The following is a 43,774-nucleotide window of genomic DNA, read 5'->3' on the forward strand; positions in this document are numbered from 1 at the left end:
CGGGGAATGCCGGGTGATTTCCGGTGTGACCGTGGTGACTTTGCTGGCATGGCTTGTTTTTTCTGCCCTGCCAGGCTGCGGGCGCATTGGGCGCCCGGCATTCCCTGCGCCCTCTGATCAGAGGGTAAGGAATTTTCCAGCAAACCTCGGGCCTATCAGGCCGCGAGACCGCGAAGCTGTGTCTGCAATCGGCTTGAACCGGCCCGCAGCGCAACAACCTGGCGGCAGAACTCCGGCCCGTCTGTTTGGCTGCAGTTGCCTCGGCATGTTGCGTGCCGCATAATCGAGGAAAGTTCAGGCGGCAACAGACCGCCATCGCTTCGGAGGAGATTTTGCCGGTTCGCCACTATGACTGGATCGCCCATTTTGGCCGCCGGACGCCGGGCAAACCGGCGGTGGTCGATCTCGGCAGCGGCCGCAAATTCTCCTACGCGGAATTTGATGCGCGGATTTCGCGCTTGGCCGCCCACCTGCGCGACCGGCTGGGGATTGCCCGCGGCGACCGGGTCGCGGTGCTGGCCATGAACACAACCGATACGCTGGAAGTGCAGTTCGCGTGCGGACGATTGGGCGCGGTGTTCCTGCCCCTGAACACCCGCTTCACCGTCCCCGAGCTGCAGTTCATCGTCGGCGACGCCACGCCCAAACTGATCGTCCACGACGCAGAACTGGCGGACAACGCGCTGGCGGTCGCAAAACTGTGCAAGACCCCTTCGACGCTTCAGCTCGGTCCGAACGGCTCCTATGAAGCCGCGATCTCGGCTTCGCCGCCGCTCGACAGGGCGGAAATCGTCACGCTCGATGATATCTCGACCATCATGTACACGTCGGGCACCACCGGGCAGCCCAAGGGCGCGATCATCACCCACGGCATGACGTTCTGGAATTGCGTCAACCTCGGGGGTCCGGCCTATATCTCGCCGTCGTCGGTGCTGCTGACCGTGCTGCCGCTGTTCCACACCGGCGGGCTCAACTGCTACACCAACCCGGTGCTGCATTCCGGCGGCACCGTGCTGATCATGCGCGCCTTCGATCCGGCGCGCGCGCTTGAATTGATCGGCGATCCCAAGCGGGGCATCAACGTTTTCTTCGGCGTGCCCTCGATCTATCAGTTCATGGCGCAGCATCCGGCCTTCGCCAGCGCCGACTTCAGCCGCCTTGTCATCGGCGGCGTCGGGGGCGCGCCGATGCCGCTGCCGCTGCTCAAGATATGGGAAGAACGCGGCGTGGCCCTGCAACAGGGTTACGGAATGACCGAAACCAGCCCGGCGGTGCTGACGCTCGACCGCGAGGACGCCGCGCGCAAGGCCGGATCGTCCGGCAAGCCGGTCCTGCATACGGAGGTGCGGATCGTGCGGCCCGACGGGATCGAGGCCGAAACCGGCGAACTCGGTGAACTCTGGGTCAAGGGGCCGAACGTCACGCCCGGCTACTGGAACAGGCCGGACGCCAACCGGTCTTCGTTTACCGACGGCTGGCTGCATACCGGCGACGCCGCGCGGATCGACGAGGAAGGCTTCTACTATATCGTCGATCGCTGGAAGGACATGTACATTTCCGGCGGCGAAAACGTCTATCCGGCCGAGGTCGAGAGCGTGCTGCACCAACTGGCCGCGATCGCAGAGGCCGCGGTGATCGGCGTTCCCAGCGAGCAGTGGGGCGAGGTCGGCATGGCGATCATCGCCGTCAAACCCGGGCACGCCGTCAGCGACGCGGAAATTTATGCCCATTGCGCCGCCAACCTGGCGCGCTTCAAGTGCCCTCGCTTGATCCGCTATGTGGATGCCTTGCCGCGCAACGCCACCGGCAAGATCCACAAGCCTACCTTACGAAAAAATCTTGGTTCGCCTGATGCAATCGACCTGATTAAGACTGCCGCCTCGTAATTCCTTCGCTACATGGATTGCTTCGCTCACGCTCGCAATGACGGTGGACCTAATCGATCGCGAGGTCGTATCTGTCGCGCTCATGCGTCGGAGACCGGTTCAATCGGCATTCTCGAAGGCGGCCGAAATCGCCGCCTGCGCTTCCTTTTGAATCCGATGCAGATGTTGTTCGCTCTGGAAACTCTCGGCATAGATCTTGTAGACGTCCTCGGTCCCGGAAGGCCGTGCGGCAAACCAGCCGTTTTGCGCCGTCACTTTGATGCCGCCGAACGGTTGCCCGTTGCCGGGAGCAGCCGTCAGCGTCGCGCTGACCGCCTCGCCGGCCAATTCCTTCATGGCGAGACGCTGCGGCGAAAGCGCCTTCAGCACGTTCTTCTGCTTGACCGTTGCTGGTGCATCGATCCGCTCGTAGAACGGCAGACCCAGTTCACCCGTCAGGCGATCGAACAACTGGCTGGGATCGTGTTTGGTCCGCGCCGTGATCTCAGCCGCCAGCAGGCCGAGAATGATGCCGTCCTTGTCCGTGGTCCAGACCGACCCATCGCGCCGCAGGAACGAGGCGCCGGCGCTCTCCTCGCCGGCGAAGCCGAACGAGCCGCCGCCGAGGCCATCGACGAACCATTTGAAGCCGACCGGCGTCTCGACCAGCTTGCGGCCGAGCTTTGCCGCCACCCGATCGATGATCGCGCTGCTGACGATGGTCTTGCCGACCGCGCTATCCCTGCTCCAGTGCGGACGGTTCTCGAACAGATAGGCGATGCAGGCGGCGAGATAATGGTTCGGATTCATCAGCCCGCTGGAGCGGGTCACGATGCCGTGCCGGTCAGCATCGGTGTCGTTGGCGAATGCGACATCGAACCTGTCGCGCATCCCGATCAATCGCGCCATCGCATAGGGCGACGAGCAATCCATCCGTATCTTGCCGTCCCAATCGACGGTCATGAACCGGAACGTCGGATCCACCGCGTCGCTGACGACGGTCGCCGCAATGCCGTAGCGCTCGATGATCGGCTGCCAGAAATGAACGCCGGCGCCGCCCAGGGGATCGATCCCGATCTTCACTCCCGAAGAACGGATCGCCTCCATGTCTATGACGTTGGCGAGATCGGCGACGTAGGGACCGATATAATCATGGCGATGAACCAGTGCGGATTTGCGCGCCTGCGCATAGGAAACGCGTTTCACGCCGTTGAGGCCGCTTTCCAGAAATCCGTTCGCCGCACGCTCGATCAAGGTCGTGACGTCGGTATCGGCCGGCCCGCCGTTGGGTGGATTGTATTTGAAGCCGCCGTCTTCCGGCGGATTGTGCGAGGGCGTGATGACGACGCCATCGGCAAGGCCACCGGTGCGGCCTTTATTGTGGGTCAGGATCGCGTGCGAGATCACCGGCGTCGGTGTGTAGCCGTCTTGCTCGTCGATCATCACGGTGACGTCGTTGGCCGCAAACACCTCGAGGGCGCTGGCCAGCGCCGGTTCCGCCAGCGCATGGGTATCGATGCCGATAAACAGGGGTCCGGTGACGCCGCTGATGCGCCTGTGATCGCAGAGCGCCTGGCTGATCGCCAGGATGTGCGCCTCGTTGAACGCATTGTTGAAGGCGGAGCCGCGATGCCCGGAGGTACCGAACGCGACGCGCTGCGCCGGCACCGCCGGATCCGGCCTGCCCGAAAAATAGGCCGTCACCAGCCGCGGCACATTGACCAGCATCGATGGCTGAACGGTCTTGCCCGCGAGCGGACTGACTTCCGCGACCATCCCTGTTCCTCCATCCATGCAATGTTTCGATGCCCGAAACTAGCGCTGATGCCCGAGGCCGATACCGAGTTTCAGCGCCTTTTGACGGAGCGAGCCGACCGTTCTCTTGGTCAGCTTTGCGATTTTATCGACCGGAGTCCTGGCCCTGGAATGAGCGCGAAGCTCTTTTACGTCGGCCTTTGAATAGGCGCGGCGAACGGTTTTCTTCTTTGCCTTCTTGTGAGTTTTCTTGGCCACTGGAGCCTCCTGGATTGTTAAAGCGGCCTTCTAACACACGTTGCCCGCTTGGCAACCAAGCCCGCGATTCAGCCGGGTTGTCCGGCGGCCCGCGCGCGGTGGCCCCGGATCTTCCGCGCGGCGGACTTCAGGCGCTATTTTATTGTTCCCCTGAAGGCGGGCTCTCCGATACATTGCGCCAAAGCCGCATCAAAAGCAAAATAGCAAGGGAGGATAATCGTCAGGCCCGGCGCGGCATCCCGCGCATGACGGCTGTTCGCGCAACAGCGCCGTCGATCCCGATTTCACTCCCGCAAAAACTCAACTGAAGAGTAAAGGTTACGTCTATGGAAGCCCAGCTAAGCACCGCGCCGGTTTCAACCGGCAAGTGGTCCCCATCGCCAGATGCAAGCGACCTCGTTAAAAATATTCACGCGATGCTTCACCCGCGCAACATCGTACTGGTCGGGGCGACGGACAAGCCGGGCAATTACGCCGAGCGGATCTGGAACAATCTGATCAAATATAAATTTGAAGGCGGTCTTTATCCCGTAAACGCCAAACGGGAAACGATCTGGGGCGTTCCCTGCTACAAGGATTTCACCAGCCTGCCGGACAAACCCGATCACGTGCTGGTGCTGGTGCCCGCGCGTTTCGCAGTCCAGGTGGTCCGCGAGGCGGCGGCGGCCGGCGCGCGCTCCGCAACCATCGTGACGTCAGGCTTCAGCGAATTGCAGGACGATGAAAGCCAGCGGCTGGCTGCCGAATTGCAAACCGCGATCCGGGAGACCGGCCTTGCGGTGACCGGTCCGAACTGCCTCGGAAATCTGAGCGCGGGCGAGAAGATGTTCACCAACATCGATGACCGCGTGGTCACGATGGAAGCCGGGCCGGTCGCAATCGCCGGTCAGTCCGGCGCGATCGTGATGGCGATCCGCCAGGCCCTGGAGGATCGCGGCGTCGGTGTCGGCTACATGGTGACGACCGGAAACGAAGCCGGGCTGGAGACGCCGGACCTGATGGCTTATTTCGCGGCCGATCCCTCCATCCGCGTGATCGTGGTGTATCTCGAAGGCGTGCGTAACACCAAAATGTTCCGCGAGGCCTGCAAGGCCGCGCGCGCCGCCGGCAAGCCGGTGATCGCGCTCAAGCTCGGTTCATCCGAGGGCGGCCGCGCCGCGGCGATGGCGCACACCGGCGCGCTGGCCGGCTCGATCGAGACCTTCGACGCCATCTCGACCCGGGAAGGCGTGATCCGGGTCCGCGGCCTGGACGAATTGATCGAGACCACCGAGTGCTTCGTCCATGCCGATCCACCCAAAGGCAATCGCCTTGCGGCGGTAACGTTGTCGGGCGGCAAGCGCGGCCTGTTGATCGACGCCTTCTTTTCGGCGGGACTCAGTTTCAACCCGCTGAGCAAGAACGCCAGCGACAAGCTCGCCAAGATGCTCGGCCCCGGCAGCATCGTCGGCAATCCGCTCGATGCCGGATTTGCGGCGGTGGTCGATCCTTCCGTCTATATGCAATCGATCAAGATTATGATCGACGATCCCGACACTGACATCGTCATCATCGACGCGGAGCTGCCCAAGGCGCCGCACGAGCTGCGCGAAAAGAATTTGCGCATCGTCAACAACATGGCGAGCGCCGCCAGCAAGCCCGTGGTCTACATCAGCACCATGTCGATCGGCTTCACCGAATTCACCAAGACCTTGCGCAAGTCGCTGCCGCATATCGCCGTGATGCAGGGTCTCGACCGTGCGGTGGGTGCAATCAAGGCGCTGATCGACTACGCCTCACTGCGCAAGAACGTTCCGGACATTGCCTCGAGTTCGAGTGCCTCGGCCCGCGCGACGCTGGAGCGGACGCTCAAAAACGCCAAAGGTGCAGCACTCGACGAAGTCGCCTCAAAAGCCCTGCTTCGGGCCTACGGCATTCCGGTGTCAAAGGAAGAAATCGCCCAGGATGCGGCCGGCGCCGTGAAGATCGCCAGGAAGATCGGTTTTCCCGTGGTCGCCAAGGTGGTCAGCGCCGATATCCTGCACAAGTCCGACATCGGCGGCGTGGTGCTCAACATCAACAGCCCGGCGGAAGTCAAAAAGGCGTTCAGCGATATCACCGCGCGCGTCAGGAAATTGAAGAACAAGCCGAAGCTCGAAGGCATCCTGATCGCACAACAGGTCAAGGCCGACCTCGAACTGGTCGTTGGCGCGGCACTCGATGCCGAGATGGGACCGGTGGTGCTGTTTGGAACCGGCGGCGTCGACATCGAGTTGATGAAGGATGTCGCTCTGGCAGGCGCGCCGCTCGATGTGGCCGAAGCAAAGGAATTGATCAGCCGGACCAAGGCCGGCGTGAAACTGAAGGGGTATCGCGGCAAGCCGGCATTGCACGAGGCTTCCGCCGTGAAAGCGCTGGTCGGCCTGTCCAACCTGATGGCGGATGCCGGCAGCCGCATCGCTTCGATCGACGTCAACCCGTTCCTGATCAACACCAAGACCGGCGTCGCCGTCGACGGCCTGATCGTTCTCAACAACGCCGCCGCGAAAAATGCCGTACGCATTGATACCGGAATGAGGCAGCCACCGGCATGTTGAAAATCCGCCGGGCGGTCCGCGACGATGCAACGCAGATGATGCTGGTGCGCCGCGAAGCCATTCTCGCGAAGGCCGCGGCCCACTACGATCCAGCCACCTTGAACGACTGGGCCGGCACCGACATCACGGATCGTGTCACGCGCATCAGGAAAAAGATTTCCGATCCAAACTGCATCGTGATGGTTGCCGAAGTTGGCGAGGAAATCATCGGCTTTGCGATGGCTGTTCCTTCCAGGAATGAACTGCAGGCGCTTTATACCAGGCCCAACCCGGTCGGCCATGTCGGACGGGCGCTGCTCGCAGCCGTGGAAGGCCTGGCCTTCGAGGCGGCCGAATTTCTCAATTGTGACGCTTCATTGAATGCGGAGAGTTTTTACAGGGCCAATGGCTACCGGGAGGAATGCCGGAAAGATCACGTATCAAGCAACGGGGGTATTGTTTCCACGGTGGTGCAGATGCGAAAGCAGCGCCCGGCCTAGGCCAAAGGTTGCAGGATTTTCTCCGGTTAATATTGGCAAAAACGCGCCGGACCGGCTACGCTGACTTAAGGCCAAGGCATCGCAAGAATGCCGGCTGCGAGACACAACACATATCGTCTGGGAGGACTGCATGCGCAAGTTGCAACTATCATGGCCGGTCGATCGGCGGACTATTCTAAAGACCAGTGCCGCTATTGCCGCGGTGCAATTCACATCGCCTTACATCCTCAAGGCCCGGGGCGAAACACCCGTGCGGATCGGAATGGTCAATCCGCTCACGGGCGTTCTCTCGGCACTGGCGCAGAGTGAGGTCGACGGTGCCAAATACGCCGAGGCCGAAATCAACAAGAAGGGAGGGATTCTAGGCCGTCAGGTAGAGCTCTTAGTTGAGGATTCGGCCAATGACGTCGGCACCGGGGTCCAGAAGACGCGAAAGCTGATCGACCGTGACAACGTGAACGCCATCATCGGCGACGTCAACTCCGGGATCGCCTATGCGATGTCGCAGGTGACCAACGAGAAGAAGATCTTCCACATCGTGGCCGGCGGCCATACCGACCCGATCACCGGCACCAACTGCAAGTGGAATGTGTTCCGGGTCTGCAACACCACGACCATGGATACCAGCGCGATTACGCCGGAACTGGTCAAGAAGTTCGGCAAGAAATGGTTTTTCATCACGCCGGATTATGCCTACGGCCACTCGCTGCAGGATGGCTTCGTCAAGGCGCTGACGAAACTTGGCGGCACCTTCGAGGGCGACATGCTGCCGATCAACAATACCGACTTCTCCGCCACCCTAATCAAGGCCAAGACCTTCAAGCCGAACGTATTGCTCAACAACATGGGCGGGTTGACCCAGATCAACTGCATGAAGCAATTCACCCAGTTCGGCATGCAGAAGGAAATGGCGCTCGGCGGCGCGCTGTTCGAGTTGGAGAGCATCAAGGGATGCCCGCCGGATGCGCAGGCCGGCTGGTGGGACATGGAGTGGTGGTGGAACCAGCCCAACGTGCCCGAAGTGGTGAAGTTCGTCGCCGACTACCGCGCCGCGACCAAGAAGACGCCCTCGGCGCGCGACTGGTTCGGCTATGTGTCGATGCACTCGGTGCGGCTCGCGGCCGACAAGGCGAAGTCCCTGGAAGGCCCGAAACTGGCCAAGGCGCTGGAGGATCTCGAGCTTCCGCCGGATGTCGCGTTGCAACCAGGCAAGGTACGCTATCGCGCCGGCGATCATGAGTTGATGCCGAACATCTTCATCGGCGAAGCGCATCCGCCAAAGTCCGGCCCCGACGACGTGTTCACCGTGTCCGCGCTGATTTCGGGTGAGGAGGCCGCAGGTTCGGTCGCCGACACCGGATGCAAGATGGTGGAGCCGAGCTAAGGGCCGGACTAAAAAAGGAAGCTGAGTGATTTCAGCCAGCTGTGATCCCTTCGGATTTGCAAAGATTCGAAAGAGCACGATGGCTTGGACTGAAATCACTCGTCCGCATCCTCACGAGACGGATCGCAAGAGCTTGAGCTCAAACATAATCATTATGAGTTGGACACCTGACCTGCTGACAACTGGGGTGGGCGGCGGGGGCCGGAGGAGGGCGGATGCAGCTCGTATTATTTAACGTCACCAATGGACTCATCATTGGAGCCTTCTACGTACTGATGGCACTCGGCCTGTCGCTGATCCTCAATCTCAGCAACGTCATCAATTTTGCTCACGGCAATTTCCTGGCGCTCGGCGGCTATCTTGCCTACACCTTGACGCCGACGCTGGGTTACTGGGGTGCGCTGCTGGTCGCGCCGCTGCTTACTGCGCTGATCGGGCTCGCCGTCGAACGCTTGATGATCCGCCGGGTCTATAACCGCGATCCGGTCTACAGCCTGCTGCTGACGTTCGGATTTGCTTTCGTGATGCAGGATATCGCGCGTTACGTGTGGGGACCCAACGGCCTGCCGCTGGGTTTGCCCGATTTTCTGTCGCAGCCGATCAGCGCCGAGCTGTTCTTCGTCACCTGGTATCGCGTCTTCATGGTGTTTGTCGTCATCGTCGTGGTGCTCGGACTGTTCGCATTCCTGCGCTACACACGGGTCGGCGTACGCATTCGGGCGGGTACGCTCGACCTCGAAACCGTGGCCTCGCTGGGCGTCAATATCAGCTTCCTGCGGACATTCAATTTCGCCCTCGGCTGCTTCCTGGCCGGCTTGAGCGGGGTGCTCGCCGCCGGGCAGATCGGCCTCAATCCCAACATGGGTGACGACCTGCTGATGCCGAGTTTCATCGCCATCATCGTAGGCGGCGTCGGGAGCCTGATCGGCACGCTGTTCGGCGGGCTCCTGATCGGGATGGCGGCGGCCCTGACCACCGTGTTTTATCCCTCCGCGAGCGAGGCGGTGATCTATGCCATCATGATGCTCGTGCTTCTGTTTCGTCCCCGCGGTTTTATGGGTGAGGAAGGAATGATGTCATGAGCACTGACGTCACCATCGCGGCCGTCGCGGCGGCGCGGCGGCCGGCCGTTCCACGCTGGGTCACGCTCGTCGTCATCTGGGCACTTCTGATCGCAGCTCCGTACTGGCTTCCGTTGCTCGGCGGCTATACGGCGCTTGCCGGGCGCGTGCTGGTCTTCGGGCTGGCGGCGATGGGGCTGAACCTGCTGCTCGGATTCACCGGCGTATTGAGCTTCGGCCATGCGGCCTATTTCGGGCTCGGCGCCTATGGTGCCGGCCTGACGCTGCGATATCTCGTGCACAGCACGCCGCTCGCCATGCTCGCCGGGACGCTGCTCGGCGGATTGGCCGGCACCCTGTTCGGGTTGCTGATCGTACGCCGCCGCGGCGTCTATTTTGCGATGTGCACGATCGCATTTGGCCAGCTATGGTACTATCTCGCCTATAGCTGGAACGACTTCACCGGCGGCTTCGACGGCTTGCGCGATTTTCACCGCGAGCCGATCGGGTTCGGGCCATTGACGCTCGATATTTCCGAGGGCGGGACTCGGTTTTATTTTTTCCTCTTGGCCATCTTCGCGGTCGCCGTAACGTTGCTCGGCCTTCTGGTCCGGTCTCCCTTCGGCCATACCTTGCGGGCAATCCGGGAGAACGAGCGCCGCGCACGCTTCCTGGCTATCCCGGTCGAACGCCAGATCTGGCTCTCGTTCTCGATTTCCTGTTTCTTCACGGCGCTTGCCGGCACTCTCTACGCGCTGCTTAACAACTTTGCCGATCCACTCGCGCTGCATTACTCGCTGTCCGGCTATTTCGTTGTCATGTGCGTGATGGGCGGCATGCGGACGTTCTGGGGGCCGCTGCTGGGCGCGACGGTGTTCGTCATGCTGCAGGACTATATCTCGTCGATGACCGTGAACTGGATGTCCTTTGTCGGCACGATCTTCGTGCTGGTTGTGCTGTTCTTTCCGCGTGGCCTGCTCGGCTTGCGCCGCCAGCGCGGTGAGACCTGACTATGCTCGAGGTTCGCAATGTTACAAAGCGATTTGGCAATCTGGTTGCGGTGAACGACGTGTCGATGTCCGTCAAGCCTGGCGAGTTGCGTGCCATCATCGGCCCAAACGGGGCAGGCAAGACGACTTTTTTCAATATGATCAGCGGTTATTTTCCCCCGACCAAGGGCTCAATCGTGTTCGATGGAAAAGACGTGACGCAGCTCCCGGCGCATCAGCGGGTAGGCCTTGGCATGGGACGCACCTTCCAGATCACGGAAATCTTTCCCGAATTGACCGTCCGCGAAAACCTGCTCACGGCAGCCGAGGTAGCGGCAGGGCAGACGTTGCAAATGGTGCCGAGCCGGGCCGCCGCGAAGCTCGCCAACGACGTCGCAGCCGAAATGATGGCGCTGGTGGGACTCACTGCCAAGGCCGAGCGGCTGGTCGGCGAGCTCGCGCATGGCGATCAGCGGACGACGGAGATCGGGATGGCGCTCGCGCAGCTACCGCGGCTACTGCTGCTTGACGAGCCGACCGCCGGCATGGGCGACCAGGAAACCTACGAGATCACTGCCTTGATCCGCCGCCTGCATCGCGAAAGCAAATATACGATCGTGCTGATCGAGCACGACATGCGAGTGGTCTTTCACCTCGCCGACCACATCACCGTGCTCGACCAGGGCAAACTGCTTATCGAAGGGACGCCGAAGGAGATCGCGGCGTCGGAGGCAGTGCAGGCAGCGTACCTTGGAGGAGCCGGATGACACCGCTGAAGCCCACGGGCCCGCAGGCGTTTTGCGGCAAGAGTCACATCCTGCAGGACATGGGCCTGACGGTAAACGAGCGTAAGTTCGTCACGCTTCTCGGTCGCAATGGCGCCGGCAAGACGACAACGCTCCATAGCATCCTGGGGCTCACCCTACCCCGCGAAGCCAGCGCCGCCAACGAGACCGTTCAGGCCGCCTATCTGGGCAACGCCGCATGACCGCAGCACTGACAGCCGAAGGCCTGCACACTTACTACGGCAAGAGCCACATCCTGCATGGCGTCAGCCTCGAGGTGGCCGAGGGCAAAATCACCGCGCTGTTGGGACGCAATGGCGCCGGAAAGACCACAACGCTGCGCAGCCTGATGGGCCTGACCCCGGCGCGCGAAGGCAAGATCACCATCTTCGGCGAGGATACCACGCGCTGGCCGACCTTCCGCGTCGCCGCAGCGGGAGTGGGCTATGTACCCGAGGGCCGGCGCATCTTCGCGAACCTCAGCGTCGAAGAGAATCTCATGGTTCCGCTAGAACGCGGCGGGCCCTGGACCGTCGAGCGAATCTACCAGCTCTTCCCACGCCTCGCAGAGCGCAAGCAAAACCGAGGACGTCAGCTTTCCGGCGGCGAGCAGGAAATGCTGTCGATCGGCCGCGCATTGCTGTTGAACCCGAAACTCCTGATCCTCGACGAACCATCGCAGGGGCTGGCGCCATTGATCGTGCGAGAGGTGTTTCGCATCGTTCAGCAGATGAAGGCAGAGGGCATCTCCGTGCTGCTGGTCGAGCAGAACGCGCGGATGAGCCTGGAAATCGCCGACAACGCCTACGTGCTGGATGACGGGATCGTCGTCTATTCAGGACCGGCGCGCGAACTCGCCGCCGACGAAGCGCGCGTCCGGGCGCTGGCCGGCGCGAGCGCGGAAGAATGGACCTGACGTAGGCGTATCCCGCCGTCCTTGCGAGCCAACGGGTCGCGCGAAGGCGCGCCCGATGACAGGCTCCGCGAAGCAATCCATCACGCCCGATAAGCCGATTTGCCCGTGCCGCGGTAGAGCACGCGCACCTGTTCTTCCGATACTTCCTTGTGAAAGACCAATGCCTCGGGCTCAAGGTCGCGCCTCGGCACGTAGGACGGCAGGAAGTGACCATAGTTGTCCTTGCCGCGAACCAGCGTCGCCCAGTCCCGCGCGCCGACGGCCTGCTGCAGGTGCGTCGGGATATAGCGGATGGCGAGGCCGATGCGCCGGTCGTCGGAACGATTGGGTTCCGATCCATGGAACAGCAGCACGTGATGCAGCGAAGCCTGTCCCGGTTTTAATTCCACATACACCGCCTTGGCCTCGTCGACCTCGACCGCGATCTCCTGGCCTCTGGTGAGCAGGTTGTTCTGGTCGAACGTGTCCTCGTGCTTGACCTGTTGCCGGTGGGTCCCGGCAATGAATTTCATGCAGCCGGAGACTTTATTGGCCGGCGACATCGCAATCCAGGCGGTTGCAACATCCGAAGAACTGAGACCCCAATAGGTGGCATCCTGATGCCAGGACACGAAGCCGGGATCATGGGCTTCCTTGATGAAGAAACTGGTGTTCCAGCACAGGATATCCGGTCCGAGCAAATCCTCGATGGCATCCAGGATTTTGGGATGGCGGATCATCTCGTCGATCCAGGTGAACAACACATGGCTGCGATGGCGCATCTCAGCCTTGATCGGACCTCCGCTCGCAGCTTCATAGTCCTCAAGCTTGCGGCGAAAACCGGCTACCTCCCCGGCGCTCAGCGCCTCGATCGGGAAATGATAGCCCCGCTCGCGATAGGCCGTAACCTGATCCTCGTTCAGCAATTTTGGCATGGGTTTCCTCGGGTATTTCTTGTTTTTGTCGTCAGGCGCGCAGCCGGAGCGTAAGGGTGACCTCGCCCTTTAGCCCTGTCAAGAAGCACCGGCGCTGCTGCGATCGCCCCCGGCGCGCGCCGATGCAATTCGTGATCCACCGGAAGTTTTGCCATTTCTCAGCGCAGCGCGGCGGCGATGTTGCCGCCATCGACGGTGGTGACGTCGGCGGTGGTCTTGAGCGCCAGTGCTTGCGCCACAAAGGCCTGCGCCACGTCTTCCGCCGTCACTTCCCGCCCGAGCAGGTTGCCCTGCATGTAGTCCTGTTCGCTGACGCCGCGGAGCTTGGAGCGCGACGCGATCATCTCTTCGGTCAGCAAACCCGAACGGATCCGATCGGCATTAACGGCGTTGGCGCGAATGCCTTCGTTCCCGTAATCAACGGCGTATTGCCGCACCAGAAACAACGTCGCCGCCTTCGGCAGGCCATAGGGGCCGAAGCCGGGTCCCGGATTGACGGCCTGCTTGGAAACATTGAACAGCAGGCAACCGCCGGTACCCTGCGCCTGCATGATCTTGACCGCGGCCTGCGCCACGCGCTGGTGACCGTAGAAATTCAACTCAAAACTCTGCCGCAACACCGCCTCGTCGACCTCGCCGATCCGCCCCTGCCAGGCGGCGCCGGCGTTCGACACCGCGATATCAACACCGCCGAAGGCGGATGCCACTTGCGCAAAAGCATCCCGCACCGATGCAACATCGGTGACGTCGCATTTGAGCCCAAGCGCCGCGCCGCCGATCGCCCCGGCTTTCGCTCTCACGGCTGCCTCGTCGATATCCAATAGCGCGACTTCCGCGCCGGCGGCCGCGAACGCCTTGGCGGTCGCAAGGCCGATTGAACCGGCGGCGCCCGTGATGACTGCCACCTGCCCAGCCAGCGGCGGCTCCCTGGCGCCACTCAGTTTCGCCTGCTCCAGCGACCAGTATTCGACATCGAACAGATCGGCCTCCGGCAGTGGCTCGAAGCGCCCGACCGCTTCGGCATCGGTGATCGTGGCAATGGCCGCTTCGGCAAGATCGGCGGCGATCCTCGCATCCTTCTTGCTCCGGCCGAGCCCGAACAGTCCGAGACCCGGTATCAGCACCACCCGCGGCATCGGATCAAGCATGGTCTTGATGCCGCCGACCCGCGCATTGTTGCGGGTGAAATAGCTTTTGTAATTTTCGCCGTAGGTCGCGACAGCGCTGCGCACCGCATTCTTGAAACTGGCGAGATCGCCATCCTCGGGTGCCGCAACCGCAACCGGCTTGCTCTTGATGCGGATATTGTGATCGGGCGTCACCACGCCGGCCTGACCGTAGCGGGTTACATCCGTGCCATTGACGAAATTCATCACCGCATCGTTGCTGCGGAAATCGAGCACGAAGCGCTTCCAGGCCCCGTCGATTTTGCTGTCCGGCAGGCTGCAGGCGCCGCGGACGATCGGTGCGACATCGGCGAGTCTTGCCGGTCGATCCGGCAGCTTTGCGCCCAAAAATGCCGGCTTGCGATTCTTCGCCAACCGCGCTTCCGCCAGGGTTACCAGCGCGATCATCCGCTCGTAGGATTCCCTGGCATCGGCGCCGAACGTGAAAACGCCGTGCTTCACCAGAATCAGGCCTTCGACGGAGGGGTCCGAATCGAACACCTGCGCGGCGGCCTTCGCCAGACCGAAGCCCGGCATGATGTAGGGTACGTAGCCCACCCGCTTGCCGTAGACCTCACGGCACAGCGCTTCGCCGTCGGGCTGGTCGGTGAGTGCGAGCACCGCGGTCGAATGCGTATGATCGACGAATTTGTGCGGGATGAAGGCGTGCAGCAGCGCCTCGACCGACGGGTTGGGCGACGCAGGATCGATCAAATTGGTCCGCTGCAGACGCACCATCTCTTCATCGGAAAGCTGATCGCGGATGCGAAGTTTCAATAGCGGCCCAAGCCGCACCGCCGGCAGGCCCGCAGGCTCGATTCCACCCATGTCCCAACCGGAGCCCTTGACGCAGAGGACTTCGACGGAGTCGCCATTGAGATCGGCAATGTCGGTCTTGACAGAGGTGTTGCCGCCGCCATGCAGTACCAGACGCGGGTCTTTACCCAACAAGCGTGTGGTATAGACCCTGAGCGCCAGATCGCGGCCGAGTTTGGCATAGCGGGCAATCGCCGCGTCGGCGTCGCGATCGATCCAGGCGCTCTGCATCGGCTGTCTTCCTCCGCTATTCGGCCGCTGCCGCGATCCGTTCCGGAAAGGCGGCAGCGAGCGCGGCGCGATCGGCCTTGAGCACGCCGCGCTCGGTAATCAAACCCGTCACCAGCCGCGCCGGGGTGACATCGAAAGCGTAATTGGCGACCGGCGAACCATCGGGGACGATCCGCACCGTCTCGATCCGCCCATCGGAGGTCCGCCCGGTCATATGGCTAACCTCTTCCGGGCCGCGTTGCTCGATTGGAATTTCCCTGATCCCGTCATCGACGGTGAAATCGATGGTCGGCGATGGCAGCGCCACATAGAACGGCACGCCATTGTCATGCGCGGCGAGCGCCTTCAGATAGGTGCCGATCTTGTTGCAGACGTCGCCATTCGCGGTCACGCGGTCGGTGCCGACGATCACGAGGTCGACCATCCCGTGCTGCATCAGATGACCGCCGGTGTTGTCGGGGATGACCGTGTGGGGCACGCCATGATGGCCCAGTTCCCAGGCGGTCAACGAGGCACCCTGGTTGCGCGGCCGGGTCTCGTCGACCCACACATGGATCGCATGTCCCCGATCATGCGCCAGATAGATCGGGGCGGTTGCGGTGCCCCAGTCGACGGTGGCGAGCCAGCCGGCATTGCAATGCGTCAGCACGTTGACGCGCTCGCCCGGTTTCTTGGCCGCAGCGACCGACTCGATCAGGGCCAGGCCATGCCGGCCGATGCCTTGGTTGATGGCGATGTCGTCTTCGGCAATCGCGCCGGCGCGCGAATAAGCGGCCTCGGCGCGCGCCGCCGGCGGCAACGGCCGCAACAGGGACCGCATTTCGTCGAGCGCCCATTTCAGGTTGATCGCCGTCGGCCGCGCAGCTATCAAACTCTTGTAGGCACGATCAAGCGCGGCATCCGAACCATCGGCCCGCATCGCCAGCGCCATCCCGTAAGCCGCGGTCGCGCCGATCAGCGGCGCGCCGCGCACCAGCATCGACCGGATGGCGTCAACGGCCGCATCGCCGGTCGTCAGCCGCGCCACCACAAAATCGTGCGGCAAACGCCGCTGGTCGATCGCGCCGACCGACCAGCCGTCCGGCTCGAGCCAGATGCTGCGGAAATGCCTGCCGTCGACTTTCATGACATATCCATCAACCGTACCGGCCTCATCCGCGCAGAACCCGTCCCGCTACGGCATCGAGTTTCTTCAGGAGTTCCGGATCGCGCGCTTCCGGAGCGGTAATCAGAGCGGTGTCGAGGGCGCGGTCCGAGCCGATCGGACATGGTTCGTGCTGGCGCGGGAAATCTTTGGCCAGACGCGCCACCAGACCTTTCGCCTTCTCGGCGTTTGTCGTCAGCACCCGGATGATGTCCTGCACGGTCACGGCATCATGGTCGGGATGCCAGCAATCGAAATCGGTCACCATGGCGACGGTCGCAAAACAGATCTCCGCCTCGCGGGCGAGCTTGGCCTCCGGCATATTGGTCATGCCGATCACCGAATAACCTGACGCCTTGTAGGTCATGCTCTCGGCGTAGCTGGAGAATTGCGGACCTTCCATGCAGAGATAGGTGCCGCCGCGCGCAACCGCGATATTCTCGGCCTCGGCGGCCGCGGCAAGATGGATGCGCAACCGCGGCGACACCGGGTGCGCCATCGACACATGCGCGACGCAGCCCTTGCCGAAGAACGAGCTCTCGCGCCTGTAGGTACGATCGACGAACTGGTCGACCAGCACGAAGGTGCCGGGCGGCAAGTCTTCCCTGAACGAACCGCAGGCCGACAAGGAGATCAGATCGGTGACGCCGGCGCGCTTCAGCACGTCGATATTGGCGCGGTAGTTGATGTCGGATGGCGACAGCCGGTGGCCCTTGTCGTGGCGGGACAAAAACACGATCGGCAAGCCGGCTATGGCGCCGCGCCGAACCGGCGCCGACGGCTCGCCCCACGGACTGGCGATCGCCTCGTCGCGCGCGTTCTCCAACCCCGGCAGGTCGTAGATGCCGGACCCGCCGATAATGCCAAGAACCGCCTTCGCCATGGATTTTCCTTCGCCGGGACCATCGTACCGGAACCACCTCAAACAGGTAAAGGCGGGGTTTCGGCGGCTTTGGAGCGAATATTTGCCCAAGGCCGGTTTGAACGTGAATATGTGTGGTCCGAATCAGGAATAAACCATTCCGCATGCCTGTTCCTCCCGCCCTCGCCCGCAACCCGGAGCGCATCGCAGCTACCGCGATCTCCGTTCTGAATTCGGTGTTCGGCCTGCCGGCGTTTCGCGGCGCCCAGGAGGAGATCGTTCGGCATGTCACGCAAGGCGGCAACTGCCTGGTGTTGATGCCGACCGGGGGCGGCAAGTCGCTGTGCTATCAGTTGCCGTCATTGCTGCGCGAGGGCTGCGGCATCGTGATTTCACCGCTGATCGCGCTGATGCGGGACCAGGTCGCGGGGCTGCTGGACGCCGGGGTCAAGGCGGCGGTGCTGAACTCCACGCTGTCCCTTGAAGAGGCCTCCGCGGTCGAGGCGCGCCTGCTCGCCGGCGACCTCGATCTGCTCTACATCGCCCCGGAACGGCTGTTGACCCCGCGCTGCCTTGGCCTGCTGGCACGCGCCAGGCTGGCTTTGTTCGCGATCGACGAGGCCCATTGCGTATCGCAATGGGGTCACGACTTTCGCCCGGAATATATCGGGCTGTCGGTCATCGCCGAGCGCTTTCCCGACGTGCCGCGTATCGCGCTCACCGCTACCGCCGATGACCTCACCCGCCGGGAGATCGTCGACCGGCTCGGGCTTGCCGGCGCGCCGAGTTTCGTCGCGAGTTTCGATCGCCCCAATATCAGGTATGAAATCGTCGAGAAACAAAACGCGCCGGCGCAGGTCAAGGCCTTCATCGCCGAACGCCACTCTGGCGATGCCGGCATCGTCTACTGCCTGTCGCGCGCCAAGGTCGAAGATACCGCGGATGCACTGACCAAGGCCGGCGTAGAGGCGCTGCCCTATCACGCCGGCCTCGACGCCAGCCTGCGTGCCCGCAACCAGGACCGCTTCATCAATGAGGACGGCGTCGTGATCGTCGCCACGATCGCGTTCGGCATGGGGATCGACAAGCCGGACGTACGTTTCGTGGCGCATCTCGATCTGCCGAAAAGCATCGAGGCCTATTATCAGGAAACCGGACGCGCCGGGCGCGACGGCAAGCCGTCCAGCGCCTGGATGGCCTACGGCCTTTCCGATATCGTGCAACAACGACGCATGATCGACGAATCCAACGGCTCGGAAGCGTTCAAGCGCGTCTCGATCGGCAAGCTGGAAGCGCTGGTTGGCCTCGCCGAAACCACCAACTGCCGGCGCACACGCCTGCTCGGATACTTCGGCGAAGCGCTACAAGCCACTCAATGCGGCAATTGCGACAACTGCCTGTCGCCACCGCTGGTTCGCGACGGCAAGGTCTTCGCGCAAAAACTGTTGTCCTGCGCCTATCGCACCGGGCAGCGCTTCGGCGCCATGCATCTAATCGATGTCCTGATCGGCCGCATGACCGAACGGGTCAAGCAATTCGGGCATGACAAACTATCGGTGTTCGGGATAGGCCGCGAGCTCAACGAAAAGCAATGGCGCGCCGTCCTGCGCCAGTTGGTGGCGATGGGCCATCTCAAGCCCGATACCGAGGCCTTTGGCGCACTGAAACTGACGGAGTCCGCGCGGGGCGTATTGAAAGGCGAGACCGGCGTGATGCTGCGCGAACAGCCCGCCGGCACCCGCATTCGCGCCAGCCGCACCAAATCAAGGCGCGGCGATCTCGCACCCGCCGCCACGGACGCCGGCGATCCCGCCTTGCTCGGTATCTTGAGGGCGTGGCGTTCGCAGACGGCGCGCCAGCGCGGCGTGCCCGCCTACGTGGTGCTGCACGATTCTACAATAGACGGCATCGCGGCATCGCGCCCGACGACACTCACGCGACTACGCGACATTCCCGGCATCGGCGACAAGAAGCTTGAACATTATGGCGATGAATTGATCGCGTTGGTGAATGCGGCGCCTTGACGCCGGTCATCCGGCGCGGGTCGCGATCCAGATAACTTGCCGCGCGCCGCCGCGTTTTCCGTTGGCACGCACCTTGAGCTCGTCGACGTCGAAGCCGGCGTCGCGGAGCCGTTTGGTGAACTTCAAATCCGGCCCCGACGACCAGACCGCCAGCACGCCGCGTGGCCGCAATGCGGCGTGGGCTGCACGTAGTCCTTTCAGGTCATACAATGCATTGTTGGCCTCACGCGCCAGCGCCTCCGGTCCGTTATCGACATCGAGCAGGATTGCGTCGAACGTCGATCGGGAAGACCAAATCAGGTCCGCGACATCGGCCTCGCGAATACTGACGCGCGGATCGGTCAGGCTGTCGCCGAACAATTCGGCCATCGGACCTCGTGCCCATCCAAGCACGGCCGGCATCAGTTCAGCCACGACGACCCGCGCGCCATTTCCCAAGACCGCAAGTGCGGCGCGAAGCGTGAAGCCCATGCCCAGTCCGCCGATCAACAGATGCGGACATTCGAGCGCCTCCAATCTGCCGCAAGCGAGGGTGGCGAGGGCTTGTTCCGATCCGCTGGAACGGCTGTTCATCAGTTGATTGGGGCCCAGCATGATCGAGAATTCCGCGCCCCGGCGCATCAGGCGAAGTTCGCCGTCTCCGCCGGGCACCGGCGCCGAATCGATCTGGGACCATGGGATCATGGAATGCCTCTAACGTTAGCGCCGCCCTCTCAACCTATCACATTTATTTTCGGGACCGTGATTGGCGCCGGCAACCGCAAGGCACGATAATGCGTTAGTCTCTCGTCTTTGAGGACGCGATCCATGAGCACGAATCCATTGACGTCAGAAGCATCGCGCCGACAGGTGCTTCATGCCGCTCTCGGAATTGCAGCGGGATCGCTGGTAAATGGGACGCGGCCGGTTCGCGCCGAATCCGACCCGCCCGCGCTCACGGCGCGCGCGATCCCGCACACCGGAGAACGCATTCCCGTGATCGGACTCGGAACGGCCAATGAATTCCAGATCCAACAACAAGGCGAAAAGAAAGCCAACCTCAAAAAAGTCGTCGATGACCTTATCGCCCAGGGCGGCAAGCTGATCGATACGGCGTCGTCCTACGGTTCGGCAGAAAGCGTGCTGGGCGAGCTGCTTTCCGACCAGGACCGCGCAAAAGTGTTTCTCGCCACCAAGCTCGAAAACGGCGACGCAAAAGCGGGCTCAGTCGAGTTCAAGCGTTCGCTCGAGCGCCTGCGCTATAAACAGGTCGATCTCCTGCAACTGCATAACGTGCAGGATCCCAGGCAGAGCCTGGCCGCCTTTCGCGACTGGAAATCGCAAGGTCTTTGCCGCTATATCGGCATCACCACCACGTTCAAACAGGATTTCGACGCAGCGGAGGCCATTCTGCGCACCGAAAAGCCGGACTTCTTCCAAGTCGATTATTCCCTGGGCGATCGCGAAGCAGAAAAGCGATTGCTTCCCGCCGCGGCGGAAGTTGGCGCTGCCGTGTTGACGGCGCTGCCCTTTGGGAGAAGTTCGGTATTCGCAGCCGTCCGTGGCAAGAGCGTGCCGGAATGGGCGCGGGAGTTCGATGCGACGACCTGGCCGCAGTTCTTTCTGAAATTCCTCCTCGGCCATCCAGCGGTGACCGCCGTTATTCCCGGCACCACCAATCCGGCCCATCTTGCGGACAATATCAGCGCCGGCCGCGACCGTTTTCCCGATGCCGGACAACGCAAGGAAATGATTAAATTCTTTGACGCGCTCTGACCGCCGCGAATTACGGGATCGTTATTTGGCGCAGGATCGGTCCCGTGCTTCGCTGGATTATTGAGGTATCCATCGCAATTTATCGCTTCTATTCGTGTTCACAAAAGCTTCAGGGAGAAAAACATGCCCCGTTCCGAACGCCCGCGTCCCAGCCGCCGAACCGTCCTGCGCGCCGGTTCGCTTGCTTCGCTGGCTTTTGCAACTTCGACCCTTGGCGGGCGCGCCGGCGGCCAGACTCCGGCCGCCCCCCTGAAGATCGGCGTCATCGGATCCGGCCATATCGGAGGCACGATAGGCTCGCTTTGGGTGAAGGCCGGCCATCTCGTGATGTTCTCATCCCGTCATCCCGAGGAACTTGCGCCTCTGGTGCAAGGACTTGGCGACCTGGCCAAGGCCGGCACCGTCGCCGAGGCGATCGCGTTCGGTGACGTCATTTTCATCGCCGTGCCCTATGGCGCCTATCCGCAGATCGGAAAGGATTATGCAAGCCAGCTGTCCGGCAAGGTGATGCTTGACGCCGGCAATGCCGTCGCCCGGCGTGACGGCGACATCATCAATGAAGTGAATGAAGAGGGCATCGGCGTGACCTCGGCAAAGTACTTCCCCGGCGCGCACATCGTCCGTGCATTCAATACCATGAGCTACAGGATATTCGCCGCGGAGGCCAACCGGGCCGGCGACCGTATGGCGATCCCGATTGCCGGCGACGACAAGGATGCGCTGACGACCGCCTCGATGCTCGTGCACGACGCCGGTTTCGACCCCGTGGTGGTCGGGCCGCTCGCGCGGGCCAAGGACTTCGCGCAAGGCGGGCCCCTATACGGCCAGCAACTGACTGCCGAGGAATTTCGCAAGCGACTGGAAGCGATGAAGTGAAGGTATCGAATTGATGGCTTTCGCCGACGCGCCGCCAAGTCCCGAGTCCATCTTCCACCGCCTGCTGAACAAGATGATCGACGTAAGGCCCAGCGAAGTGCCGGCGCTGGCCTGGTCGTGGCTTTATATCTTCTCGCTGCTGTCGTCCTATTACATCATGCGCCCGATTCGCGACCAGATGGGGGTCGCGGGTGGTGTCAATAACCTGCAGTGGCTGTTCACCGGCACGCTGGTCGGAATGCTGCTGTTGAACCTGCCGTTTTCCTACCTGGTCAAGACCTTCCCGCGCGAGAAATTCATTTCGATCTCGTATCGCTTCTTCAGCGCCAATATCCTGCTGTTCGCACTGGCGTTGTATGCGGCGACGCCGGAGCAAACGATCTGGATCGGACGCGTCTTCTTCAGCTGGACCTCGATTTTCAATTTGTTCGTCGTCTCGATCTTCTGGCAGATGATCGTCGATATCTTCACATCCGAGCAGGGCAAGCGGCTGTTCGGCTTCATTGCCGCAGGCGCCACGCTCGGGGCGATCTCGGGGTCGGCTTTCACGGTATCGACGATCGAACATATGGAGCCGTTCTACCTCATGGTCGGCGCGGCGCTGATGCTCGAGGTCGCCGTGTTCTGCGTTCGCCGCCTCTCCAGATTATCGGCGGCGTTGGCGTCGCGGCCGCAGCTCGACCTGCCGCAGCAGCCGATCGGCGGGACCCTGCTGGGCGGCATCCGCGATGCGCTGTCGTCCGGATATCTGCTGAATGTCAGCCTGTTCCTCTTGCTCTACGCGGTGACCTCGACCTTCCTGTACTTTCAGCAAGCCGCCGTGGTGAGCCACAGTTTCGAAAACCGGGCGGCGCAGACCGCGTTTTTCGCCAGCGTCGACCTTGGCGTGAACATTCTTACCCTGGCCGTGCAGCTATTCCTCACGGGGCGGATCCTCAAGCGATTCGGCGTGGAAACGACGCTGTCGCTGCTGCCGCTGTTCAGCGTTTTCGGCTTCGCGATAGTCGCCGCTCTGCCGACGCTGTCTTCCGTGGTCGGATTCCAGTTGTTTCGGCGCGCCGGCAATTTTGCGATTGCGCGGCCGACGCGCGAGGTTCTGTTCACGGTGCTGCCGCGCGAGGATCGCTACAAGGCCAAGAGCTTTATCGACACCGTGGTTTACCGGCTGGGCGATCAAATCGGCGCCTGGTCGTTCGCACTGCTTTCGACTTTTTTCAACCTCGGCCTGACGCAAGTGTCGATTGTCGCTACCGTCATTTCCGGGATTTGGCTGGTCAACAGTTTGTGGCTGGGCCGCAGGCAGGATTCGCTTGCGAAGCAACAGGACATCGAGCCGACGACACCCAGCTAAAGGCTATCGCTCCGGTTTGGCTCGCGCAGATATGCAATTCGTTCGAATGAGCGTTACGGCAGTTCAGGCGAACAGGTGAACGATACCAAGGCTGATGAACAGCAACAGCAGGAGGGAGAGCGTTACGGCGGCGGTAACCTTGCCCCCGACCCGCCGGAGAACGCCGACATCGACGCCGAGGCCGAGGGCTGCCATCGAAACGACGGTCAGCAAGGACGCCACTTTCAGCAATGGCGCAGCAGCGGAATTGGGCAAGATTTCAAACGAACGAAGGGCTGCCAGGACTAGAAACCCTATAATGAACCAGGGGACCAATTGAAACGGGTTGAAACGGCTGGACGTCACGGGCCTTGCAGCATCTTTGCGAAGCGCACTTCCAAAGAGCGAAAAGCAGACCACGATCGGCCCAAGAGTCAGAACCCGCACCAGTTTTACCAGGGTCCCGATCTGGGTACTGATGAGACCGACCGGCACCGTCGCGGCGAGAACCTGCGGCACCGCATAAACGGTCAGACCGGCGAGAATGCCGTATTGGCTCGGCGACAGCTTCAGCAACGGAACCAGGAGCGGCAGGCCGAGCACCACCACCACGCCGAGGACGGCCGTGAACGATATCGAGGATACGATGTCGTCGCCGTCAGCCCCTATCACCGGCGCGATCGCCGCAATCGCCGAATTGCCGCAAACCGAATTACCGCAGGCAACCAGAATGGACAACCGCACCGGCAGCCCAAGCAACCTGCTGATGCCATAGCTGGCCGCCAGAATAACGGCGACCGTCCCGACGATCGCGGCAATCAGCGAGAGACCTGAAGCGGCGATTGCCGAGTAACTGATGGTGGCGCCGAGCAGCACCACGGCGGTTTCAAGCATTTGTTTGGCGCTAAAGGCGATACCGGCGCGCCAGCGCGCATTCGGCTCCCACGCGCTCCGGATCGCCATCCCGAGCAGGATCGCGATGACCAGGGCTTCCAGATAGGGATGGCTGAAAACGCGCTCTTCCAGGTACTGAACTGCCAGCGAAACCAGCGTGATGACGACGCTTAGTCCAATGCCGGGCATCAGGCCACCGATGCGGGCAATGACGGCGCGCCAGCCCTTGTTGGTTGCGGCAGGCTTCTTTGGGGCGGACATAACAAATTCCTACGCGGACAGAAGACTATGCGCTAAAAGCCGCCCTTGAGGGAATAGGCCCATCTTGCAGGACAGTTCTGCGATTCATTATCGGCCTCTCCTGGTGATGCACCAATTCTTCCTGGATTTATTAGCGGCGACAAAGATTAAGCCACTCGGGCCTGCGATAGAAACGTGGCGATCTCAGCCGGCGTGTCCGCAACTCTGACGCCGGCATTTTCCAGCGCCGCCCGCTTCGAAGCGTAACCACCGCGACCGCCGGTCACGATCGCGCCTGCGTGACCCATCTTCTTGTCCGGTGGGGATGAACGCCCGGCGATGAATGAAACAACGGATTTCTTCATGCCGCGGGCATATTCCGCGGCCTCTTCTTCCATCGCGCCGCCGATTTCGCCGACCAGAACGACGGCACTTGTCCGCTCATCACGATCGAGTGCCTCAAGCGCGTCCCGCGTGGTCGTTCCGATGATCGGATCGCCGCCGATGCCTATGAACGCGGATTGCCCAAGACCCGCGCGTGTGAGATTGAGGCACATCAGGGTGCCCAGACTGCCGCTGCGCGAAATCACTCCAATATTGCCGGGCATGAAGATATTTGGATTGTGGCCCGGCATGATCCCGACGAATCCATCGCCGGGCGTCACGATACCTGCGGTGTTGGGGCCGACGATCCTGCTCTTCGACCCCCTGGCGTGTGCAAAAATCTCCAGTACGTCGTGGCTCGGAATATGCTCGGTCAGTACGACGATCGTGCCTATGCCGGCGTCGATGGCGTCGATGATGGCCTCCTTCGCCATGGTCGGTGGAATGAAGATCACCGAGATATCGCAAGGCGTCTGCCTGGTGGCCTCGACGGCAGAACGAAAAATCGGCACGCCGTTATGAGCCTCCCCGGCCCGCTTGGGATTGACGCCGGCAACGACATCGGTGCCGAGCTCCATCATCCTGGCTGCCCAGAACGAACCCTGCTTGCCGGTGATCCCCTGAACGAGAACTTTTTGACCACGTCGATAAATCATTTTGCTGCCTCGACGGCCGCCTTAACGGCGTCTTCCATGAAATCGTAGGGCTCGATGCCGAGCCGTTCGCGGACGAGTTTCACCGCCTCGTCTTCGCCGGTACCGTGAATGGAAAAGAACGCCGGGATTTTCGGTTTCAGGCTCTCCCACGCCATGACCACGCCCTCGGCCATGACATCGGTTCGCGCGAATGCGCCGCAGAAATTGACCACCAGGCTTTTGACGCCTGGATTCGACAGCACCAGATCCAGCGCCACCTCGGCCTTGGTATAGGCCTCTCCGCCGATCTCGAGGAAGTTGGCCGGCTTTCCGCCGAAATGATTGATGACATCCATCGTCGTCATGGTCAGGCCGGCCCCATTGGCCAGAACGCCGACATTTCCGTCGAGCTGGATAAATCGCAGCCCATGCGCCGCGCCGCGTTGTTCCAAATCGGTCATCTTGGGAGGTGACGCCACCTTGGCCAGTTCGGGCTGCCGGAATGTCGAGGCATCGTCCAGGACGAACTTGCAATCGAGCGCGACGACCTTGCCGCCACGCAGAATTGCAAGCGGATTGATCTCGACCAGTTCGGCGTCGTTCTCGCAAAAGGCCCGATAGAGCCTGACAAGCACATCTCCGAGCGCGTCGGTGGCAGGACCGAGATCCAACCCGCTGAGGAGCGCGGCCGCGTCCGACGTATCGAAGCCGTGTTTGACGTCGACGACATGCCGCCTGATCGCGTCAGGTTTCTGTTCGGCAACCTCCTCGATGTCCATTCCGCCTTCCGTCGAGAACAGAACGAGCGGGCTGCGGCTGCTCACATCGATCAGGACGGCGGCATATAATTCGCGTTCGATCGGGCAGCGCTCCTCGACCAGAACGCGCTCGACCCGGCTGCCGCCGATGGTCATGCCGAGTATGGCGTGCGCGGCCGCCGCACCTTGCTCCGCATTGTCCGCCATCTTGATGCCACCGGACTTGCCGCGTTTGCCGGTCGGCACCTGGGCTTTGATAACCGACGGTCCGATCTTTGCCACCGCGTCAGATGCTTGTTCCGCGCTCCTGCAGACAACGCCACGGGGCGTGGGGACTCCTGCCGGCACAAGAACGCTTTGCTTGGCGGCGTATTCCTCGAGATTCATCGTGGCAGTCCTATTTTCCGTACCGGGCCCAATGCGGACCAAAGAGCTCTTCTTCCGAAGGCTTGTCTTCGGGGATTGGGGTCACGAGATGGGTGATATTGAGAAAGTGCTTATAGTTCAGATTTTCCGAGATGCTGTTTTTTTGCCATGAACCGCATCCCATCGTCAGCGTGAATTCAAGCCCGCTGTCGAAGCCGCCGCCATTGCCGAATGTATGGGCGAAATTCACCAGCACGCGGACAACCGGCAGGTCTTCGGCGAGTTCGCGGGCCCGGGCCATGTTGGTGGTGTGCAGGCCCAAGGAATGACCGCGCCCCTGAAAGTCCAGGATCTTGCGCACGGTTTCCTTCGCGGCCTTGAAATCGGGTGCCCGGTAGACGGTGAGCACCAGCGCAAGTTTCTCGCCTGAGAGTGGAAACGCCTTGCCGATCCCGGTCTCCTCCACCAGCAGGAACTTCGAGGCGGCAGCTTCCGGCGGCAGTTCGAAGCCTTCCGCCAGAACCGGCATGTCGCGGGCGATCAGATGACGGTTGAGCTTGCCGTTTTTCCATAGCTCGCTCTGGACCCGCGCCTTTTGCGCACCATCCACGAGATACCCGCCCGCCTTCTTCAAGGCATCGATCGCAGCATCGTAAACCGAGGACACGATCACCACGGAATTCTCCGAGGAGCAGGACGTCGCATTGTCGAAAATCTTCGAGGCGCAGATCTTTTGTGCCGCGGATGCAAGATCGGCTGTCTCATCGATGATAACAGGGACATTTCCCGCACCGACGCCGATCGCCGGCGTGCCGCTGCTGTAGGCGCGGCGGACGTTGTCCTGCGATCCCGTGACGACCACAAGATCGACCGCCTCCATGATGGCCTGCGTGGTATCCTTGGTGACCGGTGAGGGAAGAATCTGGACCAGATCCCTGGGCAGGCCGATCTTGTCGAGAGCTTCACGCATATATTCAACCGTGAGCGCCGTCGTCCGGTAGCCGAGCGGCGAAGGCGCGATGACCACCGCGTTGCGGCCCTTGATGGCCATCATCGCCTTGTTCACCGGGGTAGCGCCGGGATTGGTCGATGGCGTAATGGCTCCGACGACGCCCATCGGCTTTGCGAACTTCACGATACCGCGCTTGTCATCGCGTTCGATCTCTCCGACGGATTTGACGCGGAGAAGATCCCGAAGCGTGCCGAATGTCTTGCGCTGCTTCTTGATGATTTTGTCCGGAACGTTGCCCAGCCCGGTGTCCTCTACCGCGAGTTCCGCGAGTTCGCGGGCGTGCTCCGGCTGATAGAGCGACCAGGCAATCGCCCGCACGGCTTCGTCGACGCGCGCCTGATCGGCGTTCGCGAATGTTTCCTGCGCGATCCGCGCGCGGCGCACCAGATCCTGTGCAATGGCGTCCGCGCTCGAAATTCGATCGTTCAGTTCAGCTACTGCGCTCATATTCAGCTCCGTTCGTCAAAGTCAGGCAATTGCAGGATTAGGCCGGCACCGGGCTTTCCCGGATGTCGACAAAGCGCGTTCCGGGATGGATTCGAAAGGCAAGGACCGCGCCCAGCAGCAGTGCTCCAAGTGATCCGATAAAGGGAATGTCCCATCTTCCCGTCCAATCTATCGCCCAGCCAAAGACCACTGGCGAAATAATACCGGCCATGCCGAACCCGAAATTCATGAAGCCGCTGGCGCTGCCGGAATATTCCGGCGTGATGTCCATCGGAATAGCCCAGATCGGGGCGACGATCAGTTCGGCAAAGAAGAACGCCGCGCTGAGACATATAGCAACTGTCAGCAGATCGTGCACGAACACGATCGGCAGCATAAAGCAGAAGGAACCCAGGAAGCCGACCACGATGACCGAAATTCTGGCCTTGGCGACATCGCCTGTCGATTTGAGAATGCGGTCGCTCAGAATTCCACCGACGGTGTCTCCCACCACGCCGGCAAAAAACACGCCCGCCGCGAACAGGGCCGATTTCTTGAGGTCGAGCTTGTACTCGTGCAGGAAGAATGACGGCAGCCAGTTGAGATAGAGCCAAAGGATCCAGCCATAGCAAAAGTCGGTCAGGGTGACCGGCAGGATGCGCTTGAGCAACGGACCCCAGGGAACCTGCCTTCGCGTTGCTGCTACCGTCGATGGCGGCAATCCTTCGAGGTCTTGCGGTGTGACGTCGGGGTGCTTGCGCGGATCGTCGCGAAAATAGAACCACCACAGCCCGGCCCAGAGCAGGCTGGCGGCGCCCAGCACATAAAACGAGGCCCTCCAGGAAAACGCCACGATCAGCGCGGCGATGATCGGGGGCGTAATTGCGTTTCCGAACCGGGAGAATGCATGCGTTATCCCCTGCGCAAAGCCACGCTGATCGGGACGCATCCAGTTCGAAAGCGCGCGGGTCGCCGTTGGGAAGGCCGGCCCCTCTCCGATGCCGAGCGCGAGCCGGGCCAGGAAAAGCGACGCCAGGCCGCCAACAAGCCCGGTCCATATGGTCGATCCCGCGACAATCACCGCGCAGATACCCAAGGTCACGCGCGGCCCAATGCGATCGCCGAGCCATCCCCCTGCAATCTGGAAGAAGGCATAAGGATACGCAAAGGCCGAAAAGGCGATGCCTAGTTGCGTTGCGGTGAGGCCCAGGTCTTTCTGCATGATTGGCGCCGCGGTCGAGAGATTGACCCGATCGACGTAAAAAATGAAATACATAAGACAAATGACGAACAGCACGAGACGGCTGGCCTGGTTCCGCATAACCTTCATGTTTGCTCCCTGTCCGCTTCTTGCCTCTGCCGTGTTCGAATTCGGTGGTCGAATTCGACGTTTGGCAGGGCCGTCGTTTTGCGTATGGTACAATTCATGGCAGCCAAGGCGAAATCGATAGTTTGTATCGTCATCATTAGCGGAATTTATCATTGAGCCAGGACCTCGATATTTCGCTGCTCCGGACCTTCGTCGCGATCGTCGACACCGGAGGACTGACGTCGGCCGGCAGAAAGGTGGGCCGGACGCAGCCTGCGATCACCCATCAGATCCGGCGCCTGGAAGAGCTGATCGGCCGGACCCTTTTTGAGGACAACCGCCGCAAGCTCAGCCTGACCCACGACGGAGAAATCCTGCTCGAATTCGCTCGCGCCATGTTGCGATTGAACGATGAAGCGCGCGCCCGTTTTTCAGTACCTGACATCACCGGGCACGTTACGCTGGGAACGCCGGACCTTTACGCGTCCTACATATTGCCGGAGGTACTGGAGAACTTTTCCCACACGCACCCCAATGTGGAAATCGAGTTGCGCTGCACGCGCAGCGTCCATCTGCATGCCGCGCTCGAGCGCAACGAGATCGATATTGCGCTGATGACGAACCAGCCGGACTTCCGGCGTGGCGAACTCGTGCGCCGCGAACCGCTGGTGTGGGTCGCCGGCGTCGGCGGCAGCCCGGAATTGCGAAGACCGCTTCCTCTGGCCGTTCTCCCGCAAGGAAGCGTCTATCGGCATCATGCCCTCGAGGCACTGGGCTCCGCCGGCAAGCAATGGTCAATACGTTCGGTATGCGACAGCATCGCCGGCCTGCAGGCCGCCGTATTCGCGGGCCTCGCGGTTTCTGTCTTCCCGCGCTGCGCCATTGTCACCAATGTGCGATGCCTCGGTGAGGCCGACGGTCTTCCACCGCTGCCCCCTATCGAACTCGTGATGCATCGCAAAAGTCAGGGCATTTCCGCCGCCGCGGAGCAGCTTGCCCAATACATCACCCGTGAACTCGGAGACCCCGCTGCTGCGGCGGCCAAATAACGCTCACGCCCACTCTCAAGAAAGGAAAACAGCCGGCCGCGAAAACCGCAGCCGGCTCTCAGAATACGCCTGACGATTTCAAGCGACCTTCTGCGGCCGCATATCTTCGCGCTTGATGCCGGCGACGACGACAGGTTTCTTCATCGCGTCACGTCGGAAGGGTTCGCCGAGCTCCTGGTTAAGGATGACTTCGATGAAGGTCGTGATGCCTTGCTTCTGGTCCTCGCAGGATTTCCGAAGCGCCTCGGTCAACTCGGACTGCGTCCTGACCGCGACGCCTTTGAGACCGCAGCCTTGAGCAACCTTCGCATAACTCAGATTTGGGTCGAGTTCCGTGCCGACGAAATTGTCGGCATACCAGAGGATCGAATTGCGTTTTTCGGCTCCCCACTGGTAATTGCGAAAGACCACCATGGTGATGCCGGGCCATTCCTTGCGGCCAATCGAGCTCATCTCGCTCATCGAAATTCCGAACGCGCCGTCGCCGGCGAACCCCACGCAAGGCGTGTCGGGATTGCCGATCTTTGCACCGATGATCGATGGAAATCCGTAGCCGCAAGGTCCAAACAGCCCCGGCGCAAGGTACTTTCGGCCCTTTTCAAAGGTAGGATAGGCATTTCCGATCGCGCAGTTGTTGCCGATATCGCTGGATATGATTGCATCGCGAGGCAGGCCCGCCTGAATGGCACGCCAAGCCTGCCGCGGCGACATCCGGTCCTTGTCGCGCTTGCGAGCATCCTCGTTCCATGTCGTGCCCGGATCGTCCTCTTCGTGATCCATGCTCGACAGGGTCTGAAGCCATTTTGACTTGGTGGTATGCACCAGGGCCTTGCGGTCCTCGCGGCCGGCATTGCCGGCAGTCGGCGCCAGCTTGGACAAGATAGCCTCGGCAACCAGCTTCGCGTCTCCGCAGATCCCGACGGCGACCGGCTTGGTCAGGCCGATGCGATCGGCGTTGATATCGACCTGAATAATTTTCGCGGTCTTCGGCCAGTAGTCGATGCCATAGCCGGGAAGTGTCGAAAACGGATTGAGCCTGGTCCCAAGCGCCAGCACGACATCGGCCTTGGCGACCAGTTCCATTGCCGCCTTCGATCCATTGTAGCCAAGCGGACCAACGGCAAGCCGGTGACTGCCCGGGAAGCTGTCGTTGTGCTGGTAGTTGTTGCAAACCGGGGCGTCGAGCTTTTCGGCCAGGGCGGCACAGGCCCCAATCGCGTTTCCGAGCACGACGCCGGCGCCCGACAGGATGACGGGAAATTTCGCCTCCGACAGCAGCTTTGCCGCTTCCGTGACGGCGGCAGTGCCGCCGGCCGGGCGCTCGAATTCGACAATGGCCGGCAGCGTGATGTCGATGACCTGAGTCCAGAAATCACGCGGAATGTTGATTTGCGCCGGCGCGGAGAGACGCTTTGCCTTGAGAATGACGCGGTTGAGCACTTCGGCGACGCGCGAGATGTCACGCACCTCTTCCTGATAACAGACCATGTCGCGGAACAGAGCCATCTGCTCCACTTCCTGGAAGCCGCCCTGGCCGATGGTTTTGTTCGCCGCCTGCGGCGTCACCAGCAGCATGGGCGTATGATTCCAGTAGGCCGTTTTGATCGGCGTGACGAAGCCGGTGATGCCGGGGCCGTTCTGGGCGATAGCCATGGCTATCTTTCCTGTCGTGCGGGTGTAACCGTCGCAGATCAGGCCGCCGTTCGATTCATGCGCCACATCCCAAAAGGTGATGCCCGCATGGGGAAAAAGATCGGAAATCGGCATGAAGGCGGAGCCGATGATGCCAAACGCATGCTCGATGCCATGCATCTGCAGGACTTTAACAAACGCTTCTTCGGTGGTCATTTTCATGGCGCGTCCTCGTATCGTTTTCCAATTGCATTGAGCGGGATTGGTTCTGAACGGGATCAATGCCACGACGCCGATGGCCCCGCAACAAATATCTCAATATCTCATTTTATTCGTTTCATTTTCCGGAATTTTTGCTATTTCTTTCCGCATGAACGAGTTGTTTGGCGCATTGAAACCAATCGGTTTGCTGGAGGCCGTGGCCGCGATGCCGCATCCGGCGACGCTCGCAGAACTGGCGGCGAGCGTTGGTGTGCCGAAGCCGACCATGCATCGTTGGCTCTCCGCCCTGGAGGCGGCAGGCCTTCTCCAACGGACGCTCGACGGCAGGAGATTTGAGCTTGCCGGCCGTGCCTCGCGCCTGGCGTTCTCCATTCTCGGCAACAGACCTGGTGGAACCCTAAGGCATGAGATTCTGCAGCGCGCCGTCCAGGAGATCGGCGAAGCATGCAATCTGACCGTGCTCGACGGAACCCACGTCACCTATCTGGACCGCGTCGAAGCGGAGTGGCTGCTTCGCATCTCGTTTAAGCGGGGATCAAAGGTGCCGGCCTATTGCTCGGCCAGCGGCAAGCTCTTTCTGGCCTTGATGCGGCCGGCCAAACGCGATCTGCTGCTCGGTCTGATATCGCTGGAGCGGCTGACGGATAACACGATAACGAAAAAGGCCGATTTGCTCAAGGAACTCGCCGACATTCGTCGCAACAAGTATGCTCTCGACCGGGAGGAATTCCTGTCCGGCCTTGTCTGTCTCGCCGTTCCCGTCTTTCAGCAAAAGGCCCAGTCGCGCACATGTGTCGCCGCGCTCGCCATTCAGGCGCCGGTCACGCGGATGTCTCCTTCGAATATCTTGACCAAGCTTCCCGTCCTGCAACGCGCCGCCGATGCGCTTGCTGTCACTCTCACCGAGCAGCCAAGAACCTCATGACAACCGAACGAACATTTCCGAAGCTGGAAGCGCTGGAAGCCGCGGCCCGGAGCAAAGGGCGGCTCGCGGTCGCGGTCGCCTATCCCTGTTCGACCGACTCTCTCGCTGCGGCGATCTCGGCTTACGGGGAGGGTCTGATCGACCCCGTATTTGTCGGTCCGCGCCGGCGTATCGAAGCCTGCGCGAACGCGCTGCAGGCAGGTCTGGAGAGATTTCGCTTCGTCGAAGCGGAGGACGATCCAATCGTCTCATCGCGGATAGCCGTGGCACTGGCCGGTGCCGGTGAAGTCAACGCACTGATGAAGGGATCGCAGCACACCGACGAGCTTTTGAGCGCGGTCGTGTCCCGCGACGCCAACCTGCGAACCTCGCGACGCATGAGCCATGTCTTTTGGTTCGATCTTCCGGCTTACCACAAACCTCTGATGGTGACCGATGCCGTCGTGAATATGGCGCCCAGTCTGAAGGACAAGGTGGATATTCTCGCAAACGCGATCGGATTTTCGCACGCCATCGGCATCGCGTCACCCAAGATCGCGCTCTTGTCGGCGATAGAGATGGTCAATCCGGACCTTGCCTCGAGCGTGGACGCGGCAGCGCTTTCGAAGATGGCCGATCGCGGCCAGATAAGCGGCGCGGTGATCGACGGACCGCTGGCGTTCGACAACGCGATTTCGGCGGCATCTGCGGCAACGAAGGGAATTTCCTCACCCGTGGCGGGGGAGCCCGACATTCTGATGGTGCCGAATCTCGATGTCGGAAACGTGCTCTACAAATCGTTCATCTATATGGCAGGCGCGGAATGCGCCGGCGTTGTCCTGGGTGCGCGCGTTCCGATCATTCTGACGAGCCGCTCGGACTCCCGGCGGGCTCGCATCGCGTCCTGCGCATTGGCGCAGCTCAGCCTGCCCTGACGCGGTCCCTAAACCGAGACAGCCCGATCGGTGATCGGGCTGTCCAAGTCCTCCGTGGAATTCGTCCGACGCGGAATTCGCCGGCGCAGGCGGGAAGCGACCGTCGGCGCCGGAACGAGAAATGCCCGCGACCGCCGTCTTGCCAGCGAGCCGATCCACCACGCCGACAGCGCGCTGACGATTCCCGCAAACCCACAATACGATGCGATCGCCCAGCCGCCGTTCGGCCCATAGGCCTGCAAGAGCGCCGTCGCGATGATCGGCGTCAGACCGCTGGCAAAGATTCCGGAGAATTGATAGACGAAAGAAATTCCGGTGTAGCGAACCTGCGGCCGGAACAGATCGCAGAACAGCGCGGCTTCCGGTCCATAGATCGATGCATAGAAAATCGCGAACGGGATAATCAGCGCGCTCCATACCAGAATTGCCTTATCGGGATAGTTCATCCAGATCCAGAAGGCGGGCAGCGCGGAGAAGCCGGTGATCAGGGAGCCCCAGAAATAGACGTTCGTGCGCCCCATCCGGTCGGAAAGCCGGCCAAAAAAGGGAATGAATGCGCACATGATCAGAGCCGCCGCAGTCACGCCCAGCAGCGCTTCCGTCCTCGGCACCTTGAGTTGCTGCCTCTAAATTTGGATTGCCCGGTTAGGCTGCTATCGATTGATCCCTCGCGGCCGCCAGGATCATGTCGGACGCTTTTTCTGCGATCATCACGGCCGGTGCATGGGTATTCCCCGACACCAGCGTTGGCATGATTGAACAGTCCACGACGCGAAGGCCCGCTATGCCGTGAACACGCAGGCTCGCATCCGTTACCGCCATGCGGTCCGACCCCATCTTGCAGGTGCCTGTCGGGTGAAAAATCGTTGCGCCATTCTCGCGCGCGAACTCGAGGATCTCGCTGTCCGATCGCACCTCGGCGCCAGGCTTGTATTCGCTCTCGATGTACGGTTTGAGAGCGGCCGTGGCCGCCAGCTTGCGCGCATATTTGATCGATTCGACTGCGCAGAGCCGGTCTCTTTCAGTCGCAAGATAATTCGGACGCATCGCGGGCGCCTCCATCGGGTCCGCCGACCTGATCTCGACGCTTCCCCGCGATTCAGGCCGCAGCTGACAAACTGAAAAGGTGCAACCGGACCAGGGATGCGGCTTGGCGCCTGCGAGTTCCGCGGACAGGGTTGCAAAATGAAATTGAATGTCGGGTGTTTCGGAGCCGGGCAGGATGCGCGTGAAGAGGCCGCCCTGGTTGATGCCTATCCCGAGCGGTCCTGTCCCGTTCATCAGCCATTTGAGGCCGATGCGGGCCTGCCCCGCGAGGGAGCGCAGGTCGTCATTCGTGGTGATCGGTTTCGAAACGCGATACATCAGCCGGAATTGCAGATGGTCCTGCAGGTTCTGGCCGACACCCGGCAGATCGTGAACGACGTCGATCCCGTGACGACGCAGAAGGCCGGCCGGTCCTATCCCGGAGAGTTGCAGCAGTTGCGGGCTCTGCAGCGAACCCGCCGACAAAATGACCTCACGCCTCGCCTTCACCTCATGCAAGACGCCGTGCTTGCGATAGCGCATTCCCACGGCCCTTCGGCCTTCGAGAATGAGGCCGGTTGCCTGTGCGTCCGTTTCAACGCTTAGATTTTTTCGCCCGCGCGCCGGTTTGAGATAGGCCACCGCCGAGCTGTTGCGGCAGCCGTTGCGCGTGAACAGCTGGAAGTAACCGACGCCTTCCTGATTGCCGCCGTTGAAATCGTTGGTGCGCGGAACCCCAAGTTCCTGCGCACCGCGAATGATGGCCTCCATCAATTCGCTTTTTTCTTCGATATCCGACGCCCATAACGGACCGTCGGCGCCGTGCGTTGCGCTCGCGCCGCGGCTGTTGTGTTCGGACTTTATGAAATAAGGAAGGACGCTGTTCCAGTCCCAGCCGGCATTTCCGAGTTGCGCCCAATGGTCGTAATCGCCGCTTTGGCCGCGCATGACGACGAGACCGTTGATCGAACTTGAGCCGCCGAGACCCCTGCCGCGCGGCCAGTAGATCTTTCGATCATGCATGTTGGCTTCAGGGTCGGTGTAAAATCCCCAATTGTAGGTCTTGTGGAACATGGTTTTTCCATACCCGATGGGGATATGGATCCAGAGATAGTTGTCCTTGGGACCGGCCTCGAGAAGCAGAACCTTGTAGCGGCCATCGGCGCTCAGCCGATTGGCCAGCACGCAACCCGACGATCCCGCGCCCACGATCACGTAATCGAATTCTGCCACGCTCAACGTCCGCCATCCTCCCTGGTTGTCTCATTTAATGAGACGCCTTGTCTCAAATGATGAGCTGGTAGATATTCTTTGTCAATCGCGGTTGTCGAGGATGGTTCGATCACGGGAGTCTTTTGGTTATGACGTCATCGACAACGACGGTGGTATCGGAGCGGGCGCTCCTGCTGCTTGAGATCATTGCCAAGGCGGAAGAACCGCCGACCCTCAATGAACTTGTGGCGCTGATCGAATTGCCGAAAGCGACCACGCATCGCTTCGCAACCCTTCTTGAGAGACTGGGATTCGTGCAGCGCACGAGGGACGGCAAGCGATATGAAATCGGATATCGCCTTACCGCACTCTCGATCGATGCGATGCGGCATTCGTTTCAACTTGCACCACGGCGCGCGATCCTCTCGGGGCTGGTGGGCGAGATCGGCGAGACCTGCAACATCACGATGCTCGACGGCGCAGAGATGGTCTATCTGGACCGCGTCGAATCGGATTGGCCGCTGCAGATTCGTCTCAAGGTCGGATCGCGCGTTCCGCTCCACTGCACCGCGAGCGGCAAGCTGTTCCTGAGCCTGGCGCCGCCTTCCTTGCGAAAGGCGCTGTTCCAGTCGCACCCGCTGCGAAAGCACACGCCGCGCACCATTGTCGATCACGCCAAACTGGAGATCGAACTCGACAAGATACGGAAAACGAGAATTGGAACCGACGAAGAGGAATTCATCGAAGGCATGACGGCTACCGCAGTCCCGGTGCTGGACTCGAAAGGGAATATTTGCGCCACGGTCGCCGTGCACGGTCCCACCGTCCGGTTGCCGCTGGCGCGGGCCATAGCCCTGGCACCGGCATTGATGAAGGCGGCAACCGCGATCGAAAGCACTTTCCACGGGCCATGATGCAGGGGCGACGGAGGTCTCGGCGTGCGCCTACATCACGATGAAAACGTCGTCGCCTTCGATCTCGACGTTGAACCGCCGCAGCCGCAGTTTTCCGTGATCGGCAACAGACTCGCCGCTGGAAAGATCGAACTCAAACCCATGCCACGGACAACGAAGAATTTGCCCGGGCCGGTCCATCAACAGAACATTCGGCTGATCGCTATAGGCATGCCCCGTCACGCATCCGTGCTCGAGATTGGCGCCTTGATGGGGACAGCGGGAGCCGACAGCCTTGATTTCACCCGACGGAAGGCGGGTCAGCAGAACGGTGCCTCGCCCCATCGCAAACGGTTTCATGGCGTTGCTTGCAACTTCGCTGACGCCGCAGACACGATGCCGGGTCATTGCACCGGCGCCTCAAGGCCATACAACGCAGCGCCGTTCTTCCAGAAGATCTTCTCCTGGAGGTCGTCGGGCAATGAGCGGGGAATCGAAACCCGGGGATCGTCGAAGTCGAAATGCGGATAATCCGTCGAGAATACCAGGAACTCGTCGCTTCCCATGAGATCGATCAGTTTCAGCCACTGGTCGCCGGTCAGATCTTCGGCCGGCTGGGTGGAAAACCGCAAACGTTCGCGCATGTGCTGGCTCGGCAGTTTCTTGACCCACGGCACCTCCACCCGGCCCTGGCGATATTCGCGGTCCATGCGCCACATCAAATGCGGCAACCAGCTAAATCCTCCCTCGAGGATGATGAAACGCAGCGACGGATAGCCGTCGAAGACGCCGTTCAGAATAAGGCTGATGACTTCAGCCATCATCGAGGTCGGCAGCAGCGTGTGCCGCTCGATATAATGCAATCCCATGCCGAACGGCCCTTCGGCCAGGATGGTATGATGAAGCGCGATCACCAGCTTGTGGCGTTCGGCGGCTTCGAAAATCGGGCGATACATCGGATGGCCGTAAGCGATGTCGTCGACGACCGGCAGCATCACCTGCTTGATCTGCGGGTGGGCCGCCATCCGGTCAATCTCGCGGGCTGCGGCTTCCGGATCGCGCGCATTGATCTGGATGCTGCCGATGAACCGCTTGTCTTTTGCCAGCCAGTGTTCGGCGACATAGTCGTTATAGGCGGCCGCGAGCGCCGAACTCAAACCGTACTGCAGCTTCAGCATCGTCGGATAGAAATAGCCGGTCAGGACTGCATAGGTCTGGTTGTAGGTGTCCAGCAGCTGGCGGCGCATCACCCCGTAGTCACTGACCGAGGCCGAGCCGTCGGCGTTGCGGACATCGGCGCGATTGCCGGCGCCTGGGGAAGTGTACGCAAACGGCTGGCTGAAGCCGCGCCAGGCGCCGCGCTCGATCCACTCGCGATAGGGCTCCTTCAGATAGGGAACCAGATCGCGGATCCCGGCAAAACTCTCGTGAACGTCGGCGTCGATCAGAAGCATGGCGGCCGTCTCATTCGCTTTACAAAAACCGGGACGAAATATCCCGATTTCAGAGTGACGCCAAAACCGTGCCTCGCGCAAGCATTTTTTGCCGGTGTCTCACTCCGCCGTCGTTCGTATTCTCGCCGGCGCCCGGAATTCCTCGCGCGCGACGCGCGACGCGGCGACGGCTTGCGGATCGAGCTTGGGCATTGATGCCCCGTTCAATTGAATGCTGCCACGCTCGACCCGGAGCGGATTGGTCAGCAAGCCGCGGCGCTGCTTGAGGAATCCGTTCATCTCGCCGGCTGTCGTCAGGAGCTTGGCACCGACACAGGCTTCCATCCAGCATCCGATTTCGGTGGCGACGCCATTGCCGAGCACGGCACCGAGCCCCAAAGCGCGGACGCGCGTCAAAGCCCGCTCAAGTCTGTCGATTCCACCGAGCTTCATCAGTTTCAGTTTGATGATGTCGGCCGCGCCCAGCGCCGCGGCCTTTTCCACATCCGCCATGGTGTAGATCGATTCATCGAGCATGATGGGAACCGTCGACGCGCGCTTGACCGCCAAGGCAGCGTCCCAATCCCCAGCCGCGCAGGCCTGCTCGAACAATTCGATATTGCTTGGGTCAAGACTGCGCGCAAACGTGCAGCCGTCTTGTTTCGAATAGCCCTGGTTGGCGTCGATCCGGATCATCGCGCGTCCGCGCAAGGACCGCTGGATGTGCCGGACGCGGCGCAAATCATCGTCGACATTCCAGCCGACCTTGACCTTGATGGTCGCATAACCCGCCGCCAGCAACCGTTCGAGCTCGATCTCAAGGGCTGCCGGTTCGTTCTCATTGAGAATGGCGAGCAGCGGCAGCGATGCGGTACTGGCGGCGAGCGTGGCGTGGCCTGCCGCCATTTCCGCAGCGGTCGCAAATGCGGTCGTCGTAAACGGATTTTCCTTCAGCCAGGGCGCGAGTTGGTCGTCCACGTCTCCGGTTCGAACGCCGGGCATGTCCGATCCGATCGCGCGCGCCGCGCGCCAGCATTGTTCGAGCGTCTCCTCGGTATACCCGGTCAGGATTGTTGCCTCGCCGACGCCGGAGCGTCCATCGGCAAAGGTCATTGTCACCAGCAGGGTATCGAAGGCTTCGACATTGCCGAATGCCAGCTTGTAAGGACTTTTGAGCGCCACCCGCAAAAGGTCAAGTTCGATCCGCTCAAGACAGGATTCTGACATCGTTACTCCCAAGGCTGGCGCTGCTTTCCACCGACGATGCGGTCATGCAGGCGATTATTGTCAAAGCAATGTACGCGCAAGTTTTTCGGCCGCGCGGCGAAGCGTCGATGCGTGCGCGCGAGCGTCCTTGACGCTCAACCGCGCAACCGGTGCATGCAAGGCAAGGCCGGCAATCATTTCGCCATCGATGCCCATCAACGGAACGCTCAAGCCGGTTGCACCCACCATGAATTCCTCATTGTTGACCGCCATGCGCTCGTCGCGAATCCGCACCAGTTCCTCTTCGAGACGTTTTCGGCTGGTGATCGTGTGGGGCGAATAGGCCTTGAGTTCGATCTCGTCGAGCAACGCGGCTCGCCGCATCGTCGGCATCAACGCCAGAAACAATTTTCCCGTCGCCGTGCAATGAAGCGGCACCCGCGACCCTGCGCTGAGATGCGTGCGCAAGGGCCAGTTGCATTCGACGCGCTGCACATAGGCGACCGAGCTGCCATCGAGCACGCCCAGATTGATCGATTCCCCGATCTCGGCGACCAGTCGTTCGAGAATGGCCCGCACCGGCGACATTCGTGCCGAAAAAACCACCGCCCGCAACGAAAAGCGCGCCAGGCGATCGCCGGGCATGTAGCGCTTGCCGGTCAGATCCCGCTGCAAGAGCCGCGCGGCCTCCAGATTGATGAGCAGCCGGTGCACGGTCGCCTTCGGCATGTCCATCCGGGCAACCAGCTCGGCGAGGGTCAAGGCGCGATCCGCTTCGATCAGATGCTCAAGCAGCGAAAAACCCTTTTGCAGGGCCGAGGAGCCAGCCGCGCCGGAATCGAGCGATTCCACCGGCGCCACGGCGCGAGTGCGCGCGCGGTGTGGCTTATTTGCTGTTCTCGAAACAGGCCTCACGGTGGAAACCCTTTGCTGATCGGCGGCATCGCAGAGCACTACCATAGCATAATAGAAACCGAGACAAAGTATCTCGAAAAACAATTGCCTGGTGTCGGAAATGAGCTAGCGTCCGGGGCTGCGAGAGTTGGTTTCTAGCGAGTCCCGTCGCTGCTGCTAAGGCACTGCGGCGCCGTCGCGTCGAGCCCCGCTACGAAAGCCGCGATATGAAAGCGATCAGCATTGAGGCCTTTGGCGGCCCTGAAGTCTGCCGGTTGACCGACGCTGCCGAGCCGCGGCCCGCCGCCGGCGAGGTGACGGTGCGGCTGGCCTATGCCGGCATTAACTTCATCGACATCTACATGCGCAACGGAACCTATGCGCGATCGGACACCTACCAGACGCCACTGCCGATGACAATCGGGATGGAGGGAGCGGGAACGGTGACCGCGCTCGGTGAAGGGGTCAGCGAACCCGCCATCGGCGACCGCGTCGGATTCTGTCTTGTCCGCGGCAGCTACGCCGAAGCCATCAATGTGCCGGCGTGGAAGGCGGTTCCCATTCCCGATGCCGTACCGCTTTCCGTTGCCGCCGCCGTGATGCTGCAGGGCTCGACCGCGCATTATCTCAGCCATTCCGCTTTTCCGCTCGGCCCAGGGCATACCTGCCTGATCCATGCCGGCGCGGGCGGCGTCGGACAGCTGCTGATCCAACTCGCCAAGGCGCGCGGCGCCCGGGTGCTCACGACGGTGGGCAATGAGGACAAGGCGTCAATCGCCAAAAGATGCGGCGCCGACGAAACGATCCTGTATCGGCAAGCCGATTTTCGCGAGGAGGTCCTGCGGCACACCGATGGACGCGGCGTGGATGTCGTCTACGATTCGGTCGGCCGCGATACCATTCACCACAGCATCCGCAGCCTGAAGAAGCGCGGCATGTGCATTCTGTTCGGCGCAAGCTCGGGAGTCGTGCCGTCGATCGAACCGATCGAGCTGGCCGAAGCGGGCTCCGTGTTCTTCACCCGGCCGCATCTGGCCGATTATATGCGGGACGTCGAAGAGATTCGCAGCCGGTCGAACGACCTGTTCCGCCTCATCGCGAGCGGCGGCCTGCATGTCGCCATCGACCGGGAGTTTCAGTTGGCGGACGCATGCGAGGCACATGTCTATCTGGAAGCCGGCCGGTCGCGCGGCAAGCTTCTCCTGCGCACCGAAGGTCGATCCGGATGAGAGAATACGCCATTGGAACCGACCAGGACTTGAGCTCGACATTGACGGGTGAAAACATCCGCAAGCTGACTGAGCGCGGCATCGAGAAGAGGTTCGAGCGCGGCGAATGCCTGTTCCACCAGGGCGATGGCGGCGGCAACGTTTTTTTGCTGCTCGAAGGCCGCGTCAAGGTGTGCCTGATCGGCGCTTCCGGACAGAAGACCATCCTTCGTATCCATCTGCCGGGCAGCCTGATGGGTCTTACGGCGCTGTCGACGCCGCCGAAGCGCGATGCGACTGCGACCGCACTTGAAGCAGTCACCGTCGTGGAACTGACGCGATCGGAAATGCAGGCGGTTCTGCTCGAGGATTCCGCGCTTTCGCTCCGGGTCACGCGCATGCTGCTCGATCGGCTCTCGGACCTGCATTCGCGGCTGGCGGATCTACAGGCAGCCAGCGTCGATCAACGGCTGGCGCGGGTATTGCTGGCGCTTGGCCAGCACGACCCGATCGCGGAGGCGACGCCGACGATCTCGCTCACTCACGAAGACCTTTCAAACATGGTCGGCGCGCGGCGACCGACGGTGACCTCGGCCCTGAACCGGTTTCTTCAGGATGGCCTGATCGAAAAATGCGGCCGCAGCATCGTGGTCAAGGATACCCGGCGTCTGACACAATTACTGGTAACGTGATGCGCTCTCAACGGCCGATTGCTTCGAAGTTGTCAGCTAGCTGACAGACTTGATGACTTCGATGGAGTAGGTAAAAATGATATGGGCTTCGTCGGCCCGCCAAGCAAAAAACTACGCGCCAACGGCGGATACAAGGGAGGTTTCGAATTGCGTCATGCTCTCATCGTGGCAGGTTGCCTGCTGTTAGGATCGGCTGCGGTATCAGGCGTTGCCGCGGAAGACGCCTACCCGGCACGTCCAATCACCTTCATCGTCCCCTGGGGTCCCGGCGGCGGCGCCGACCAGCTCGCGCGCATCGCGAGCAAGTTGATGGAGCAGGAACTAAAGGTATCGTTTCCGGTCATCAATGTGCCGGGGGCAACCGGCCAGACTGGTTTGACCAAGCTCGTGTCCGGGCCCTCGGACGGATATTCGATCGAGGTCATGACCGGCGATACGTTCGCGCTTTTCACGGCGGTCAATGCCCGGTTCAAGCTGAACCAGATCGTGCCCCTTGGCATCATGATCCAGCAGCCTTCCGGCTTCTTCGTCAAGATTGACAGTCCGTGGAAGAACTGGGCCGACGTCGAGGCGGCGGCGCGGACGACGCCGTTGCGAGTAGCGGTTACCGGCTTCGGCAGCCCCGACGAATTCACGGTGAATTATTTCCGCAACAAGGGGATGAAGCTGGAAGCGGTGCCCTTTGCCGAGCCGGGCTTGCGATATTCTTCCGTCATCGGCGGACAGAGCGATCTTGTCTATGAGCAGGCCGGCGATATCAGAAGCTTTCTCGACGGCAAGCAAATCCGCCCTGTTATTTTCTTCAGCGACAAGGTCTTCGAGGCCTATCCGGATATTCCGTACTCGGAGAAGCTTGGTTACGATGTAAAGCTGCCGCAGTTCAGAGTCATCATCGCGAAGGCAGGGACCGATCCTGCTCAAGTCAAGATTCTGAGCGAGGCGATAAAGAAGATCGGCACCGCGCCGGAATTCGCCGCGTATCTCAAGCAACAACTGGGGGAGCCACAGAGCTTCATTCCAGCCGATCAAGCAATCTCCTATATGAACAAATGGCTTGAAGAAGCCAGTGCGCTCAGCGCGGCGACAAAGGCCAAGCCATGAGCGATGTCCGTGGCGCCGCCACCGGCGCCGAGCGGGTGCTGCCCTATGTACTGGTTTTTGGGGTGGCGGCTTTCCTGCTGTACCGCGCCGGGCATTTTGAGTTCACGGCGGCGGCCGATCAGATCGGCCCGGACAGTTGGCCTAAGCTCATTCTCTA

General features: G+C 61.4%; 38 protein-coding genes and 1 pseudogene. 20 read left to right on the forward strand and 19 right to left on the reverse strand.

Annotated features, from left to right (window positions below):
- Positions 1-332 precede the first annotated feature (332 nt).
- Positions 333-1,886, forward strand: coding sequence for a long-chain fatty acid--CoA ligase (locus E7813_RS08575; protein WP_291572805.1), 1,554 nt, complete (start codon positions 333-335; stop codon positions 1,884-1,886).
- Between the two features lie 99 nt (positions 1,887-1,985).
- Here E7813_RS08575 and pgm read toward each other — a convergent pair whose 3' ends face one another.
- Entirely contained in the window at positions 1,986-3,641 is a 1,656-nt protein-coding gene (pgm, locus tag E7813_RS08580; RefSeq protein WP_291572807.1) for a phosphoglucomutase (alpha-D-glucose-1,6-bisphosphate-dependent), read from the reverse strand.
- Positions 3,642-3,680: 39 nt separating this feature from the next.
- Entirely contained in the window at positions 3,681-3,878 is a 198-nt protein-coding gene (locus E7813_RS08585; RefSeq protein ID WP_291572809.1) for a hypothetical protein, read from the reverse strand.
- 326 nt (positions 3,879-4,204) lie between these two features.
- Between E7813_RS08585 and E7813_RS08590 the strand changes: the two genes are divergently transcribed.
- From E7813_RS08590 to E7813_RS08625, 8 genes are all read left to right on the forward strand, one after another.
- A complete protein-coding gene (locus tag E7813_RS08590) occupies positions 4,205-6,454 on the forward strand; it encodes an acetate--CoA ligase family protein (protein WP_291572811.1) in 2,250 nt (749 codons plus the stop codon).
- A gap of 35 nt (positions 6,455-6,489) precedes the next feature.
- Positions 6,490-6,933 carry a GNAT family N-acetyltransferase gene (locus E7813_RS08595; protein WP_291572813.1) on the forward strand — a complete coding sequence of 148 codons (444 nt, stop codon included), beginning with the start codon at positions 6,490-6,492 and terminating at the stop codon, positions 6,931-6,933.
- Between the two features lie 130 nt (positions 6,934-7,063).
- On the forward strand, positions 7,064-8,317 hold the full coding sequence (locus E7813_RS08600; RefSeq protein WP_291572815.1) for an ABC transporter substrate-binding protein: 1,254 nt from the start codon (positions 7,064-7,066) through the stop codon (positions 8,315-8,317).
- Positions 8,318-8,532: 215 nt separating this feature from the next.
- Positions 8,533-9,399, forward strand: coding sequence for a branched-chain amino acid ABC transporter permease (locus E7813_RS08605; RefSeq protein WP_291572816.1), 867 nt, complete (start codon positions 8,533-8,535; stop codon positions 9,397-9,399).
- The gene (locus E7813_RS08610; RefSeq protein WP_291572818.1) at positions 9,396-10,388 is read left to right on the forward strand and encodes a branched-chain amino acid ABC transporter permease; all 993 of its coding nucleotides are present in this window, start codon (positions 9,396-9,398) and stop codon (positions 10,386-10,388) included. Before E7813_RS08605 ends, E7813_RS08610 begins: the two co-directional genes overlap by 4 nt.
- A gap of 50 nt (positions 10,389-10,438) precedes the next feature.
- Positions 10,439-11,134 (forward strand): ABC transporter ATP-binding protein, encoded by a 696-nt coding sequence (locus E7813_RS08615; protein WP_291572820.1) that lies wholly within the window; start codon positions 10,439-10,441, stop codon positions 11,132-11,134.
- Positions 11,131-11,355 carry an ATP-binding cassette domain-containing protein gene (locus E7813_RS08620; RefSeq protein WP_291572823.1) on the forward strand — a complete coding sequence of 75 codons (225 nt, stop codon included), beginning with the start codon at positions 11,131-11,133 and terminating at the stop codon, positions 11,353-11,355. Before E7813_RS08615 ends, E7813_RS08620 begins: the two co-directional genes overlap by 4 nt.
- Complete coding sequence (locus E7813_RS08625; RefSeq protein WP_291572825.1) at positions 11,352-12,068, forward strand: ABC transporter ATP-binding protein; 717 nt, start codon at positions 11,352-11,354, stop codon at positions 12,066-12,068. The genes E7813_RS08620 and E7813_RS08625 overlap by 4 nt, the downstream gene beginning before the upstream one ends.
- 80 nt (positions 12,069-12,148) lie before the next feature.
- On the opposite strand, the gene E7813_RS08630 is transcribed toward E7813_RS08625, so the two are convergent.
- The 4 genes from E7813_RS08630 to E7813_RS08645 form a co-directional block, all read right to left on the reverse strand.
- On the reverse strand, positions 12,149-12,982 hold the full coding sequence (locus tag E7813_RS08630) for a phytanoyl-CoA dioxygenase family protein (protein ID WP_291572827.1): 834 nt from the start codon (positions 12,980-12,982) through the stop codon (positions 12,149-12,151).
- A gap of 158 nt (positions 12,983-13,140) precedes the next feature.
- Positions 13,141-15,195: a bifunctional aldolase/short-chain dehydrogenase gene (locus E7813_RS08635; protein WP_291572828.1), complete on the reverse strand. Its 2,055-nt coding sequence runs from the start codon at positions 15,193-15,195 to the stop codon at positions 13,141-13,143.
- Between the two features lie 16 nt (positions 15,196-15,211).
- Entirely contained in the window at positions 15,212-16,321 is a 1,110-nt protein-coding gene (gene mtnA / locus E7813_RS08640; RefSeq protein WP_291572829.1) for an S-methyl-5-thioribose-1-phosphate isomerase, read from the reverse strand.
- A gap of 25 nt (positions 16,322-16,346) precedes the next feature.
- Positions 16,347-17,222, reverse strand: coding sequence for an S-methyl-5'-thioadenosine phosphorylase (locus E7813_RS08645; RefSeq protein WP_291572831.1), 876 nt, complete (start codon positions 17,220-17,222; stop codon positions 16,347-16,349).
- A gap of 143 nt (positions 17,223-17,365) precedes the next feature.
- Between E7813_RS08645 and recQ the strand changes: the two genes are divergently transcribed.
- Entirely contained in the window at positions 17,366-19,225 is a 1,860-nt protein-coding gene (gene recQ / locus E7813_RS08650) for a DNA helicase RecQ (protein WP_291572833.1), read from the forward strand.
- Positions 19,226-19,231: 6 nt separating this feature from the next.
- Here the strand turns inward: recQ and E7813_RS08655 are convergent, their stop codons facing one another.
- Positions 19,232-19,909 (reverse strand): spermidine synthase, encoded by a 678-nt coding sequence (locus E7813_RS08655; RefSeq protein ID WP_291572834.1) that lies wholly within the window; start codon positions 19,907-19,909, stop codon positions 19,232-19,234.
- A 291-nt stretch (positions 19,910-20,200) separates the two neighbouring features.
- Between E7813_RS08655 and E7813_RS08660 the strand changes: the two genes are divergently transcribed.
- The 3 genes from E7813_RS08660 to E7813_RS08670 all read left to right on the forward strand — a co-directional run bounded on the left by E7813_RS08660 (position 20,201) and on the right by E7813_RS08670 (position 23,207).
- Positions 20,201-20,980 (forward strand): aldo/keto reductase, encoded by a 780-nt coding sequence (locus E7813_RS08660; protein WP_291572837.1) that lies wholly within the window; start codon positions 20,201-20,203, stop codon positions 20,978-20,980.
- Between the two features lie 123 nt (positions 20,981-21,103).
- The gene (locus E7813_RS08665) at positions 21,104-21,856 is read left to right on the forward strand and encodes an NADPH-dependent F420 reductase (RefSeq protein ID WP_291572839.1); all 753 of its coding nucleotides are present in this window, start codon (positions 21,104-21,106) and stop codon (positions 21,854-21,856) included.
- A gap of 13 nt (positions 21,857-21,869) precedes the next feature.
- Positions 21,870-23,207 (forward strand): MFS transporter, encoded by a 1,338-nt coding sequence (locus E7813_RS08670; protein WP_291572840.1) that lies wholly within the window; start codon positions 21,870-21,872, stop codon positions 23,205-23,207.
- Between the two features lie 63 nt (positions 23,208-23,270).
- Here the strand turns inward: E7813_RS08670 and E7813_RS08675 are convergent, their stop codons facing one another.
- The 5 genes from E7813_RS08675 to E7813_RS08695 form a co-directional block, all read right to left on the reverse strand.
- Positions 23,271-24,341: a putative sulfate exporter family transporter gene (locus E7813_RS08675; protein WP_291572842.1), complete on the reverse strand. Its 1,071-nt coding sequence runs from the start codon at positions 24,339-24,341 to the stop codon at positions 23,271-23,273.
- A 146-nt stretch (positions 24,342-24,487) separates the two neighbouring features.
- Positions 24,488-25,360, reverse strand: a complete 873-nt coding sequence (gene sucD / locus E7813_RS08680; protein WP_291572844.1) for a succinate--CoA ligase subunit alpha — start codon at positions 25,358-25,360, stop codon at positions 24,488-24,490.
- Entirely contained in the window at positions 25,357-26,484 is a 1,128-nt protein-coding gene (locus E7813_RS08685) for an ATP-grasp domain-containing protein (protein ID WP_291572846.1), read from the reverse strand. The genes sucD and E7813_RS08685 overlap by 4 nt, the downstream gene beginning before the upstream one ends.
- A gap of 10 nt (positions 26,485-26,494) precedes the next feature.
- A complete protein-coding gene (locus E7813_RS08690; protein ID WP_291572848.1) occupies positions 26,495-27,922 on the reverse strand; it encodes an aldehyde dehydrogenase family protein in 1,428 nt (475 codons plus the stop codon).
- 37 nt (positions 27,923-27,959) lie between these two features.
- Positions 27,960-29,231 carry an MFS transporter gene (locus E7813_RS08695; protein ID WP_291572850.1) on the reverse strand — a complete coding sequence of 424 codons (1,272 nt, stop codon included), beginning with the start codon at positions 29,229-29,231 and terminating at the stop codon, positions 27,960-27,962.
- 152 nt (positions 29,232-29,383) lie between these two features.
- On the opposite strand from E7813_RS08695, the gene E7813_RS08700 reads away from it, so the two are divergent.
- Positions 29,384-30,259, forward strand: coding sequence for a LysR substrate-binding domain-containing protein (locus E7813_RS08700; RefSeq protein ID WP_291572852.1), 876 nt, complete (start codon positions 29,384-29,386; stop codon positions 30,257-30,259).
- Positions 30,260-30,337: 78 nt separating this feature from the next.
- Here E7813_RS08700 and xsc read toward each other — a convergent pair whose 3' ends face one another.
- On the reverse strand, positions 30,338-32,113 hold the full coding sequence (xsc, locus tag E7813_RS08705) for a sulfoacetaldehyde acetyltransferase (RefSeq protein ID WP_291572854.1): 1,776 nt from the start codon (positions 32,111-32,113) through the stop codon (positions 30,338-30,340).
- A 73-nt stretch (positions 32,114-32,186) separates the two neighbouring features.
- Between xsc and E7813_RS08710 the strand changes: the two genes are divergently transcribed.
- Positions 32,187-33,038 (forward strand): IclR family transcriptional regulator, encoded by an 852-nt coding sequence (locus E7813_RS08710; RefSeq protein WP_363331161.1) that lies wholly within the window; start codon positions 32,187-32,189, stop codon positions 33,036-33,038.
- Positions 33,035-33,952 carry a bifunctional enoyl-CoA hydratase/phosphate acetyltransferase gene (locus E7813_RS08715; protein WP_291572855.1) on the forward strand — a complete coding sequence of 306 codons (918 nt, stop codon included), beginning with the start codon at positions 33,035-33,037 and terminating at the stop codon, positions 33,950-33,952. The genes E7813_RS08710 and E7813_RS08715 overlap by 4 nt, the downstream gene beginning before the upstream one ends.
- An 8-nt stretch (positions 33,953-33,960) precedes the next feature.
- On the opposite strand, the pseudogene E7813_RS08720 reads toward E7813_RS08715, so the two are convergent.
- Positions 33,961-34,572: pseudogene (locus tag E7813_RS08720) on the reverse strand (MFS transporter); the annotation flags it as partial.
- A 25-nt stretch (positions 34,573-34,597) separates the two neighbouring features.
- A complete protein-coding gene (locus tag E7813_RS08725) occupies positions 34,598-36,217 on the reverse strand; it encodes a choline dehydrogenase (RefSeq protein ID WP_291572856.1) in 1,620 nt (539 codons plus the stop codon).
- A gap of 122 nt (positions 36,218-36,339) precedes the next feature.
- Between E7813_RS08725 and E7813_RS08730 the strand changes: the two genes are divergently transcribed.
- On the forward strand, positions 36,340-37,104 hold the full coding sequence (locus E7813_RS08730; protein ID WP_291572858.1) for an IclR family transcriptional regulator: 765 nt from the start codon (positions 36,340-36,342) through the stop codon (positions 37,102-37,104).
- 30 nt (positions 37,105-37,134) lie between these two features.
- Here the strand turns inward: E7813_RS08730 and E7813_RS08735 are convergent, their stop codons facing one another.
- The 4 genes from E7813_RS08735 to E7813_RS08750 all read right to left on the reverse strand — a co-directional run bounded on the left by E7813_RS08735 (position 37,135) and on the right by E7813_RS08750 (position 40,583).
- Positions 37,135-37,491 carry a Rieske (2Fe-2S) protein gene (locus E7813_RS08735; RefSeq protein WP_291572860.1) on the reverse strand — a complete coding sequence of 119 codons (357 nt, stop codon included), beginning with the start codon at positions 37,489-37,491 and terminating at the stop codon, positions 37,135-37,137.
- On the reverse strand, positions 37,488-38,537 hold the full coding sequence (locus E7813_RS08740) for an amidohydrolase family protein (protein WP_291572863.1): 1,050 nt from the start codon (positions 38,535-38,537) through the stop codon (positions 37,488-37,490). The genes E7813_RS08735 and E7813_RS08740 overlap by 4 nt, the downstream gene beginning before the upstream one ends.
- Positions 38,538-38,636: 99 nt before the next feature.
- Positions 38,637-39,743: an enolase C-terminal domain-like protein gene (locus tag E7813_RS08745; protein WP_291572865.1), complete on the reverse strand. Its 1,107-nt coding sequence runs from the start codon at positions 39,741-39,743 to the stop codon at positions 38,637-38,639.
- A 60-nt stretch (positions 39,744-39,803) separates the two neighbouring features.
- On the reverse strand, positions 39,804-40,583 hold the full coding sequence (locus E7813_RS08750) for an IclR family transcriptional regulator (protein ID WP_291572867.1): 780 nt from the start codon (positions 40,581-40,583) through the stop codon (positions 39,804-39,806).
- 260 nt (positions 40,584-40,843) lie between these two features.
- Between E7813_RS08750 and E7813_RS08755 the strand changes: the two genes are divergently transcribed.
- The 3 genes from E7813_RS08755 to E7813_RS08765 are packed head-to-tail and all read left to right on the forward strand — an operon-like array spanning position 40,844 to position 43,617.
- On the forward strand, positions 40,844-41,845 hold the full coding sequence (locus tag E7813_RS08755; protein ID WP_291572869.1) for a quinone oxidoreductase: 1,002 nt from the start codon (positions 40,844-40,846) through the stop codon (positions 41,843-41,845).
- Positions 41,842-42,516 carry a Crp/Fnr family transcriptional regulator gene (locus E7813_RS08760; RefSeq protein ID WP_291572870.1) on the forward strand — a complete coding sequence of 225 codons (675 nt, stop codon included), beginning with the start codon at positions 41,842-41,844 and terminating at the stop codon, positions 42,514-42,516. The genes E7813_RS08755 and E7813_RS08760 overlap by 4 nt, the downstream gene beginning before the upstream one ends.
- An 18-nt stretch (positions 42,517-42,534) precedes the next feature.
- Positions 42,535-43,617, forward strand: coding sequence for a tripartite tricarboxylate transporter substrate binding protein (locus E7813_RS08765; protein ID WP_291572872.1), 1,083 nt, complete (start codon positions 42,535-42,537; stop codon positions 43,615-43,617).
- Positions 43,618-43,774 lie beyond the last annotated feature (157 nt).

It is taken from the genome of Bradyrhizobium sp. (genome assembly GCF_004799405.1).
GTDB lineage: Bacteria > Pseudomonadota > Alphaproteobacteria > Rhizobiales > Xanthobacteraceae > Bradyrhizobium.

Coding starts and splice junctions, on each gene's coding strand:
- pgm (WP_291572807.1), bottom strand. CDS start 3,641: ATGGTCGCGGAAGTCAGTCCGCTCGCGGGCAAGACCGTTCAGCCATCG.
- E7813_RS08590 (WP_291572811.1), top strand. CDS start 4,205: ATGGAAGCCCAGCTAAGCACCGCGCCGGTTTCAACCGGCAAGTGGTCC.
- E7813_RS08595 (WP_291572813.1), top strand. CDS start 6,490: ATGATGCTGGTGCGCCGCGAAGCCATTCTCGCGAAGGCCGCGGCCCAC.
- E7813_RS08600 (WP_291572815.1), top strand. CDS start 7,064: ATGCGCAAGTTGCAACTATCATGGCCGGTCGATCGGCGGACTATTCTA.
- E7813_RS08605 (WP_291572816.1), top strand. CDS start 8,533: ATGCAGCTCGTATTATTTAACGTCACCAATGGACTCATCATTGGAGCC.
- E7813_RS08610 (WP_291572818.1), top strand. CDS start 9,396: ATGAGCACTGACGTCACCATCGCGGCCGTCGCGGCGGCGCGGCGGCCG.
- E7813_RS08620 (WP_291572823.1), top strand. CDS start 11,131: ATGACACCGCTGAAGCCCACGGGCCCGCAGGCGTTTTGCGGCAAGAGT.
- E7813_RS08625 (WP_291572825.1), top strand. CDS start 11,352: ATGACCGCAGCACTGACAGCCGAAGGCCTGCACACTTACTACGGCAAG.
- E7813_RS08630 (WP_291572827.1), bottom strand. CDS start 12,982: ATGCCAAAATTGCTGAACGAGGATCAGGTTACGGCCTATCGCGAGCGG.
- E7813_RS08635 (WP_291572828.1), bottom strand. CDS start 15,195: ATGCAGAGCGCCTGGATCGATCGCGACGCCGACGCGGCGATTGCCCGC.
- mtnA (WP_291572829.1), bottom strand. CDS start 16,321: ATGAAAGTCGACGGCAGGCATTTCCGCAGCATCTGGCTCGAGCCGGAC.
- E7813_RS08645 (WP_291572831.1), bottom strand. CDS start 17,222: ATGGCGAAGGCGGTTCTTGGCATTATCGGCGGGTCCGGCATCTACGAC.
- recQ (WP_291572833.1), top strand. CDS start 17,366: ATGCCTGTTCCTCCCGCCCTCGCCCGCAACCCGGAGCGCATCGCAGCT.
- E7813_RS08655 (WP_291572834.1), bottom strand. CDS start 19,909: ATGATCCCATGGTCCCAGATCGATTCGGCGCCGGTGCCCGGCGGAGAC.
- E7813_RS08665 (WP_291572839.1), top strand. CDS start 21,104: ATGCCCCGTTCCGAACGCCCGCGTCCCAGCCGCCGAACCGTCCTGCGC.
- E7813_RS08670 (WP_291572840.1), top strand. CDS start 21,870: ATGGCTTTCGCCGACGCGCCGCCAAGTCCCGAGTCCATCTTCCACCGC.
- E7813_RS08675 (WP_291572842.1), bottom strand. CDS start 24,341: ATGTCCGCCCCAAAGAAGCCTGCCGCAACCAACAAGGGCTGGCGCGCC.
- sucD (WP_291572844.1), bottom strand. CDS start 25,360: ATGATTTATCGACGTGGTCAAAAAGTTCTCGTTCAGGGGATCACCGGC.
- E7813_RS08685 (WP_291572846.1), bottom strand. CDS start 26,484: ATGAATCTCGAGGAATACGCCGCCAAGCAAAGCGTTCTTGTGCCGGCA.
- E7813_RS08690 (WP_291572848.1), bottom strand. CDS start 27,922: ATGAGCGCAGTAGCTGAACTGAACGATCGAATTTCGAGCGCGGACGCC.
- E7813_RS08695 (WP_291572850.1), bottom strand. CDS start 29,231: ATGAAGGTTATGCGGAACCAGGCCAGCCGTCTCGTGCTGTTCGTCATT.
- xsc (WP_291572854.1), bottom strand. CDS start 32,113: ATGAAAATGACCACCGAAGAAGCGTTTGTTAAAGTCCTGCAGATGCAT.
- E7813_RS08710 (WP_363331161.1), top strand. CDS start 32,187: ATGGCCCCGCAACAAATATCTCAATATCTCATTTTATTCGTTTCATTT.
- E7813_RS08715 (WP_291572855.1), top strand. CDS start 33,035: ATGACAACCGAACGAACATTTCCGAAGCTGGAAGCGCTGGAAGCCGCG.
- E7813_RS08730 (WP_291572858.1), top strand. CDS start 36,340: ATGACGTCATCGACAACGACGGTGGTATCGGAGCGGGCGCTCCTGCTG.
- E7813_RS08735 (WP_291572860.1), bottom strand. CDS start 37,491: ATGACCCGGCATCGTGTCTGCGGCGTCAGCGAAGTTGCAAGCAACGCC.
- E7813_RS08740 (WP_291572863.1), bottom strand. CDS start 38,537: ATGCTTCTGATCGACGCCGACGTTCACGAGAGTTTTGCCGGGATCCGC.
- E7813_RS08745 (WP_291572865.1), bottom strand. CDS start 39,743: ATGTCAGAATCCTGTCTTGAGCGGATCGAACTTGACCTTTTGCGGGTG.
- E7813_RS08755 (WP_291572869.1), top strand. CDS start 40,844: ATGAAAGCGATCAGCATTGAGGCCTTTGGCGGCCCTGAAGTCTGCCGG.
- E7813_RS08760 (WP_291572870.1), top strand. CDS start 41,842: ATGAGAGAATACGCCATTGGAACCGACCAGGACTTGAGCTCGACATTG.